Source organism: Mesorhizobium sp. 128a (genome assembly GCF_053848025.1).
Genome location: NZ_JBSPKY010000029.1, coordinates 1 through 48,582, shown reverse-complemented (window position 1 = coordinate 48,582; position 48,582 = coordinate 1). Strand labels below are relative to the sequence as shown.

The 48,582-nt window shown below is 60.8% G+C and carries 38 protein-coding genes, 6 pseudogenes and 1 riboswitch; of the genes and pseudogenes, 24 read left to right on the top strand and 20 right to left on the bottom strand.

From position 1 onward, the window contains the following. Nucleotides 1–131: 131 nt before the first annotated feature. From ACWTU9_RS30360 to glmS, 4 genes and pseudogenes are all read left to right on the top strand, one after another. Nucleotides 132–1,157 (top strand): annotated as a pseudogene (locus ACWTU9_RS30360) (IS110 family RNA-guided transposase). A gap of 319 nt (nt 1,158–1,476) precedes the next feature. Next, nucleotides 1,477–1,863 (top strand): annotated as a pseudogene (locus ACWTU9_RS30355) (IS110 family transposase); the annotation flags it as partial. A gap of 499 nt (nt 1,864–2,362) precedes the next feature. After that, complete coding sequence (locus ACWTU9_RS30350) at nt 2,363–2,977, top strand: hypothetical protein (RefSeq protein WP_455861532.1); 615 nt, start codon at nt 2,363–2,365, stop codon at nt 2,975–2,977. Between the two features lie 642 nt (nt 2,978–3,619). Beyond that, nucleotides 3,620–5,181 (top strand): annotated as a pseudogene (glmS, locus tag ACWTU9_RS30345) (glutamine--fructose-6-phosphate transaminase (isomerizing)); the annotation flags it as partial. Nucleotides 5,182–5,395: 214 nt separating this feature from the next. On the opposite strand, the gene virD4 reads toward glmS, so the two are convergent. Next, entirely contained in the window at nt 5,396–7,360 is a 1,965-nt protein-coding gene (gene virD4 / locus ACWTU9_RS30340; protein WP_455861531.1) for a type IV secretion system ATPase VirD4, read from the bottom strand. Nucleotides 7,361–7,752: 392 nt separating this feature from the next. Here virD4 and ACWTU9_RS30335 point away from each other — a divergent pair, with 392 nt between their 5' ends. Next, nucleotides 7,753–8,448 (top strand): conjugal transfer ATPase VirC1, encoded by a 696-nt coding sequence (locus ACWTU9_RS30335; RefSeq protein WP_455861530.1) that lies wholly within the window; start codon nt 7,753–7,755, stop codon nt 8,446–8,448. A 640-nt stretch (nt 8,449–9,088) separates the two neighbouring features. On the opposite strand, the gene ACWTU9_RS30330 is transcribed toward ACWTU9_RS30335, so the two are convergent. The 7 genes and pseudogenes from ACWTU9_RS30330 to ACWTU9_RS30300 form a co-directional block, all read right to left on the bottom strand. After that, the gene (locus ACWTU9_RS30330) at nt 9,089–9,442 is read right to left on the bottom strand and encodes a hypothetical protein (protein ID WP_455861529.1); all 354 of its coding nucleotides are present in this window, start codon (nt 9,440–9,442) and stop codon (nt 9,089–9,091) included. 74 nt (nt 9,443–9,516) lie between these two features. Further along, the gene (locus ACWTU9_RS30325) at nt 9,517–10,023 is read right to left on the bottom strand and encodes a hypothetical protein (protein WP_455861528.1); all 507 of its coding nucleotides are present in this window, start codon (nt 10,021–10,023) and stop codon (nt 9,517–9,519) included. Between the two features lie 497 nt (nt 10,024–10,520). Next, nucleotides 10,521–11,225 carry a Crp/Fnr family transcriptional regulator gene (locus ACWTU9_RS30320; RefSeq protein ID WP_455861527.1) on the bottom strand — a complete coding sequence of 235 codons (705 nt, stop codon included), beginning with the start codon at nt 11,223–11,225 and terminating at the stop codon, nt 10,521–10,523. Nucleotides 11,226–12,069: 844 nt separating this feature from the next. Further along, nucleotides 12,070–12,792 carry a winged helix-turn-helix domain-containing protein gene (locus ACWTU9_RS30315; RefSeq protein WP_455861526.1) on the bottom strand — a complete coding sequence of 241 codons (723 nt, stop codon included), beginning with the start codon at nt 12,790–12,792 and terminating at the stop codon, nt 12,070–12,072. A gap of 460 nt (nt 12,793–13,252) precedes the next feature. Then, nucleotides 13,253–13,419: pseudogene (locus ACWTU9_RS30310) on the bottom strand (ATP-binding cassette domain-containing protein); the annotation flags it as partial. 52 nt (nt 13,420–13,471) lie between these two features. Then, a complete protein-coding gene (locus ACWTU9_RS30305) occupies nt 13,472–14,500 on the bottom strand; it encodes an ABC transporter substrate-binding protein (protein ID WP_455861525.1) in 1,029 nt (342 codons plus the stop codon). 297 nt (nt 14,501–14,797) lie between these two features. Beyond that, nucleotides 14,798–15,172: a hypothetical protein gene (locus ACWTU9_RS30300; RefSeq protein ID WP_455861524.1), complete on the bottom strand. Its 375-nt coding sequence runs from the start codon at nt 15,170–15,172 to the stop codon at nt 14,798–14,800. A 274-nt stretch (nt 15,173–15,446) separates the two neighbouring features. Here ACWTU9_RS30300 and ACWTU9_RS30295 point away from each other — a divergent pair. After that, a pseudogene (locus tag ACWTU9_RS30295) lies at nt 15,447–17,556 on the top strand (ParB/RepB/Spo0J family partition protein). 819 nt (nt 17,557–18,375) lie between these two features. Beyond that, entirely contained in the window at nt 18,376–18,687 is a 312-nt protein-coding gene (locus ACWTU9_RS30290; protein WP_455861523.1) for a DUF736 domain-containing protein, read from the top strand. 97 nt (nt 18,688–18,784) lie between these two features. Here the strand turns inward: ACWTU9_RS30290 and ACWTU9_RS30285 are convergent, their stop codons facing one another. Beyond that, complete coding sequence (locus ACWTU9_RS30285; protein ID WP_455861522.1) at nt 18,785–19,318, bottom strand: MucR family transcriptional regulator; 534 nt, start codon at nt 19,316–19,318, stop codon at nt 18,785–18,787. Nucleotides 19,319–19,736: 418 nt separating this feature from the next. Between ACWTU9_RS30285 and ACWTU9_RS30280 the strand changes: the two genes are divergently transcribed. Further along, a complete protein-coding gene (locus tag ACWTU9_RS30280; RefSeq protein ID WP_455861536.1) occupies nt 19,737–20,945 on the top strand; it encodes a DUF932 domain-containing protein in 1,209 nt (402 codons plus the stop codon). Between the two features lie 191 nt (nt 20,946–21,136). On the opposite strand, the gene ACWTU9_RS30275 is transcribed toward ACWTU9_RS30280, so the two are convergent. Then, nucleotides 21,137–21,484 carry a helix-turn-helix domain-containing protein gene (locus tag ACWTU9_RS30275; RefSeq protein ID WP_455861521.1) on the bottom strand — a complete coding sequence of 116 codons (348 nt, stop codon included), beginning with the start codon at nt 21,482–21,484 and terminating at the stop codon, nt 21,137–21,139. Between the two features lie 90 nt (nt 21,485–21,574). Between ACWTU9_RS30275 and ACWTU9_RS30270 the strand changes: the two genes are divergently transcribed. From ACWTU9_RS30270 to ACWTU9_RS30260, 3 genes are all read left to right on the top strand, one after another. Further along, nucleotides 21,575–21,853, top strand: a complete 279-nt coding sequence (locus ACWTU9_RS30270) for a DNA -binding domain-containing protein (protein WP_455861520.1) — start codon at nt 21,575–21,577, stop codon at nt 21,851–21,853. Between the two features lie 130 nt (nt 21,854–21,983). Beyond that, a complete protein-coding gene (locus ACWTU9_RS30265; RefSeq protein WP_455861519.1) occupies nt 21,984–22,193 on the top strand; it encodes a transcriptional regulator domain-containing protein in 210 nt (69 codons plus the stop codon). A gap of 70 nt (nt 22,194–22,263) precedes the next feature. Next, on the top strand, nt 22,264–22,773 hold the full coding sequence (locus ACWTU9_RS30260; RefSeq protein WP_455861518.1) for a DUF2285 domain-containing protein: 510 nt from the start codon (nt 22,264–22,266) through the stop codon (nt 22,771–22,773). 2 nt (nt 22,774–22,775) lie between these two features. Here the strand turns inward: ACWTU9_RS30260 and ACWTU9_RS30255 are convergent, their stop codons facing one another. Continuing rightward, nucleotides 22,776–23,063 (bottom strand): hypothetical protein, encoded by a 288-nt coding sequence (locus ACWTU9_RS30255; RefSeq protein WP_455861517.1) that lies wholly within the window; start codon nt 23,061–23,063, stop codon nt 22,776–22,778. A 234-nt stretch (nt 23,064–23,297) separates the two neighbouring features. On the opposite strand from ACWTU9_RS30255, the gene ACWTU9_RS30250 reads away from it, so the two are divergent. The 10 genes and pseudogenes from ACWTU9_RS30250 to ACWTU9_RS30205 all read left to right on the top strand — a co-directional run bounded on the left by ACWTU9_RS30250 (nt 23,298) and on the right by ACWTU9_RS30205 (nt 33,988). Then, nucleotides 23,298–23,579, top strand: coding sequence for a helix-turn-helix transcriptional regulator (locus ACWTU9_RS30250; RefSeq protein ID WP_140717750.1), 282 nt, complete (start codon nt 23,298–23,300; stop codon nt 23,577–23,579). 26 nt (nt 23,580–23,605) lie between these two features. Beyond that, entirely contained in the window at nt 23,606–24,472 is an 867-nt protein-coding gene (locus ACWTU9_RS30245) for a replication initiator protein A (RefSeq protein ID WP_455861516.1), read from the top strand. 298 nt (nt 24,473–24,770) lie between these two features. Continuing rightward, nucleotides 24,771–25,235 (top strand): DUF2840 domain-containing protein, encoded by a 465-nt coding sequence (locus tag ACWTU9_RS30240; RefSeq protein WP_455861515.1) that lies wholly within the window; start codon nt 24,771–24,773, stop codon nt 25,233–25,235. Next, on the top strand, nt 25,232–25,792 hold the full coding sequence (locus ACWTU9_RS30235; protein ID WP_455861514.1) for a S26 family signal peptidase: 561 nt from the start codon (nt 25,232–25,234) through the stop codon (nt 25,790–25,792). The genes ACWTU9_RS30240 and ACWTU9_RS30235 overlap by 4 nt, the downstream gene beginning before the upstream one ends. Before the next feature lie 35 nt (nt 25,793–25,827). Further along, nucleotides 25,828–26,154 (top strand): DUF736 domain-containing protein, encoded by a 327-nt coding sequence (locus ACWTU9_RS30230; protein WP_455861513.1) that lies wholly within the window; start codon nt 25,828–25,830, stop codon nt 26,152–26,154. Nucleotides 26,155–26,159: 5 nt separating this feature from the next. Further along, entirely contained in the window at nt 26,160–27,248 is a 1,089-nt protein-coding gene (locus ACWTU9_RS30225) for a lytic transglycosylase domain-containing protein (protein ID WP_455861512.1), read from the top strand. Nucleotides 27,249–27,465: 217 nt separating this feature from the next. Then, nucleotides 27,466–28,522, top strand: a pseudogene (locus ACWTU9_RS30220) (IS110 family RNA-guided transposase). Nucleotides 28,523–29,077: 555 nt separating this feature from the next. After that, nucleotides 29,078–30,814, top strand: a complete 1,737-nt coding sequence (locus ACWTU9_RS30215) for a relaxase/mobilization nuclease domain-containing protein (protein ID WP_455861511.1) — start codon at nt 29,078–29,080, stop codon at nt 30,812–30,814. Between the two features lie 449 nt (nt 30,815–31,263). Further along, nucleotides 31,264–32,610, top strand: a complete 1,347-nt coding sequence (locus ACWTU9_RS30210; RefSeq protein ID WP_455861535.1) for a M16 family metallopeptidase — start codon at nt 31,264–31,266, stop codon at nt 32,608–32,610. Between the two features lies 1 nt (nt 32,611). After that, on the top strand, nt 32,612–33,988 hold the full coding sequence (locus ACWTU9_RS30205) for a M16 family metallopeptidase (RefSeq protein WP_455861510.1): 1,377 nt from the start codon (nt 32,612–32,614) through the stop codon (nt 33,986–33,988). A 610-nt stretch (nt 33,989–34,598) separates the two neighbouring features. On the opposite strand, the gene ACWTU9_RS30200 is transcribed toward ACWTU9_RS30205, so the two are convergent. Beyond that, on the bottom strand, nt 34,599–34,814 hold the full coding sequence (locus tag ACWTU9_RS30200) for a helix-turn-helix domain-containing protein (RefSeq protein WP_454582157.1): 216 nt from the start codon (nt 34,812–34,814) through the stop codon (nt 34,599–34,601). Nucleotides 34,815–34,923: 109 nt separating this feature from the next. Here ACWTU9_RS30200 and ACWTU9_RS30195 point away from each other — a divergent pair, with 109 nt between their 5' ends. After that, the gene (locus ACWTU9_RS30195; protein WP_455861509.1) at nt 34,924–35,202 is read left to right on the top strand and encodes a DNA -binding domain-containing protein; all 279 of its coding nucleotides are present in this window, start codon (nt 34,924–34,926) and stop codon (nt 35,200–35,202) included. 830 nt (nt 35,203–36,032) lie between these two features. Here ACWTU9_RS30195 and ACWTU9_RS30190 read toward each other — a convergent pair. Next, nucleotides 36,033–37,373 carry a sigma-54-dependent transcriptional regulator gene (locus ACWTU9_RS30190; RefSeq protein WP_455861508.1) on the bottom strand — a complete coding sequence of 447 codons (1,341 nt, stop codon included), beginning with the start codon at nt 37,371–37,373 and terminating at the stop codon, nt 36,033–36,035. A gap of 6 nt (nt 37,374–37,379) precedes the next feature. Further along, nucleotides 37,380–39,254: a sensor histidine kinase gene (locus ACWTU9_RS30185; RefSeq protein WP_455861534.1), complete on the bottom strand. Its 1,875-nt coding sequence runs from the start codon at nt 39,252–39,254 to the stop codon at nt 37,380–37,382. Between the two features lie 221 nt (nt 39,255–39,475). Here ACWTU9_RS30185 and ACWTU9_RS30180 point away from each other — a divergent pair, with 221 nt between their 5' ends. After that, entirely contained in the window at nt 39,476–40,870 is a 1,395-nt protein-coding gene (locus ACWTU9_RS30180) for a dicarboxylate/amino acid:cation symporter (protein WP_455861507.1), read from the top strand. 230 nt (nt 40,871–41,100) lie between these two features. On the opposite strand, the gene ACWTU9_RS30175 is transcribed toward ACWTU9_RS30180, so the two are convergent. The 6 genes from ACWTU9_RS30175 to thiC are packed head-to-tail and all read right to left on the bottom strand — an operon-like array spanning nt 41,101 to nt 46,220. Continuing rightward, nucleotides 41,101–41,862: a hydroxymethylpyrimidine/phosphomethylpyrimidine kinase gene (locus ACWTU9_RS30175; protein ID WP_455861533.1), complete on the bottom strand. Its 762-nt coding sequence runs from the start codon at nt 41,860–41,862 to the stop codon at nt 41,101–41,103. After that, nucleotides 41,853–42,458 carry a thiamine phosphate synthase gene (locus tag ACWTU9_RS30170; protein ID WP_455861506.1) on the bottom strand — a complete coding sequence of 202 codons (606 nt, stop codon included), beginning with the start codon at nt 42,456–42,458 and terminating at the stop codon, nt 41,853–41,855. Before ACWTU9_RS30170 ends, ACWTU9_RS30175 begins: the two co-directional genes overlap by 10 nt. Further along, complete coding sequence (locus tag ACWTU9_RS30165; RefSeq protein WP_455861505.1) at nt 42,455–43,228, bottom strand: thiazole synthase; 774 nt, start codon at nt 43,226–43,228, stop codon at nt 42,455–42,457. Before ACWTU9_RS30165 ends, ACWTU9_RS30170 begins: the two co-directional genes overlap by 4 nt. Before the next feature lie 4 nt (nt 43,229–43,232). Continuing rightward, on the bottom strand, nt 43,233–43,430 hold the full coding sequence (gene thiS, locus ACWTU9_RS30160) for a sulfur carrier protein ThiS (RefSeq protein WP_455861504.1): 198 nt from the start codon (nt 43,428–43,430) through the stop codon (nt 43,233–43,235). Further along, a complete protein-coding gene (gene thiO, locus ACWTU9_RS30155; RefSeq protein WP_455861503.1) occupies nt 43,399–44,400 on the bottom strand; it encodes a glycine oxidase ThiO in 1,002 nt (333 codons plus the stop codon). The genes thiS and thiO overlap by 32 nt, the downstream gene beginning before the upstream one ends. Then, nucleotides 44,397–46,220 (bottom strand): phosphomethylpyrimidine synthase ThiC, encoded by a 1,824-nt coding sequence (gene thiC / locus ACWTU9_RS30150; RefSeq protein WP_455861502.1) that lies wholly within the window; start codon nt 46,218–46,220, stop codon nt 44,397–44,399. Before thiC ends, thiO begins: the two co-directional genes overlap by 4 nt. A gap of 104 nt (nt 46,221–46,324) precedes the next feature. Continuing rightward, a riboswitch (TPP riboswitch) is annotated at nt 46,325–46,441 on the bottom strand. 667 nt (nt 46,442–47,108) lie between these two features. On the opposite strand from thiC, the gene ACWTU9_RS30145 reads away from it, so the two are divergent. Continuing rightward, nucleotides 47,109–48,582 (top strand): potassium transporter Kup (locus ACWTU9_RS30145; RefSeq protein WP_455861501.1); only part of this gene is annotated, 1,474 nt, incomplete at its 3' end.

Sequence of the window (48,582 nt, the reverse complement as noted above, 5' to 3'; positions counted from 1 at the left end):
GAACAGCCACCCTCCAAGGCTATGATCGGTTCCAGGGCGCGTCGCTCCCGCGATTACCCCATGTGGACGCCCCCTCACGGCATCGCTGTGCCAAAGTGGTGTCGTTGATCATCACTCGAACGGAGGCGTCCATGTTGGAAGTTAACACAATCGGATTGGATCTGGCGAAGAACGTGTTCCAAGCGCACGGTTCGGATGCGTCGGGAGCTGTGCTGTTCAGGAAGAAGCTTCGCCGCGATCACGTACTTCGGTTTCTTGCTGCTCAACCAGCCAGCACGGTTGCCATGGAAGCGTGCGCCGGCGGCCATTACTGGGCGCGGGGAGATTGCGAAGCTAGGGCACAATGTCCGGCTGATCGCTCCGGGATACGTGAAGCCTTTCGTGAAGCGGCAGAAGAACGATGCCGCCGACGCTGAAGCAATCTGCGAAGCTGCGCAACGGCCCACCATGCGGTTCGTGGCGGTGAAGAGCGAAGATCAACAGGCGGCGGCTATGGTGTTTCGCGTTCGCGATCTTGTGGTGCGGCAGAGGACGCAGACCATCAATGCGATACGGGGCCATCTTGCCGAATTTGGGTTAGTGGCTGCGCAGGGCCTTTTCCACGTAGCCAAGCTTGTCGCAGAGATAGAGGACAAGGATTCTACCATCCCCGAAGCCGCCCGCCCGATCCTGTCTCTGCTCGTCGAACAGCTCCGCTCCCTGGATGAGAGGGTGGCCGTGCTCGACCGCGAGATCGCCCGGCGTGCCAGGGAGGATGTGGAAGCCAGGCGATTGATGACCATTCCCGGCGTAGGACCGATCACTGCGACGGCGCTTGCTGCGCTGGCTCCATCGGCTACAACCTTCAAGAGAGGTCGCGACTTTGCAGCATGGCTCGGCCTCACGCCGCTGCAACGTTCCTCGGGAGGAAAGCAGAAGCTCGGCGAGACGTCCCGAATGGGTGAGCGAACCCTGCGACGGCTACTGATCATCGGGGCCAGCGCCACCGTGCGCTGGGCCATGCGCAAGGGAGAGGCGGCAGATCCCTGGCTCACCCGTATGCTGGCCGCAAGCCGCCCATGCTGGTGATCATTGCCCTAGCCAACAAGACGGCGCGCATCGTGTGGGCCTTGATGGCCAAGGGCGGAACCTACCGGGTACCGGCCTTGGCGGGATAGTCCGCTCCTCGAACGGGCTGCCAAAGTGTGAGAAGGTCGAACGGAGAGTATGGCGCCACGGTCAATGAGACGGGATCGGGAAAACCAGATCATGGATACGCGCCTTGAGCGCGCCAGATTGAATTGGACCCGCTCCGCGAACTCCCATACAGGCCCGCGGCATGTGACAGCCGCACCAGAGGCCGGACACATGTCAGCACCCGACCACGCTCCGTGCTCTTCGAAAAGATTCTTCTTGCACCAACGGGGGCAATGGTATGGACCCCGCCCTCTAGGCGCGGTGGAATCTCGAGCGTCAACTGCAACGAAGGAGGATGTCATGCAGGTCGTTCGAATAGGTCTGGATCTTGCGAAGTATGTCTTCGAGGTTCACGGCGTCGACAGCCACGGCAAAGTCGTTGTGCGAAAGACGCTGCGTCGCGATGCGGTAGCCCGCTTCTTCGCCAATCTGCCGCGATGTCTGGTCGGCATGGAAGCCTCGAACGGAGCGCATTATTGGGCAAGGGTGCTTTCCGATCTCGGCCATGAAGTTCGGCTGATCAGCCCTCAGTTCGTGACACCATACGCCAAGTCGAACAAGAACGACCGGAACGATGCGGAAGCCATCTGCGAGGCGGTCGGTCGGCCATCAATGCGCTTTGTGCCGCCGAAGTCGACTGATCAGCTGGCAATCCAGGCCGTTCATCGCATTCGTCGGCGTCTGGTCGGGCGGGGTCCATATACGTCCACACATGTCCAGCCGCATTAGGAAGCCGGATATACGTCAGCAGTTGTGACCAACGATCCTGATGTGGATCTTGAATCAGCACAAAACGCACCCGTCACATCACAATCGATTCATCCATCACAGGACGTGCTCTAGATTGCAAAAGTAACGCGAAATCAGTTCAGTAGGCCGCTCCCGGGTGGTAGCCTGAAGTAGTAGAGAAACGACGTAAGGACTCTGAGCAATGGAACGCCGTACCCGTAGAAGTAGACCTGAAAGTTCAACCCGCGGTGAGGGTGCAGACACACAATTCACTGATCTGTCGAATGGGGTACTGGGGGGCGTGGGGAGGGGTGCAGCCACCGACGACCCGGTTGAAACGTCGAACAACCTTTACGGTCTTAGGATGGTGAGCACGGCGGTCGGGAGCGAGTTTGAGAGAAGCGATGCGGGGCAATTTCACAGACGGCTCAACCGGCTAGGCGATTCAGCTGAGCGCATGTTTGCCGCAGCAATACCGCCTAACAATCATGCTCCGGTGTCGCAGCCCTTTCACGAACGCTATTGCCCTGTCGGCCCCATAACCAAGTTTCAAACTGCTACGAGAAAATCAGCCGCGGTCGACAAAGTTCTCGGCATGAATAGCCCATTGGGCCAGTCTCTGGCACTTTCAAACATAGCAGGCCATATAGGTGACTTTGGCCAGGCAGACAGGGAGCGTCTTCTTGATAGGTCGATAGAACTTGCTGAAACTTGGGGTGATGGACAAGCAGAAGCTCTTGTAAACTCATGCGCTGCCCTTAAAAAAGGACGGGATTATTTGAGCGAAGACCAATCAGCGCGAGTAGACGCGATGTTTGCACAGAATGAGCCCATTCGGATGATCTACGAATCTATTCCGGAGGCCTCCGGTCATGCCATGCAGCAGCCGCAAAACCCTGATTTGGACAGGAGCATCGAAGCAATTTACGCTCGATCCCGGCAGGTGCAACCAGAGTGGACGTATCAGCAAGCGGAGACGATTGGTGAGACCGGGCAACTTATCAACGAAGTCTACAATAGCGCGCGAGCGGAACTCATGGGTACCGACAGAACCAGAGACTTGACACGATGAGGTTCATGGACGTGACGTAACTCAACTGCGTAACTTATCGGGCCGAGGTCGTCTTCGCGGTCGACCTCGGTCGAGTCCACGATGGAACTCGCAGAGGAGCCTTTAACGTGGACCGCGCACTTTGCCGCGCCAGCGGTGCAACCCGTCAGCGCAACTGCTCAGCCGTTGTCCGGCAGGACCGCAGCGCTTGTGAGTTTGTGCGTATTGTGTAGGGACATGGAAAGGGGTCAGATCAAATTCTGGCCGGAAGTCAGGGGGACTGGCCATGACGTGTATTTCGGCGAAGCCGCGAACGTTCGAGCTGATTTGCGAATTGGCCGACCTCCGGGATCTGATGACCGGCCGGCAAGCCGTTACCTAGAGAGCCAGATCCGCCCACCGCGGTGTTGAGCCTGACAGGTTATGGTGGGGGCTGGTCTAAGGACATCCATTTCTGAAGATCGTCGCCGGAATTGCCGAACAGTCTAGCTTGCGTTCTTCACGGCCCCCGGTCCGATCTTTAAGTATAAACTGTATCGGTCTGTGACCGCGCATCCGCCCAGAAGCGTCCGTTACACCCGACGAAATGCAATGTGACTTTCGCGGCAGGCCGGCCACCCCTAAATAGCGCTGGTTTTCCATGGGCAATCGGGGACTGTCTGCATGTGCGGGATCGTCGGAATCGTCGGCTACTCGCAGGTTGCGCCGCTCATCGTCGACGCGCTGAAGCGGTTGGAATATCGCGGTTATGACTCGGCCGGTGTCGCCACCATCGAACATGGTGAGCTTGCCCGCCGCCGCGCCGAAGGCAAGCTAATCAACCTCGAGCGCAGGCTCAAGGACGATCCGCTCGATGGCACGATCGGCATCGGCCATACGCGCTGGGCGACGCATGGCGTGCCCAACGAGACCAATGCGCACCCGCATTTTTCCGACGGTGTCGCCATCGTCCACAACGGCATCATCGAGAATTTCGCCGAATTGCGCGACGAACTGAAGCGTGACGGCTACGAATTTTCTTCGCAGACCGACACCGAGGTGGTCGCCCATCTGGTGGCGCGCGAACTGGCCAGGGGGCTGAAGCCGGTCGAGGCCGCGCATCAGGCGCTGAAGCGGCTGGAAGGCGCTTTTGCGCTGGCCATCATGTTCAAGGGTGACGAGGACCTGATTGTCGGCGCGCGCAACGGTCCGCCACTGGCGGTTGGCCATGGCGATGGCGAGATGTTTTTGGGCTCGGACGCCATCGCGCTCGCCCCGTTCACCAATTCGATCACCTATCTCGAGGACGGCGACTGATGGCGGTCGTGCGCCGCGACGGCGTCGCCATCTTCGACATCGACGGCAAAAAAGTCGACCGCAAGCGCCAGCAGTCGCTGTCGACCAGCTTCATGGTCGACAAGGGCAACCGCCGCCATTTCATGGAAAAGGAAATCCATGAGCAGCCCGAGGTGATCTCGCACACGCTGGCGCACTACGTCGATTTCGTCTCCGGCATCTCCAAGCCGCTCGACCTGCCATTCGATTTCGCCAAGATCGGTTGCCTGGCTATCTCCGCCTACGGCGCTGCCTATCTCGCCGGCCTGGCCGGCAAATACAGGTTCGAGCGCTACGTTCGGCTGCCGGTCGATATCGATGTCGCGTCGCAGTTCCGTTACCGCGAGATGCCGCTGTCCAAGAATGACGCCGCCCTCTTCATCTCGCAATCGGGCGAGACCGCCGACACGCTGGCCTCGCTGCGCTATTGCCGCAAGGCGGGGATGAAGATCGGCGCGGTCATCAATGTGCGGGAATCGACCATGGCGGGCGAATCCGATGTGGTGCTGCCGACACTGGCAGGGCCTGAGATCGGCGTCGCTTCGACCAAGGCTTTCACCTGTCAGTTGTCTGTGCTCGCGTCGCTTGCCGTGCGCGCCGGCGTGGCGCGCGGGGCGATCTCGAAGGAGCAAGAGAAGACCCTGGTGCGAGCGCTTTCGGAAGCGCCGCGCTATGCCAACCAAGTGCTGAAGCTCGAAGAACAGATCGAACGAATCGCGCGGGAGTTGTCTCGTTACAAGGACGTGCTCTATCTCGGACGCGACACCAATTTCCCGCTGGCCATGGAAGGCGCCCTGAAGCTCAAGGAAATCTCCTACATCCATGCCGAAGGCTATGCCGCGGGCGAGCTGAAGCACGGGCCGATCGCGCTGATCGACGAGAACATGCCAGTGATCGTGATTGCGCCGCACGGTGGAATAGGCGTTTTTGGGCCATGCGCACTGGCTGCTCAGGACGCCCGGAAAGCTCCGCGTCCGCCTTTGCCGCTCCCTGCCAGCCTCGGAGCCCAGCATCGATCATCAAGCCCGTCGAGGCATACGATCCGGAACTCCGCCTGAGCCTCGGCTAAGCTGGTTTGCCGACCGAGTATCTGGGCGAGCCCGGTCGTATCAGAACCGGTTCGATTCACAATCGATCCGACCCATCAAATGTCTGGGCTGAACGCGCTGTGTCAGATTTCGCGCTGCTGCGGTCGGAAACGCCAAGTTCCTGAAGTGCAATGATCCGCGCCAGCAGCTCGCGTTGTGCGACGGTGCCCCGCGGCTCCTCGGAAGTTTCCTCCACCGCGGACGGACTGGCGTCGATAGGAGCCGCCGTCGGATTTGCAATGCCGGTGCTAGGTGTTAGCTGTGCGGCATCGCCAGGCGCAATCTCGACGACTGCATTTGGTAATTTCGCAACCACTGGGAAGGCCGTCGTCTCGGCGACGAGCGGGATCGGGGCTGGTTCGGGCAATGCACCCGCCTGGCTGTCGAATATGGGCTTGAGGTGACGGTCACGATAATACTTCACCTTATCCAGCTGGAGCGGAGGCTGCCCCTTGATCAGCACAATTTGCTTGTTGTCATCGATTAAACGCACCTGCTCGGGCCGCAACAGCGGTGCCCCCTGATCGGACATATGAATATTAGGATTTAACCATTCCCTCGGGTTAAAAGACTTCGACTTTTGGTGAAAAGTATAATCACCAATAGCTTTTGAGATGTATTGGGGCGTCTCGTCGTCGGCTGTCGCCATGAACACTTGCACACCGGTGTTGGAGAGGAAATTTTCCTTGCCTGGCTGCTCGTAGGCGCCCGTCAGAGCCGAGAGGCTTTGGATGATGAACATGAACCGGCCTTTATAACCTGCAATTGTGGTGACCGCGGTCTCAATCGCTTCGAGCCTGCCGAGATGCTTGAATTCATCGAGAAGGAACAGCACCTCGAAAATCTCGTCCTTTTTAGGCAGAGTGCGTTGCAAGATGGATACGGTTTGCTGGAAGAACAGCCGCACGAGAGGCGCGATTACCTCCAAATCATTGGGGCTGACGCACAGATAAATTGTCGTTGGGTCCCGGCGTAAGTTGTCAATGGAGAAATCCGATCTCGATGTGGCATTCTTGATCAGCGGGTCTGCCCAAAGGTTCAGCCCACCGTCGCCCAAGACGGATGTGTATGAGGTCAGAAGTTTGGTGTCGTTGCCGGCCATATTGTCGAATATGCGCGTCACCTCCGGGATTTTGCTCTCTCCCGCGAGTTGCGCGAATAACTTGTATTTCTCGCCTGGCTGCGAAAACAAATCATAGACAGCCCCAATGGTCGGTGTGCCACGCTCGATGCAGGCCAGAACACCGGCAACAAAAAGATCTCGTGCGCCCTCGATGAACCCTTCCGCGCCCTTACCCTTGGGCGCAATCAGATTAACCGCCAATCGCCGGGTCTCTGAGAAGCGGCGCTCCGGCGGCGTAGCAACAATGTCGAGCACTGGATTATAGCAATGGGTGCGTCCTTCCCTGTCGAGCGGCGAGAATTTGAAGATCCGGTCGCCGCGCTTCAACCTCGCCCTCGACGTCAGTTCGAAGAGTTCGCCCTTGACGTCGAGCGCAAGGACTGAGCCATCGAAGGTTAGAAGCGTTGGAATGACAACACCAACGCCCTTGCCCGCGCGGGTGGGCGCAACGACCAGGCTGTGTGGTTGCTCGCCATTGGTGAGATATTGTCCAAAACCGCGCGGGCCGGACGTTTTGCCGAATATCGGACCAGTGATGCGACGGTATGGCTTGATGAAGCTCTTTTGGCGCATTTCGCGAAACTGCGCCCAGCGTGCGGTTCCGAAGTGTTTGGGGCGAAGCATGAGTACAGTGAGGATGGCTGTGATGGTCACCGATGTCATGCCGACAATGATCAAGCTGGTGTAGAAGGTCGCACTGGCATAGCCGAGATAGAAGGGGGTTTCGTACCAGAACGCCAGCAGGTCAAACTCGCGGAGTCCCCGGACGCTGAGGCCGGCCCTTAGGCTAACATATACACTGGCGAAGATCACTCCGAGCGGCAATGACAGCCCAATGCCGAACGACAACGTGGTGAGCTTCAACTTCGTGCCTGCCATCGTCCTGCGCTCTCCGGCAATATTCAGCGTTCGTAGTCCCGGTCGCGGCGGCCCTTCGCAGCGGCTACGAAGGGCAGCGGTTGGTTCCACCTGCTTGATCCAACGACAGTCTCATCCTCAAAAGTGTATCGTCCACACTCGGGCAAGACTTCAGCCGAGCACAAGCGCAGCTGGTTGCTTTGAGCCTGATGTCGGCAGATGCCGCGTGTCGCCTTCAACTTCTGGCCTACAGGAAAGAATACATAACGGTACGGCCCCCAAAGTCGCACAAAATAACGGTTACAATGGTAACCCGAGTGACAAGACACATCGCTATGTCTCACCCCAAGTGCTGATATGCTTTGAAAAGGAAATATTTGCACGGAGCGCCTACAGCGCGGACGGATTGCGGCATGAAACTGATCACTTGCTATTCATTCAAAGGTGGCGCGGGTAAAACCACGGCTATAATGGGTCTGTGCTCCTCGCTTGCCTTAAAACAGAAGAAGGTTGCGTTGTTCGAATCTGACCCAAACCGCCCGCTCACTCGGTGGAAAGCAAATGCCATTCGCAACCAGGCTTGGGACCAGCGATGCGAGGTATTCGTGGCCGACGAGCTGCCCCTCATGGTAGATGCATATGGACAGGCGGATCTCGGCGGCTTCGACTATGGTTTGGCCGATGCCCATGGCGATCCCAGCGAGTTGAACAACTCCATAATCGGCAGTTCCGATTGCCTTCTGATACCCGCTATGCTGACACCTCTTGACATCGATGAAGCGCTTGCGACTTGCCGCTACATCATTGAGCTCTTGATGGGAGAGGGACTGCAAACACACACTGCCATTCTTCCCCAGCGAGTGCCCATCGGCAGACTGACAGTCTCCCAACGAGCCGCGTACGAGATGTTGCACGCCCTGCCCCTGTGCGACCCGCCTATGCGTGAGCGTGACGCCTTCGCGGCGATGAAAGAGCGAGGCATGTTGCACATGACGGTCGCTAACATGGCCAACGATCCGGCAACGCGACCGATGCTGCATAACAGCCGGAGAGCATTGGATGAGCTTGCTACGATCGGTACTTTCATCGAGAAGGCCTTGGAGGGCTGAGATCGAAATGCGCCAGCCGACAGGTTCGATGACGGACGCCTCACCAATTTGCGCTTCGATCTAACAGAGTCGCCCACAGCCCCAACGGGCCATCTCGAATTCGTTACCAGTGATGGCCAAGCAACCATGCCGGTTTGGCCGGCACGCAACAGAACCGCACCTGCCCAACGTTGCCGCAGAAACGTCTTGCGCCAGCGCACCAAAAGCGATCGGTCTGGATATCGAGCTATGCGGTTCCCGACGAAATAGAGCCACAGCCGACAAAACGTTTATGATGATGCCTGCCACGTCGGAACCGGACAGACTCGTGCCCAACCCCTAATCTACCCTCCCGCGGCTTGGCAGATTTCTTGGGGAGGGCTCTGCTGCGCTGGGGCACCGGATGTCGGCCGGCTGCGCGAGCGCAATGAGGATGGCTTGCCTGACGGCGGGTAGCTTCGGCGGCGCGAATGGAGGCGTCCAAACCATACTGACGCCAAAGCGCCACCGATGACAGTTTCACGCATGTTTGCTGAGGGCCCCCAACCTTCGGAATGGCGATACTTCAAAGTCTAGTCCTGGCAGCGAAGCGGGAGCTTGCACATAGACATATTCGTTTGGGATGCAGGGCGGGGCCATCGCCGAAATCATGCGTTGCAGATTATCGGCGCTGTTGCTGGCAGCAAGCGTGCAGAAAATTGCCGGAGTTCCATGTCAGGCATCCATATTTGAAATGCGCCGCTAATGCTTCTGAAATCTGAGCAAGTGTGTTCTCGTTTTTGCTCATAGTGCGTAGTAAAAGCTCATTCTTGCTTTTAATTTCATCTAGATCGAAGAAACGTGCTTTGTATCCACAGTCTTGCATCTCGCGGCGGAGATATTCGTCGACGTGGTCCCGCTTGAACTTTTCCAATAATATAAATACGCCGTCCTTTTTGAGGCCGCGTCGAACGAAGCCAATCTGTTCCCGTCGATTTGGGGAATACATCTGAAATGTGGTGTCTTCGAAGGTCACGTCGAAGCCATCCGAAAAATGGCCCAACTCAGGCGTCGACGCTATTCTGCTCTACGTGAGGTGATGAAACGGACCTAGGAAGAATGTTGCGTGCAAGGGCCGTCCGTGAAGAAAGAAACTCTCCTCATTTCCTTATTGGGACTGCACGAAGGCGTCTGAATCATGCCATTGCCCAGCTGGGCTAATGTCCGAGCTAGCGAGCCTTGGGCCGCCCCTAGCGTATAATATCGAGCCGGACGGGTGGAAGTTGCAATCGCGCCCCCGTATCTCAGGAGTGCGTCGCCCAGCCGAACCTCCTCCTCAAGAACGTAAGGGATGCTGCCAAAGAAATGGGGGTTGAAACGCCCCCATAGTTGGCGATGCATCGCCGCGAAGTTTTTCAATCCCGCGTCCCCCTGGAAAAGACGCCGATCAACGCTCGGCACTTTGATCGGAACTCCTGATTTTCCCGCAGCGGTCGCCGAGAAGAATTTGGCCATTTCGTTCAGTCGGGGTGCCTTATCGCACTCGGCGAAAAATTCTCGCATCTGCTGTTCCTCGCCCTCATCTTTGCTGCGATATGTGAAGACGGCCTTCACCAAGACGAGGCGATCTCGTGTGCCTGTGCCATCAGCGCAGGTCTGGATTCTACGCCTCTGCCATCATGAGAACGTCGGCTGCCGCCGGCCTGTCTCGCGCAACCAACGAGCCGATCGCCATCTATGCGCCGCGCAAGCAAGCGCAGTGCCGATCCGCGGCGGCTGTCCATCACCAGGCGTGGGTTCTTCGTGCGCGTGCGACCTATCTGATCAAGACCGACACGTGGTCTCCCTTTGTCCTTCACCCGTCGCGACGTCTTTCACACCATATGTCTGCTGCCCACCAGGAGGTCAAAAGCCATGCAGCCGTGCAAAGAGAGCGTTCTTCGGGAAGCCATGAAAGGTCACAAGTTCGGCGAGAAAATCAGCCCACACACCATCGTTGTTGCGAACTCGACAAACCGGACAGGCGCGGAATTCATGTGCCAATCAAGCGCTTTACGCCTGTCGCGTTTTCGACCCGGATCGAGCCGCCGATGTAGCGGCGATCACCGACGCTCCTAGTGCTCGCCTGGTTCAGCAATCCACTGCAAGCGCTCCGTGTTGCATTCAATGATTCCGTTGCTGCGTCTGATGGCGCCGGCTTCCTCCAAGGCTAATATAGCACGATTTACTTTCGGCCGGCTTGCGCCCAAAATCCCTGCTATATCCGACTGAGTGAGGGACAGTTTGAGATCCGCCCTTACCGGCAATTCGGTGCCGTGGATCTGCCTCAGGGTAACGAGAAGAAAACGGGCCGCCCGGGAATTCAGGTGATAGAGAGCGATGGTTTCCAACTGTTCGGTGATACCCCGCAGTCGCGAGCAGAGATAACGGATCGTGGCTCCGGCTGCCCCCGGCGAAAGTTTGATAAGGTCCATAAATGGCCTCTTAGCGATGACGAAACCTTCGGAGGCCACCTGCGCCGTGGCGTCGGCTGATCGAGGCTGATCGTCCAACATGGCCATCTCGCCGAACAGTTCCCCGGCTTCGAGTTGTCGCAGGACTAGCTCACGCCCTTGTGGGGTGATCAGGGATACTTTGATCCGCCCAGAGATCACCCCGACCATGTAATTGCCCTCATCGCCTCGCTGGAAAATCACCGTGTCTGGGAGCCATCTGCGAAAGCTTGAGATACCCCCTAGCGCTGCGATGGTCTTGTCATCAAAATCCTGAAAAATCGGAAAGGAACGCCAGAAGGCAGGGCTTCTATCGAACTCGGCCATATAGTTTCCTCTTGGAGATGATCAGTCCTTTTGATGGGGACGCGGTTTAGGTGATCACGTCGGTTAAGCGTCGCTGACGTTCGGCGCCCGTGGCAAAAGCGACTCTCGCGCCAGTGCGTTGTCCGGCATCAGCGATATTGCGAGGCATCGGGGCGAAAGCGGACGACGGTGAGTGCTCTTGGCGTGGTGGCTTGTGATCGGTGCGTGGCGCGCTCTTTGCGTGACATGGACAATGGTGCCTCCGGGCAGTTCTCATCCAACGCCGGAGCTTGGATCAACCGCAGACAGCTGTCGCAGCTGAGAAAGACCCGTACCGCTTCGAGGCGCCGCGTCCGGTTCAGCCGCTCTAAGGCCGATCCGAGCCATGGGCCGCGAGCTCGAGTAAGGATTTGGCCGGCTCTGCGAACCGGCCGTTTACGCTGAGAGCGCACATCCGCAGGTCTCGTGCGGCGTGCCGCTACCATCCCGTTTGGGGCAAGAGGCGCATGCGACGTGTCATTGGCATCCACCTTCAAAGTATTTGCGGGGAACTCGTCTCCAGGGAGGCTGGCCAAGTGCGTCGTGCCGGGCGCGTTGATTTGAGCCAAAAGAGCCTGGCAGGCTTCGGCATTGGCTTGGGGCAAATGGAAGTGGTGATCACGGCAACATGGAACTGCTGGCAGTCGCGGGTGCCCTTCCGTAGATTCGGTCGAATTCGCCAACCCGCGTGGGTCAAGGCGTGGCGCTGTTGGTATTCCCATTTCCAAACTTATGAAAAATCGATTGTTTCAATATATCCTATCCATGCGGTGGATAGGTGAACGATCCGCGCGGCCATGCTCCTCCTCACCTGCATCTGCTGTCGTCAGGTCTCCGACAGCTCCGCCGGGATGCTGAACACGTAACCGATCCCACGTTTGGTTTTAATCAACCGTGGAGCGCGCGCGTCTCTTTCGAGCTTCCGACGCAAGCGCAAGATCTGAACATCGATGCTGCGATCTGAAATCTCGCCGTGGATGCGAGTGGCCCGTTGCAGGTACTCTCGCGATAACGGTCGTTCTGCCGCCTCGAGGAAAGCAAACAGGAGTGCATATTCGCCCTGGGTTAGGGGTACCAGTGCGCCAGACGGATCACGCAACTGTCGCGTTTTCAAGCGTAGCTCCCATCCGCCGAAAAGCCATCTTCCTGATGGTGACCTTCTCTGAACCTCCACGGGGTCGGCAAAACGCGACCTGACCAGAGAGTCAAGGCGCACCAAGAGCTCACTTAATTTACTCAGACACTCGTCGGCGCCGGATTCAAGCCGGATGGCTTTGTCATTCTCACCCCGGCGGTTCTCAATGACGATAATGGAGACGTCCCCGAGGTTGCGGAGATCACGCAAGAGTCCAAGGTCATCGTGGCCAAGATCCAAACTGGCGATGACAACATCGGACTTCCGTCCTTGGGAGATCTTTAACGCTTTCGCCTGCGCGCCCGACGCTGTGGTCGGCAAATTGCTGCGCAGCACGTGTTCTTCCATGTTCAGAATAAGGGCGAGAACATTGTCGACTACAAGGACGCTCCCGAGTTTACGGGCCTCGCTCATATATCGCCTCCATCCGCAACCCACCTTGTCGATTTTTCAACAAAACTCCGCTGCTTAGCTGGGAACCTTTGCGTGCAGCAGCCTGGGATTGCACGGCCGGGGGATTGCTGCTGTATCCGATGGAACTTCCACTACCGCGCATCGGTCCGCGTGCGAAAAGGTGCGAGCGCCGACCGGCTTGGATCGAACGACACGGAGGGCGCCGACGTTGAAAACTTCGCCCAAATAGTTCCTTTCTCCCGTCCTTGACGAAAACGAAAACCGCCATCGCTTACGTACGATAGGCCCGTTACGTGCTGCTCAAGGCAGTCAATGACGGCGAGGCAATCAGGGGAAACATGGTCACCCCGGAGAACAGGCGCTCCAGGTTGTAGAGTGCCCCTGCCTTCCAGATGTCAGCCACTACGATGCTACCAGCCCACATTGCCTTCCACGATCCGCCACGCCAGCAGGATTGAGCGATTCGTAGCACTGGGCCCGACGCGCCTAGCAAGCGCAGCAGGGTGGATTTGCCGCATCCCGACGGGCCGATAACGCACACGATCTCGCCATGTGGGACCTTAATCGAGACGTCGCTCCGAACCTCCACGCCGTAGCGGGGTGAACATTCCTTAGCAGCAGTTCCATCTTCTCTCTCGCCCGTCCCGACGGTCAGTGTGCAATCGTGAACCTGCGCGGATTAGATCGTCTCGACGTAGGAAGTGTCGAAGAGCATCTCTGGCGTGATCGTCTTGCTCACCATCTTCTTCGCCTTGAGCCACTCAAGCTGATCCGTCGCCGAATCGAGTGCAAGCGCACAGCCCTTCTTGATTCGCATCGCGCTGCTGAGGAAGGTTTCCTTCGCCGCGGCCAACGGACGCTTGCTATCCACGTATTTGTGGATGATGTTGGCCACCTCATCCACTTCCTCCGGAGTAGCGGTCTTGTCGACGAGGGCGGCGTTGTAGTCGTCGACTGCCGTCGAATGGGCGCGGATAAACGCCGCGGTCTGCTCCCGCTCGTTGGCGGCATTCTTGGTTGAGGTGAACACCGTGGTCACCTGGTAATTGGGCGCATAGTCGGACACCAGACCAATCTGCATGGCATTGCCCCCGGCGAGCAACTTATCGGCGATGCTGCCCTGGATGGCCCCGGCGTCAATCTGGCCGGTCTCCAGCGCACTGATGATTGCGCCGACTTTCTGGAGCCGGCGCAGTGTGATTTCCGACATCGGAATGCCGTTCGCCTCTGCGATCGTGTGGCACATGTAGTGAAAGGAAGATCCGACTTTGGTGACGCCAAACGTGGTGCCGCTCAGTGCCCTCGGCGTGATAAGGCCGGCCCGGTAGGCTTTTTCTGATGCCACAATCACGGCGCCGACGAGACCTTTCTCCTCAGACAGTGCGCCGCCGATCACCTTGATTGCGTCCGTCTGGGCGAGGCTCACGAGTCCGACGCTCATGGCCGTGACGGCATAATCGACGTCGCCCGAGGCAATCGCCATGGCCATCGGCTTAGCGGCTTTGAAGAAATCGAGTTCGACGTCCAGCCCTTCGTCCTTGTAGTAGCCTCGCTCCCAGGCGATGTAACTGGGCGCTTGGCTGGCGAGACGCATTACGCCAAGCTTCACCTTCTTCGCAGCAAAGGCCGGCCGGCCAAGAAAGGTCAGGGCTCCCGCTGTGCCGAGACCGACAATCGCCTGGCGGCGGTTTATCGCAAGCTTTGTCATAGTCCACTTCCTTTCAAGGGCGCTCTTTTATGGCTGGCTGCTGCGCTGGCCTGTCGAGCCGCTGCTCATCCTCGGCACAGACGACACGACCGGAGGACATGCCACCGGCTTGTTACGCCCGCCGCTGTACTGCCTCGCTCAAACGGCCGCTTGGTTCATTTGGTGCTGTGCTGCGCGCGGTGTGATGTTCCGGCCGGACCATTGGTTGCAAACGTTCTACATCTCCGTTGGATGCAGGCTGGCAGATCGCAGCAGCTAGCGGCGAATTTCTCGATTACCCGCGTTACAAGGTCAACCTTACGAGCGGCTGACGAGACTTGAGCAGTGATGGTGATTGTCCATGGTCGCAGGCCGATAGGACTGTGCCCGTGACCGGGCCGAAGGCGGCTCTTCGCGCAGCTTTAATGCCCAGACGTGCAGCTCGCTTTCGGTATTGGCAGGCGTCAGAATCACGGTCGGCGCTTCGTAAAGCAGTCCCTCCGATGAAGTCACGTCGACCATGCAACTCACTAGCGACGTTGGCAGCTTCTCCATTCCGATGCTGTTGGCGGCGCCGCCTTCCGGTAGAATTGTTTGGACGTTAGCGAGCGCCTGGGAATCATCCGATTCATTCCGTTCGGCCAGGAAGGGACAACCGCGCGCCCCATCGAAACTCGATCGTCGGTCGGTCACCTATCTATCTCCCGATTCTACCTGTGAGCCCGATGCGCGGGGAGAGATGGTCTTGGCCATCTCTCCCCCGCGAATGCCGCCTGCGCAAAGCAGGGCCGCCCACTCGCAAGGCGGCGCTGCTTCTCATCGCTAGGCTGACACGATCCGCCCCGCTCGACGCGCAGCCCAGCTCCGCTCGCCGGCATTCGCCCCCCTCTCTGCCGCGCGCTCACGCGCCCCCGGAAGGCATGCCGAGGGGCATGCCTTCGGCATCCAACGCGAAAGGACCAGAACAATGACGACCAATGAAACGAACGCGAAGATCGTCAGCGCGAGCGGCACAGAAGTTTTCATTCCGCTGAACAAGCTGAAAAAGTCGCCTCGCAATGCGCGCAAGACCCCGCATAGCGAGGCGATCATCGAAGCTTATGCCGCCAGCATCGCCGCCAAGGGTATCCTGCAAAACCTCGTGGTAGAGCCGGAGCTTGACGCAGAGGGTTCAGAAACCGGCTTCTATCTCGTGACAATCGGCGAAGGGCGCAGGTTGGCGCAAATGCTTCGCGTCAAGCGCAAGCAGATCAAGAAGACCGAACCGATCCGCTGCATTGTCGATACCAAAAACGATCCGCACGAAATCAGCCTGGACGAAAACATTACGCGCGAAGGGATGCACCCCGCCGATCAGTTCGAAGCGTTCCGGCGCATGAGCGAGGAGCGCGGATGGGGCGCTGAGGAAATCGCCGCCCGCTTCGGCGTGACGCCTCAGCTGGTGCGGCAGCGCCTGCGGCTTGGTGCCGTCAGCCCCAGGCTGATGCAGGTCTACCGCGATGGTGATCTGACCCTCGAGCAGCTGATGGCCTTCGCCATCACCGAGGACCAGGCAGGAGCAGGTTTTTGACAACCTCACCTACAACCGCGACCCCTATATCATTCGACGTGAACTGACGCGGACCCACGTTGCGGCTGCCGACCGCCGCGCCATTTTCATCGGTTCGGACGCCTATATCCGGGCCGGCGGCATGATCGTCCGCGACCTGTTCACCGATGATCGCGGCGGCTTCTATGATGATGCGGCGCTGCTCGATCAATTGGTGGTCGCGAAGCTGCAGAGCGTCGCGGACACCATCAAGGAGGCCGAAGGCTGGAAATGGGCTGATGTCCATGTCGACTATCCGCATGCGCATGGCCTGCGCCGTCTCTATCCGGAGCCGGTGGCTTTGTCGGAGCAAGACGAAGTCGCCTATGCAGGAGCGTTGGACGCGTTCAACCGACTGACGGAAGAATGGGGCAGCGCCGAGGAATTGCCCGACGATGTCGATCAGCTATTTGGAGAGCTTGAAGCCGAGATCGAGCGCATCGATGCACTGCGTCATGCCTACGACCCGGATGTGATTGCGCGCAGCGGCGTGTTTGTCGTGCTTTCCCATGATGGGACGGCTCGTATCGAACGCGGCTTCGTCCGCGCCGAAGACGAGCAGCCCGAGACGGAAGGGACAGAAGCCGGCAATGGCTACACCGTCAATGGTGATGGCGAGATCATCGAGGACGGTATCAGTCCGGAGCTTGGTCACGATAGCGACGACGACGCGGAGGACGCCGGCAAGCCACTGTCCGATCTTCTCGTGCGCGACCTGACCGCCCACCGCACACTTGGCCTTCGCCTTGCGCTTGGCGAGCAATCGGACGTTGCATTGATCGCCGTCACGCATACGCTTGCCGCGCAGGTCTTCTATCAGGGAGCGGAAGCCCATTGCCTGGAAATCCGGCCAACCAGAACCTGCCTTGCCGGCCACGCCGATGGCATCGAGGACACGGCAGCGGGGAAGGCCCTGGCTGATCGCCACGCCGAATGGGCAGCGGACATGCCGCGTGACGTGTCTGACCTTTGGGCCTTCATCGCTTCGCTTGATCATGCCAGCGTCATGGCGCTGTTTGCGCATTGCGCCTCACTCTCCGTCAATGCGGTGAAGCAACCTTGGGAGCGCAGGCCGCGCGCCCACGAAACGGCGGACCAGCTGGCCACGGCGGTCTCGCTTGATATGACGGCTCACTGGACGCCGACCGTACGCACTTACCTTGGGCGCATCACCAAGGCGCACATCCTCGCGGCAGTGTGCGAGGCTGTCGGCGGTGAGGCGGCGGACAGGCTTGTCACTCTAAAGAAGCAGCCGATGGCGGAAGCGGCCGAGCAGTTGCTCGTCGGAACCGGATGGCTGCCGGCACTCTTGCGCACAAGGGGACCCGCTGCGCTTGGAGAGGCGGGGAGCGCCAGCAGCGAGGGAGTGATAGGGGCAAACGAGCAGCCGGCGACAGACCTTGCCCCTCCGGATGAGACAGACTTGACCGCAGCCGATGGCGACAGCGCGGCCGCAGAGGACGAACCCTTCCACGTCGCGGCCGAGTGAGATGGAGCGACCGGAGCCGCTTCGGCGGCTCCGGTCAGTTTCTTTGATAGGCACGCGAATTTTCCGGCCGCGCGGTTGCGCGGCCGGGGACCTCGACAGCACGACACCATCAGCCTTAGCAACGAAAAAACCACGCCGGACAACGGGTAATGAGCTGCAACCCGAGACGCGATGGACGGCGGCGGACGCTTCGCAAGAGCCTGCGAGGCACATAGGCTTCACGGCTCCGATCATTGGGCAAGCTGCGGAAGACCAGGTGTAATGGATCGTCCGCGCCTGTGGTCTCCGCCAGGCTGGCATAGATCGGAACGGAAAACTCGGGTCATCGGCTTAAGTCGGCGTTAGTCGCTGCCCTGGCGCGGGTATCAATTTCCGTCTCGCATCGAATACGACGGATTGACGGGAAGGGCGGCGAGAGCCGGGATCTTCCATTGTCGCCATTTCATAATGGGAAGTGATTCCTGCCTTGCCGTGAATATGCTTCCGCACTGATCCAAGAGCCATTTGCGATGTTAAATCCGACCAATTCGCCGTTGCGGCGGTTCCTCTTGGTCTGCTGGCAAGCCACGCCCACGGCGTCCTCGAATGGATTGGGTCTGACCGAAGACCGGCTTCGCCTCGATCGCTTCCCGCAACGGCGGCGCTGCGTTTTCTTCCCCTGTCCGCTGCGCGGCCATTCCTCGCGGTCCAAGAAAGCCTCGCCCCGCCGTCTTCCACTTCGTTTCAGCCCCTTTGGGATGCGAGCCGATCGTCCCCGGTCTCACGACCACCATCGAGGCCGCGATGGGCGCGGCCCGATCAACAGAAGGAACCACCGCAATGGCTACGATCGGCATCTTCACCGGCACCGGAAAGGGCTTCAAGGGCTCCGTCAAGACCCTCAACCTCAACGTCAAGACCGTAGATTTCGTCCCCGCCGAAGGTGACAACGAGAAGGGTCCGGACTTCCGCATCTTCGCCGGCGCCACCGAATTCGGGGCGGCATGGAAGAAGACATCCCGCGAGGGGCGTGATTATCACTCGGTCAAACTCGACGATCCGAGCTTCCCCGCTCCGATCTACGCCAGCCTGGTCGAGACCGAAACCCAGGGCGAGTACTCGCTCATCTGGTCCCGCCGCACCGCCGAGTGAAATCGGCTCAAACAAAAGAAGCCCCGGCGCGCCGCGCCGGGGCTTCACCATGCTCAGTCCGCCACCGCCCGGACAATAGGCAATTCGCTCCAGCAGGCTAGGCCTTGGCGGCAACTTTGCGCGTTTTCTTGATCGGCGGCTTTGCAGCCGGCGCGTTCATAGTCGCTGCGGCGGCGCGCGGCGTCCGTTTCGGTTTCTGCACCTCGGCTGCTTCTGCTGCCGCCGGCTTGCGGCCAAGCCCGGCTGCCTTCGCCAAGGCCGACCTGGCTGCGGCGTAGTTCGGTGCCACCATCGGATAGTCGGCGGGCAGGCTCCACTTCTGCCGGTATTCCTCGGGGCTCAGATTATAGTGCGTGCTGAGGTGTCGCTTCAGCGATTTGAACTTCTTCCCGTCTTCCAGACAGATGATGTAGTCCGGCGTGACCGACTTTCTGATCGAAACGGCGGGTTCCAGTTTCATCACAGGCTGAGCCGCAGGTGTGCCGACATTTTGCAAAGCAAAATGGATATCGCCGATCAGCTTCGGCAATTCCGGGACGGGCACTGGATTGTTAGAAACATAAGCGGAGACGATATCGGCAGCAATCGACACGAGATCGGTTTTGCCCTGCTGCTCATCGGATACGGTCATGGACTTTCCTTCTTTGTCTTCAGTTACGTCAGCATGCTATTTGTGCAGTTTGTACAATAGATCAAGCGAATAATGATCGTTCGCTCCATAATCCGCAAGCAAGCGAAAATCCAAGGCAGAACGCCGGTCCGATTTTATTTGATCGCAGCGGAACAATCTGCCAACTGCCCTTAGGGAAGCGAGGAGACTTTCCCCTCGCTTCCCCGCCATTGCCGGCTGTGCAGACCAGGGCCGCCGGCTCGCAAAGCGGCGAAGACCGGCAATCCTCAAGGTCAATTTCATCCGCTCCGCTCGACCGCGCAGCCCGGCTCCGCGCGCCGGCAATGGCCCCCATCACTCCCGCGCGCTCACGCGCCCCCGGAAGGCATGCCGCAGGACATGCCTTCGGCATCCAAAAAGAGGAGTGACCCCAATGAACATGACCACGACCATCGACAGCGCCGACAACAACCATCGGCGGCAACCTGTTTCCGGCAGCTTTCGAGTCGACATCTCACGCGGCGAGCGCATCGGGCGCGTTTCCTCGGAATGGTTCTCGCGTCCCGACGACGAACGCTATCTGTCGCTGACCGAACTTTATGATGCGGTGCGCACGCGTGCGGATCGTGCCACCGCCCGCACTGTCGAGAGCCGCGCGGTCCGCGTCGAGGCAAGCCGGGAGAGTGCGGAGCGGCTTTCGCTCATTCTTCCCGGACAAGAGGAGCCGATCGCGCCCACGCATTGGAGTTTTGGCCAGCTGTGCAGCCTTGTCGGTGCGCCGGCAACCTACATGCGCCAGCTTCCCGCACCGCTAGCAGGCATCAACCTGCAGCACGGCCTGCTCAGGCATCGCGCCGAGCTTGTGAAAACCTTGCAGGCGGAGGACGGACGCGTCGAGCTTCGCGCCGTCACCGGCCCGGACTATGGACGCATCTGGGATCACGAACTGGTCGCAGCCGTCATGAAGATCGCAGGCAACGGCATCGGCGACACCATGTGGAAAGTGCCGGGCATGCTCGATTGGGCAACCATGACGCACAATCCCTTGGTGGATATCACGAAGGACACCACCACGCTTTACGCCAGCGACCGTGACGTGTTCCTGTTTCTGGTCGACGACACCCACCCCATCGAAGCGGGACGCCTGCCGAACGGAGAGCCGGATTTGTATTTCCGGGGATTTTATTGCTGGAACAGCGAGGTCGGATCGAAGACCCTCGGCATCGCCTCGTTCTATCTCCGCGCAGTCTGCATGAACCGCAACCTTTGGGGCGTGGAAGGTTTCGAGGAAATCAGCATCCGGCATTCGAAATTTGCTGCCCAGCGCTTTGCCCATGAGGCCGCGCCTGCCTTGACCCGTTTTGCCAGCTCATCGCCGACACCGTTCATCGCCGGCATCAAGGCCGCTCGCGAGAAGATCGTCGCCCGCAGCGATGACGACCGCGAAACCTTCCTGCGCAAGCGCGGGTTCTCGAAGGTCGAAACCGGCAAGATCATCGAAACCGTCATGCAGGAGGAGGGCAGGCCACCCGAAAGCATCTTCGATTTCGTGCAGGGCATGACAGCGCATGCCCGCACAAAATCCCATCAGGACAACCGTCTTGAGCTTGAAGGGAAGGCCAAGGCATTGCTTGAAAAGGCAGCCTAGCCGTTCCGACAGTGCGCGGCCGGATATCCGGCCGCGCCGCCAATCACCAATTGCCGGGGATCAGGGAGGCAATCGACGGTCGCGGCCGCGTCCCGACAGGCGGCCGCCGCTCGCCGGGCTCTGCCCGGCTGCGATGCGACTGCAGTCAGATTGCGACACATGGCTGATCATCGAGCACGATAAACCGAGTTTTAGCGGTGCTTTGGCCGGGCGTTCATAACGGCTACGACCTCACGCAATACCTCATGCGGGTCGAAGCCTATCGTTTCAGCCAGATCGAGAAATTCGACAACGTCGATTCGCCGGCCACCGGACTCGATGGCCGCGACCACTGATTGATATCTATCCAGCGCTTTCGCCAAATCATGCTGGCTGAGCCCGGCTTTCCTACGCTTTTCAACGATCAGTTGCACCAGACGCACATGTCTTGGCGATCGAAGCGTCTTTTGCATTTTGCCGGTCCTTGACGAAGCCGGCAGATCAATTAAATGGAAAATCGGATAACCAGAAAATCTGATAATCCGGTCGCGTTCAGTCATAGCGCATCGAGGTGATGGCCGTGTCACATCCATGGGCCCAAATCAGGATTTGGCAGCACATCGAAGAGTGTGTCGGCGTACGGGATTGCCATGCTTAAACCTCTTCTCGATCCTGATGTCGCCGACGTCGCGCCAGACGCCTCAATCCTGACCGGCTACGACGAGGAGCGCCTCCTCACCTACATTCGCCTGCTGGATGCGGCAGCCGAAAACGCGGACTGGCGCGAAGTGGCCAGGATCGTTCTGCATATCGATCCCGCGAGGGAGCCGGAACGGGCATTTCGAGCTTGGGAAACTCATCTTGCTCGCGCCCGATGGATGACCACCAATGGCTATCGCTATCTCCTGGCCGGCGGTGCACCGCACTAGGGAATCGAACTGGCGCTGTGCTCATTCAGCAAGGCGGTTTGCCGACGCTCTGACTACCCAAACCAACCGTTGCCTCGGAAGCTGAAGGCGAAGCTCGCGGCAGACCGCGGGCCGCATGAGGACCGTTGCCATGTCGCGAAGCGATTGGACCGATCCGGCGGCATACGAGCGCATGCGCGGCTACGAAGCCGATCAGTTTGCCGCCGAGTATCTGATCCGGAACGCCGATTTTGCCGCCGAATGTCAGCGGCTGGCACCAAGTCCACTGACGATCGGAGAACTCGTCGGCTCGCCGGAATTCGCCGCAAGCTGGGGCGCGCGATTTCACAATCTCTGCTGACGAGCGTCTCTCACCCGAACACATCGTCTGGACGGAACAGGCGTCCCCTCGGGTTCTTCAAGCGACGAAGTTGGCAGCTTCCACGGATCCATCGCCTGTCCTTCGACAACGCAGCACAACTCAGAGCTGGACCGAAGCCGAGCGGGTTCATATTCTGTGGCCGTCGGCTCCGGAGACACATCACATCATCTCCAGTGAAGCAGGAGACCTGCTCGACATCAACGCTGTTGTCCTGCCGCTTGACGAGAATCTCGAAACCAGGCTGGACGCCGCGCGCCGGCTCTGGCGGTCGCTGAATGGCCGTCCGCTCGGCACCCGGTATGGCTCACTGCCTCAACAGACCAGGCTGAAGCACATTCTCAATCTCCGCGCCTTCGACGGAAGGCATCAGCGGGCTCCTTACCGCCGGCTCGCCGAGGAACTGCTGTCCCGCGAGCCCATCGCTGCGCGCGATTGGCGCGACCATCACCTGCGCCACAAGGTGCGGGCGATCCTGCGACGGGCCGACCGCCTGGTGGCCGGCGGCTATCGGGACCTTCTCCTCTATCCGCAAAGCCGCCACCGCAGCTCCGCGTCATGAGATCAGGCTCTGGTGAGCATAGCCTTCAGGAACGCGACGAAGCAATCGAGCGCTTTTCGATGAAGAGGATTGCGTGGTGCCCAAGCCAAAAAATCCTCAACCGACATCCATCCCCCGGGCTTTGTTGAAGAGTCACAATCGATGAACTCGATGCATAATTGTAGCTCTTCAGGATCAAAAGCCAATTGCCACCTTCCGGCATCATCTTCGGCGAGACGGTAGCTGGCACGCGGCATGGACGTTCCTCCTTGGCGGGCAACAATCCAAAGAACGGAGCTGAGGTCGATCATCAGATCTTGGTATTGACCACGGGGAACCCATAGCCCCCATTACATCGCCAGCTCGCTCTCCTAAGACGCCATGCCGCGCCGGTGGACCATTGTCGGCGCTGATCGGGGCGCCTGGGGTAGTAAAAACACGCCCGCCGATCTTTGCCCTCCCTCCCTTTTTCTCAATTCGGCCATCGTCCGTTTCGCGCGTCCCGGCAGGCCAGGGCGACAGCAGAACCGAATGGAGATCGAGCGATGTCGAAGGGTCCCGCGGACGCGCCCCAAAAATATCTTCGGACCAAGGAGGCCGCACCTATCGTTGGCCTCTGCGCCCGGACACTGGAAAAACACCGGACCTACGGGACCGGCCCCAAATATCGCAAGGTCGGCGGGCGCGTGCTCTACGACATCGATGACCTGCGTGCCTGGATCGAGCTCGGCGCGCGCACCTCCACCAGCGACACAAACGCCACCTACGTTCCGCCCGCCAAGCCGCATGCGGCGCGCGCGCCAGCCTATGCCGGCAAGTCGCGCTGAAACTTCCAGCTCTGCGGGATTTGGACATGCGACCACCACCGACAGACCTGGAGCCGATTGCGCTGTTTCATGCGCGTCCCGGCAAGATGGCGTTGCGCGATGCACAGGACCTGATGGCTTGGCCATTCTTCTCGCTGGCCAAATCGCGCCGCATCAGGCCGATCGATTTCCGGATGGGCGAAGTCGCCATCCGCGTCGAGGCGACCATCGAGCACGGCATGGCGACCATCTGGGATGCCGACATCCTGATCTGGGCCGCCTCGCAGATCGTCGATGCCCGCGACAAGGGACTGCGGACTTCGCGGATGATGGCGGCGACGCCGCATGAAATCCTGACGTTCATCGGGCGCGGCACGTCTGCCCGCGAATATTTGCTGCTCAAGGCGGCGCTCGACCGTCTCCAGTCGACCACCGTCGCCACCTCGATCCGCCAACCCACCGAGCGGCGCATGCACCGCTTCTCCTGGATCAACGAATGGAAGGAGCGGGCCGACCATTGCGCTAGACCGCTTGGCATCGAGCTTGTCCTGCCCGACTGGTTCTATGCCGGCATCATTGTCGACGCCTTCGTGCTCACCATCGATCGTGCCTATTTCGACCTGACTGGCGGCATTGAGCGTTGGCTCTATCGACTCGTGCGAAAACATGGCGGACGACAGGCGCATGGCTGGTCGTTCGACCTGCGCCATCTCCACGCAAAATCCGGCAGCCTATCCGCCTACAAGCGCTTCGCCTTCGAGGTTCGCGGCATCGTTCGCCGGCAATCTCTACCGGGCTATCGACTCACACTCGGTGTGACGCAGGCCGGCGAACCGCTGCTCACTTTCAAGGCTTGTCACCGGGATCCGTTCAACCGCTTCGGCAAGGCCAGGGCGGCGGAGGCCAAGCTGTGAATCACCTCGTCATTTCAGGAACCCGAAGGCACGGGATTTCAGGAACCCGTTCCTCGTCATTTCAGGAACCCGACCACTGCCTAAGCCATGGGAGCGAAAGCCGAATTCTCGCCTCTAACTTATCTAACCCGGAATCCTTCGGATTCTTTCTAACGGAAGGCCAGGTTCCGGAAGACTGTGGACGACGCTGGCGATGCGCTCTCCCGATCGCCTGCCGAGATATCAACCCCGAGCCAGCCGCTCCGTCAACGGGGTGGCAGGCCGTTGCTGCTGCCCACCTCCTGCCGGGGAGGACGGCATGAGCGAACTAACCTATGTCGAGCTGCTCTGGCTGAAGAAGCGGATCGAGAACTACATCCGCTTCGGCAAAGCCGTCGAGAACAGGATCGTCGACAGGAGCCGCCGCGTCGTCGCCTTCGCGCCAGGTAGCATCTTCGCCTTCGTCCGCTGGGCGGCGAATGACTTTGGCACCGTCGCCTCCCGCATCGACATTCTGCGCGCCGTCGGCTCAGGCACGCGCTGCTCGACCATCCCACATGTGCGGCCGGGCGCCGACATCCTGCTCACCGCCATTGGATGGCCGAAGGTTGAAAGGGTGCTGGAGATTATCGATGCCGTCGAGGCACTCGGCATCGACGCGATAGACGCCTCGCCGGAGTATTGGCGTCACGCCCACAGTCGCCTTGTCGCACGCGAAAGCCCCAGGCCCTACACACGGCAGCGGCACGAAGCTTGGCTGCTGCGCCGACGGATCGAGTCATGAGCGCACGCGGCAAAATCATCGGGGGAATGCTCGGCGGTGCTGGATTGACCGTCGCGCCGGCGTTAAGCGGACATACTCCGTGGCTGATCTGGAACGCGTCGGCGAGCGCTCCGATCGGGCTCTATCGCATCGAGCAAGGTGGCACGCCTAAGGTCGGCGACCTCGCCGTCGTCATGCCCTCCGAAGCGCTGGCCGGCTTCCTCGCAGAGCGCCTATATCTGCCCCGCGGCGTACCGCTCCTGAAGCACGTCCTGGCGCTTGGCGGTGAAACCGTTTGCCGCCGCGGGGCGACCATCATCGCGCACAGCAAGATCTACGGGGCCGCGCTCGAGCACGACAGCAAGGGTCGACCGCTGCCCGTCTGGCGGGGCTGCCGTGTGCTCAGCGACGGCGAAGTGTTCCTCATGAACTGGGGAGCGACCGACAGTTTTGACAGCCGGTATTTCGGCCCACTCCAAATCACCAACATCGTTGGCCGCGCGGTGCCCATCTGGACCCCCGACCGCATTTTTCCGGCACCGGATACTTCGGGCGAACCGGCTCCCGACGAGCCGTGACGGCTCGTTTCCCCTCACCATGAAAGGATAATCACATGAGTCAGATCGGCACCTTCATCCGCAACGACGACGGCTTCTTCGGCAACATTTGCACGCTGACGATTGATGCAAAGCTTGCCATCCTGCCTATCGAGAAATCGGACGCGGAAAATGCACCGGAACACCGCATTTACTGCGACGGCGTCGAGATCGGCGCGGCGTGGGATCGCACCGGTGAGAAGGCCGGCGCCTATCTCTCTGTACTCATCGACGATCCTTCGTTCACGCAGCCGATCCGCGCCAACCTCTTCCAGGTCGCCACTGAAAAGGACGTCTGGAATCTGCACTGGAGTCGGCCTTCGAAGCGCGAAGAGCGAGCCTGAGTTCAATGTTTCGATCGCGCGTCATCGATCTTACCCTGGCAAACCCTTTGATCGATCGGGCGCTGGTCAAACCCTTCGACCCGATCGCCTGTCAGGCGGCTGTCGCGCGCAGCGGAGGTCAAGGGCGACCGGACGCTTGTTCATCGATTGAGGCGTTGTTTGCGCTACGACGCATGGGAAGCAGGTCCGGTCGGCGAAGCCTTGCCCTTGACGGAAGCGAGCACGGCGGCAGGCTGTCGGCGTGTCGGGACGGTGGTGCGCGCATCACAGCTCACCGATGCGTTGCGATGCTCTCGGTATGCGCGTTGCTCACGCTTGGTTCTGCGGCCGGCGCAGCGGAAGCGCCGTCGCAACCGGTGCCAAAATCGTGCGCCGGGACAACAATCGCAAAGAATGAAAAGTGGTCGGCGTACGTCTGTGAGGCCGCCAAACGCTTTGAGCTTCCCGAGCACCTGATACGCGCGGTCATGCATGTCGAGAGCGGCGGCGATGTCCGCGCCATCTCACCCAAATCTGCCGTCGGCCTGATGCAGATCATGCCCGCCACGTGGGCTGAACTGCGCATCAAACATGGTCTCGGAACCGATCCGTTCAATCCGCGAGACAACATCCTAGCCGGCGCCGGGTATCTTCGCGAGATGCTCGATCGCTTCGGTCGGAAGGGATTTCTTGCGGCCTACAACGCCGGACCACAACGCTATCAGGAGCATCTTTCGAATGGTCGTCCGCTGCCTCGTGAGACGATCGACTACGTCGCGAAACTTAGGGCGCTGATCAAGGGAGCTGTTGAAATCCCGCCCCGCTCGGAACGATTGGGAAACCGGTCGAGCGCTGATGGTTCGCAGTTTCCTGGTCGCGACTTTGCTCGGATAAATGACGTCGGATGGCGCGGCAAAAGAGGTTTCGGTTCCGTCGACCAAACGGTGTTCACGCAGATCCGTTCCGCCAACATGCCGTCGTGGATCGACACAGCGGTAGACGATGTCACGGCGCTTGAGCCGAAGCCGGATGTCGGTTCTGAAGTTGCTCGTCCTGCACCGCACTTAGCCGGGAACAGCCTCTTCGTCCCACGATCGCGCAGTGCATCGCCATGAGCGCTGGACTTAGTGTAACTCGCACTCCGGCCTGCTTCTTCGCGGAATTGGCGGCGAAACTGCTGGCACTCAGGCAAGTCGGGGAGGGATTGCCGCCCGTAATCGGGGCGGGCGCCTGGCTGGACAGCAAACCTGTGCGTCGGCTGCGGCGCCGCTGGCGAGGGGTGGCGACTCGGCTGAACATTCTGCGCCTGTGAAACAGCGCAGGAGGCGCACCATGGAATTCTTTTGTGGGCTGGACGTGGCGATGGACGAGACGGCGGTGTGCGTCGTCGACGATCATGGCGTGGTGCATCTGGAGACAACAGTGGTGACGGATCCTGGTGCGCCTGCGCCGCGTCGGCCACGAAGCCGGCTCGCTGTCGCCCTGGCTGCACCCGGAGCTGTTGAAGCGCGGGCTGCCGGCTGTGTGTCTGGAGACCAAACATGTGCGCGCAGCGATGTCGGCGCAGCGCAACAAGACCGACGAGGCCGATACGCTCGGCATCGCCCATCTCATGCGCACCGGCTGGTTCCGCCAGGCCCACATCAAGTCGGAAAGCTGCTACCGCATGCGGCTTTTGTTGACGCAGCGGCGTGTCCTGAAGGGCAAGGTGCTCGACCTCGAGAACACGATTCGCCACTCGCTGAAGGCCTTCGGCGTGCGCATCAAAGGGACCGGCCGGACCGGTTTCGACCAGGCCGTGCGTGAGGCGGCGGCGGACGACGCGCTGACCACGGAACTGATGGACGCCATGCTCAACGCCCGGGCGGCGCTGTGGAAGCAGTATTGCCGGTTGCACAAACTGGTCGTCCAGTTCGTCGGCCGCAACGAACTGTGCCGACGCTTCATGGCGATTCCGGGCGTTGGTCCGGTGACGGCGCTTTCGTGCATGACGGCGATCGACGACCCGTCACGCTTCCGCCGATCGCGTGACGTGGCGGCCTACTTCGGGCTGACCTCGCGGCGCTGGCAGTCGGGCTCTTCGATCGACATCCAGGGCCGTATCTCGAAGGCGGGCGACGCGGATGTCCGGCGTGCCCTCTACGAGGCGGCGTCGGCGCTGATGACGCGCTTCAAGGGCAAGGACAAGGTGCGAAGCTGGGGCACGGCGCTGGCCAAGCGCTCCTGCCAGCGCAAGGCGACGGTCGCCGTGGCGCGCAAGCTGGCGGTGATCATGCACGCGATGTGGGTCGACGGCACGTTCTATGTCGGCGACGCCAGCGCCAGCGCGACCGACGTTGCGGCGCGCGCCCACGTGAAAGATCGCAAGCTGCTAGGCGCGCACGCATGACCGCAAAGAACAGCAACCCCGGACAGCCGGCAGCGATGCTGGCGGCCACATTCTGAACGATGGAGCTCCGCTGCGGCGGATGAGGACTGGTGCAGACCAGAAACGACGGGAAGCACGTTATCTTGCCTGCGGCCGGCCACGAAAGTGGCGCGACGGACCGCCCCGGATTGCCTGTGACGATGCCCCGTGGGTTCGATGGAAATGTGCGCCGCGACGGTTCGAGCGCTGCTTTGTTGCAGCCCAGACACCCCGTCGACGAGCGCGGAGGATTGCACGGCGCACCGGAACTCTCACCCTTCGCACAAAAGCCTGTTGCGGAAAGCTCAGAAGTGTTCTGGAGTACAAAAAAGGAGAAACGACGATGCACGAAAGATCGTCCCAAGAACTGCCGATTAGGATGGCAAGATAAAAGGCCGCGATGTGCGGCTCGGTCGGTCGGTTGTTTTGGCTGGCTTTTCTCGAGCTTTCTGCACATCGCCACAAGTTTCCGCACATCGCCCGACTTGATTTTCTACAACGGTTTCAACGTGATTCGCACATCGCGAGTGAAACCGCGTGAGAGGTGATGACGATTTTCGCGTCCGGCCCGGCCGTATCCGCTCACGCCAGAGCCAACGGGCACGGCCGTTTATTGCCCAGGCGCTCGCCGCCGCGCAAAAAGCTGGCGGGAGGATCTCTCGCGACGGCACAATCACTGCCGGGCGCGGCTCGCATTTCGGACGAGGCAGGGTGGCGAGCCTTCGCGCCAATCGCTTCATCACCAGCCGCTCTCGATCTTGCACAGTCAAGGCGCTCGTGGTCCGTCACAAGAAACAGAATGGCCCCCTGGCGCGTCACCTGAATTACCTGCGTCGCGAAGGCGTCACCCGCGACGGCGAGAAGGCGCGCATGTTTGGTCTGGAAACCGACGATGCCGACGTCAAGGATTTCGCCGAGCGATGCGCGAATGACCGACACCATTTTCGCTTCATCGTCTCGCCCCAAGACGCGGTCGACATCGCCGACCTCAAGGCCTTCGCTCGCGACCTGATGGCGCAGGCTGAAAAGGACCTTGGCACCAAGCTGGATTGGCTTGCCGTCGATCATTGGAATACCGACAATCCCCACATTCACATCATTCTGCGCGGCAGGGCTGAGGACGGTCAGGATCTTGTCATCTCCCGTGACTACATCAAAAATGGGATGCGTAATCGTGCACAGGACCTGATCACTCAGGAGCTTGGCCTAAGGACCGATCGTGAAATTCGTCATGCTTTCCATCAACAAATTGAGGCTGAACGCTGGACGGTACTCGATCGCCAGCTTGTTCGTGAAATGGCAAGTCATGGCGTTGTCCACGTCGCGCCCATCGCGGACCGAAAGCCTGATGAGTATCTCGCGGTGAAGGTCGGCCGCTTGCGGAAATTGGAAAGCCTCGGCCTCGCCGCCCCGATCGGCGCGGGCCAGTGGACAATGGTCGCCGAGGCCGAAGCCACCCTGCGAGCGCTTGGCGAGCGAGGCGACATCATCAAGCGTATGCATCGCAGCTTGGCCGAACATGGGCTCGATAGATGTGCTGCCGACCAAGTCTTCGGGGGCGAGGCGGGCGAGGTGCCGATCATCGGCAGGCTCATCGAACGAGGCCTCCATGACGAGTTGCGCGCATCTGCTTACGCAATCGTCGACGGGACCGATGGCCGCACTCATTACATCCGCTTTCAAAATATCGATGCCACCGGAGACTCCGCACCAGGTTCCATCGTCGAGCTTCGGCGCTACGAAGATCGAAGAGGCAGCAGCCGCGTCGCGCTTGCTGTCCGTTCTGATCTTGCGATCGAAGAGCAGGTCCATGCTGACGGCGCGACTTGGCTCGACCGACAACTCGCGCATGGGCCAACCAATTTAGGCGAGGGCGGATTTGCACAGCAGGTTAAACAGGCGCTGGAGAACCGCACCCAGCACCTTGTCGAGCAAGGCTTCGCGCGGCGTGAGGCTGACCGTGTCATACTTGCGCGCAACCTGATTGCAGCGCTTCGCGCTCGCGAGGTTGATGCACTCGGTGAGCAATTGGCCGCCGGGACAGGTCTGCCCTTCACGAAGGCTACTGAGGGCGACCAAATTGCTGGTACCTACCGGCGGCGCTTCTCTCTTGCCTCAGGCCGCTTCGCGATGATCGATGACGGGCTCGGCTTCAAGCTCGTGCCCTGGTCACCTGCACTCGACAAACACCTCGGCAGTCACCTCGCTGGCGTCATGCGGGCCGGGGGTGGTGTGGATTGGGCTTTCGGCAGAAAACGAGGGCTAGGGCTGTGAGGGGGGCAACTAAGCCGCTCGCGAACGCGCCCTGCTGCACGAGCGGTATAGCGGCAGCCATCGACGCATTCTCCGAAGAGGCGGGTCATCGCTCTGACGCGAGGACACCGAACAATACTCACTGTCGGGTTGGTCGCGTCCGCGACACTGTGGTGTTCGGTCGATCCCCTTTTACATCAGAAAAACCCCGGTCTTGCGCTGTTGGCACGACGATTGAGTCTAACGCCTCGACCCGCGCGCGGCCGTATCAGTTTTGTTTGTTTTTTCCATCGCGATTAATGTCAGGAAGCAAGGAGACCAACATGTCGAAATCCGCATCAGAGAGATCATGCGCGCGCGAAGCCAGCGGTGGCTTTGGCGTCAACCGCCCGCGATCTCGATATTGCCCAGAGACGCCGATCTGGTTCAAACAGCTCACGAAGCCAGCTTCGACATCCGCGCTTGACACTCTGCGCGCCTTGCTCTTCACAGCCGCCCTGACGCTGGTCGGCCCCGCGCTCGCCGCCGACAAGCGGCCGGCCGAGTTCAAGGAAACGGCTTTTCTGCTCGACAATGGTATGGAAGTGGTCGTCATCCCAGACCATCGTGCGCCCGTCGTCACCCAGATGGTGTGGTACGAGATCGGCAGCGCCGACGAGCAGCCGGGCAAATCCGGCATCGCCCATTTCTTGGAGCATCTGATGTTCAAGGCGACGACCCATCACGCGGCCGGCGAGTTCATTGGCGCCGTCTCCGACATAGGCGGCTCCAACAACGCCTTCACCTCCTATGACTACACCGCCTTCTACGAGACCGTGGCGCCGTCGGCGCTCGAGCTGATGATGAGCTTCGAGGCCGATCGCATGCGCAACCTCATCCTCACCGATGACGTCATCAAGACCGAGCGCGGTGTGATCCTGGAGGAGCGCCGCGCGCGCATCGACAACAACCCGCAGGCCGTGCTCAACGAGGAGGTCGACGCCACGCTGCGGCAGAACCAGCCCTATCGCATTCCGGTCATCGGCTGGATGCAGGAGATGAAGCAGCTGAACCGCACCGACGCCGTCGCCTTCTACAACAAATACTACCAGCCCAATAACGCGGTGCTGATCGTGGCCGGCGATGTCGAGCCGGATACAGTCAAGGCGCTGGCCGAGAAGACCTACGGCAAGATCGCGCGCGGGCCGGATCTGCCGCCACGCGTCCGCCCGGTCGAGCCGGAGCAGAACACCAAACGCAACGTGACGCTCTCCGACGCCCGCGTCAGCGTGCCCAATTTCTCCACCCAATGGGTGGTGCCGTCCTACCGCACCGCCAAGCCGGGCGAGGCCGAAGCCCTCGACCTGCTGGCCGAGATCCTCGGCGGCGGCAACCGCAGCCGGCTCTATCAGGAGCTGGTGGTCAGGCAAGGCATCGCTTCCAACGCCGGCGCGAATTTCGAGGGCACCATGCTCGACGACACCAATTTCACCGTCTACGGCACGCCGCGCGGCGACGCCAAGCTCGCTGACGTCGAAGCTGCGGTCAATGCCGAGGTGTTGCGCATCGCCAGCGACGGCGTGACCCCGGATGAGCTCGAAAAAGCCAAGGACCGCTATGTCAGGTCGAGGATTCTTGGCCGCGACAACCAGATTTCGATGGCCTACATCTATGGTTCGACCTTATCCACCGGCGGCAATGTACAGGAAGTACAGCAATGGCCGGACCGCATCCGCAAGGTCACCGCCGACGAGATCAAGGCCGCTGCCGCGCGCTATCTGGTGCTGGATCGCTCGACCACCGGCTATCTGCTGCCGCAAGTCAAGGCGGAGAATTGATATGATGACCAGTGAATATCTCCGCAGTTTCTCGTCTCCCGCAAAAGCAGAGGGGAAGGGGTTGCGCGCGCTCGCCACACTCTTCCTCTCGATCGTCTTCCTGGTCCTGCCGGCGCTTGCCGCCCGCGCCACGGAAATCCAGTCCGTCACCTCGTCGAAGGGCGTCACGGCCTGGCTGGTCGAGGACTATTCCGTGCCGGTCGTCGCCATCCGTTTCGCTTTCGGCGGCGGTTCGACGCAGGACCCGGTGGGGAAGGAAGGCCTGGCCAATCTGATGACCGGCCTATTGGCTGAGGGCGCTGGCCCGCTCGATTCGGAAGCCTTCCAGATCAAGCTGGACGATGCCGGCATCGAGATGAGCTTCGGGCAGACCCGCGACAGCATCCACGGCTCCATGCGCATGCTGGCCGAACAGCGCGACGAAGCCTTCGACCTGTTGCGGCTGGCGGTCAATGAGCCGCGCTTCGACCAGGCGCCGATCGACCGCCTCCGCGCCCAGGTCCTGTCCGGCATCATCGCCAACGAGAACGACCCGGACACGGTGGCGCAGAACCGATGGGCGCGCGCCGTGTATGGCGACCACCCTTATTCGCGCTCCGATCAGGGCACCAGGCAGAGCATCGCCGCCATCACCCAGTCCGACCTCGAGGCCCTGCACAAGGCGGTGTTCGGGCGCGGCGGCCTGCATGTCGCCGTGGTCGGCGCCATCGACGCCGAGACGCTGAAGAAGAAGCTCGATATGGTGTTCGGCGATCTGCCGCCAAACCAGGCGCTTGCCCCTGTCGCCGATATCGAGCCCAGACTGGCGCAGCATATCGAGGTCAATTACGACCTGCCGCAGACGTCGCTGCAGCTCGCCTGGCCAGGCGTAAAGCGCAAGGCCGCCGATTTCTTCCCAGCGGTGCTGCTGAACGAGATTCTCGGCGGCCCCTTCACCTCGCGCCTGTGGCAGGAAGTGCGCGAAAAGCGCGGGCTGGCCTACAGCGTCAATTCCTCGCTGATCAACGAGGACCATGCCGACGCTCTGATCGTAACCACCGCCACACGCTCGGACCGCACCACAGAGACGCTTGGTATCGTGCGGGACGTGGTCAAGCGGCTGGCCGAGGATGGTCCAACCGAGGCCGAACTGGTGGCGACCAAGAAACATCTGGTCGGCGCCTATGCCATCAACAATCTGGGTTCATCGAGTTCCATCGCTGGGACCTTGGTCCAGCTGCAGCTTGATGATCTCGGCATCGACCACATGCAGCGCCGCACCGGCCTCATCAACGCGGTGACGCTCGATCAGGTCAAGGCGGCGGCAAAGAAGCTGTTGTCGACCGAGCCGACCGTGATTGTGGTCGGCCCTCCGCTGGCCGCGGCCGGAAAGGGATGAGCCCGACTTTTGGCATTGCCTTCCAGGGTGGCGGGGGCGGCTCACATCCATGTCATCGAGGTCTAGACGTGGACCGGCAAGGCTGGGCGCGCAGACGCCCAGCCTTGCCGTCCTTGACAAACTGCTCCTGCGGATCGCGCCCGCAAGCAACCGTGCAGTCGTTTCTTCTCGATAGCCATGCGATGATTCTCCTTTCCACCCTCATGGCCTCACGAACACAAGCCCGGTACCCAGCGCAGGTTTGGGGCATTTTACGCCGAAGCAGCCGAGTACCGCGGCGTAGCCCAATCGGTCGTGGACACCCGGGCCGGGCCAAAAGCACGCATGTTTCTTGACCAACGGCAGGTCTTTGCGAGGTCGGCTTGCGCTCCTGCAGCCGGGTGGCAGGCGCTCTTTAAAGCGAAAGTCGATGCGGAACGCAAGCTGACCCAGCCTGTTGATGACCCACGTAGCGCTGAGGCTGCCGGCATGTGCCGTTCCGGTCCTCAGGAACATCCCCTCGCTTCCCCGCCGCCCAAGCCAGCTAAGGTACAACAAAGCGCCGCAATGATACTGGGCCTCTTGCCTTGTTAGGCTGCAGAGCCGGTCGGATCCGCAGACACTCCCGGACTTACCGTTTTGCGATTCTGATGAGTTCGCACGGGTCCACCTCAAACGCATCTGCAATTCTACCAAGAACGCTGACGCTGGCCGAAACCCGAGCACGCTCGATCGAGCCGACATAACGCATGCTCAGCCCAGAACGGGCTGCCAGCTCTTCCTGCGTCAGATCCTGATCATGGCGCAAACGACGCAAATTGATGGCCAAGATCTCCTTGAGATCCATGACCGACTAGGAATCAGAAGAGGAACTGTCGTTCTAGGAATGATCGTTCCTATTCGCTATAATAGGGACCCGATCTGAAGGGTGCTTGTTGAAGGGGGACAGTTCTCCTGTGCTCAAACCGCTGCTCGATCCCGATGTTGCCGACGTCGCTCCAGATGCCCCCATCCTGACCGGCTACGATGAGGAACGACTGCTCACCTATATCCGCCTTCTCGATGCGGCGGCGGAGCACGCCGACTGGCGCGACGTGGCAAGGATCGTTCTGCATATCGATCCCACGAAGGAGCCGGAACGGGCATTCCGAGCATGGGAAACACATCTCGCGCGAGCCCGATGGATGACCACGAACGGCTATCGATATCTGCTGGCTGGCGGAGCACCGCACTGAAACCGACCGGACCGATTACTGGTTAGCGATTTGCTGACGTTCTGACTGCAGAAAAGCAGGCTCTCTCGCCATCGCTACGAGAAACATCGCACTTCGTCTGGTGAACCTCACAGCCTGCTCGACATCAACGCCATTGTTTTGCCGCTGAAGGAGAATTGGAACCCAGCCTCCCGATTTGGCGGGTCCCGGAATGACGCGCGGGCTGCTTACCGCCCGCACAATGCACTTCCTCCGCAATCGGAGGCGCTTCGATGATGGAGAGCGAACCCCGGATGCGAAGCAGCTTCGTCGCGCCGCTCAAAAGGCGCGTAGCGCCCCTGCCGAGGTCTACATCACGTCCCGTCGACTCTCATGATTTGGGAAATCTACTTTTTCCAGTGGGGATACCAAAAACCCGCGCCTACGAGGAGGCGCGGGCATGTTGCCTGGGAGCTTGTAGGGCTGCGGTACTCGAAATATCACCGCAGGATTGAACCATGCCGAACTACGGTAAATATACGCTTAACGCGCCGGCGGCCGCGGAAGGCCATTCGTGTCGCAGAAGGGGCATAGGACGGCCGCGCCTATCCAGCGCACCCAAAGGCCGATGTGGTCCCACAAGAGAATCCACAACTTGGTCATGAAGATATGATCGGGCCGCCCCCAGGCGCAGCAGAGAACAGGTCGCGCTTCGTCCTCTGCGGACGTTTCTTTAGGAGGACCGAAAACCCGAATCGTTCGAGTTCGATTCGACGACAGAAGAAGGAAAACTTTTTAGGCCTGTCTCTAGCACCTACGGCCTGCCGTTGGCGTGAGTCGAGCGCTCTCGCACCGATTTTGAAGATTGCCAACTACTTGGAAAAATCGCCCCGTACGATGCCGTGGCGCTGCAACTTGTCGTAAAAGGTCTTCCGCGGAATGCCCAACGCCTCGACCGTTCGCCTGACATCTCCGCCGTTGCGGCCGAGCGTCTCTCGGATGATGTCGGCCTCGTAGCGCTCCAGGCGCTCGGGCAGCGGGCGAGCCGCATCAGAGGGCAGCGCCTGCATTTCTTGTTCCAGCCCGAGCACGAAACGTTCGGCAAAATGCGCCAATTCGCGCACATTGCCCGGCCAGTCGTGCTCGTGCAGATAACGGTGCACTGACGCCGGTCCGGCAGGCACCGGGCGGCCGAAGCGGGCTGCGGCACGCTCTGCGAAGTAGCCGAACAGAAGAGCAATATCGTCGCGGCGCTCGCGTAGCGGTGGAATGGAGACGGTCACCACGTTGAGCCGGTAATAGAGATCCTCCCGGAAATTACCGCGCTGGCGCGGGTCGCCGAGATCGACCTTGGCAGCGGCGACCACGCGCAGATCCACCGGCCTTACGTCATTGGTACCGAGCGGCATGACCTCGCGCATTTCCAGCACACGCAACATCCGCACCTGTGTCGACGCCGGCATGCTTTCGATTTCGTCGAGGAACAGCGTGCCGCCGCTTGAATGCTCGACGCGACCGATCCGCTTCTTCTGTGCGCCGGTGAAAGCGCCTGCCTCATGGCCGAACAACTCGCTTTCGATCACCGTCTCCGGCAAGGTCCCGCAATTCAGCGCGACGAAATTGCCCTTGGCGCGGCGGCTCCAGCGATGCAGCAATCCGGCCACCACCTCCTTGCCGGAGCCGGTCTCCCCGGTCACCAGCACGTCGACGTCGGTGTCCGCGATTTGCCTTAGGGTGCGACGCAGTCTTTCCATCGCCGGGGTCTCGCCGATCAGCGGCAAGCTGTCCTGTGCCAACTCGCCCGCCTCGCGCAGGGCCCGGTTCTCCATGGTCAGGCGGCGTTTTTCAGCTGCCCGCCACACACTCTGTGTCAGTCCGTCAGCGGCGAACGGCTTGGTGATGAAGTCGTAGGCGCCGTCCTTGATCGCCTTGACTGCCATTGGGACGTCTCCGTGACCGGTGATGAGGATGACGGGGATGTCGGGATCGAGCCGCAGGATGCGGTCGAAAAGCTGCAATCCATCGATCTCGGGCATGCGGATGTCGGACACAACCACACCGGCAAAATCGGAATCGATGCCGGCCAGGGCCTTCGATGCCATCGAAAACGCCGACACCGCGAATCCGGCAAGCTCGAGCGTCTGGGCGGTGGCTTTCAGGAGGTCACGATCGTCATCGATCAGGATGACCGGTGCTGCGCTCTGGTGCGTCATGCTCGATTACGCTGCCTTCAAAAGATGAACGGTGAAGCATGTACCGCCGTCGCCACTCGCGACCTCGATGCGCCCGCCATAGTCGGCGACGATGTCTTTCGAGATCACCAAGCCGAGACCCAGGCCGGTTTCCTTCGACGTGTTGAAGGGCGTGAACAGCGAGTTCAGGATCGCCGGCGGGATGCCGGGCCCGTTGTCCAATACGCTGAGCGCCACGCCATCAGCCGTTTCCTCCACCGAAACCTCCACCCTAGCGTGGTCGCGGCCGTCAAGCGCTTCCAGCGCGTTCTGAAAGAGATTGATTAGCACCTGTTCGAGCCGGACCCGGCTTCCCATGACCTTGAACGGCGTGGGCGCGGGCTCGACGACAAGCGCGTCGAGCCGGCCGCCAAAACGGCTTCGCAGCAGCACTACTGCACTCTCAATGACGCCGCGCAATTCTACCGGGCCAGCGGCGGTGCGACCCTTGCGGGCGAAGGCCTTCAAGTTCTCGGTGATCGAGCCGATGCGTTCCGTCAGCGCGGCTATGGCGCCGAGGTTCTCCTCGGCCGGAGCGGTCTGCTTGCGCTCCAGGAAGGTGCGGGCATTGTCGGCATAGGCCCGGATGGTGGCAACCGGTTGGTTGATCTCATGCGCTACGCCGGCCGCGACCTGGCCAAGGATGGCCAGTCGATTTGCCTGGACCAGTTCCTGCTGCACCACCTGGAGTTTCGCTTCCGTACCGCGGTGACCGACGATCTCTGACTGTAGCCGATCGCGGGCGCGGCTTAGATCCCGGGTCCGTTCGGCGACACGGCGTTCCAGCTCGGAGCGCGCCGCCTGTTCGGTCGCGATCCGCATTTGCGCTGATTGCCGGCGCCAGAGCAGATATGCTGCCAGGCCGAGGAGCGGAAGCACGATCCCAAGCGCCAGGAGCTGCATGCCGCGGACAGCGGCAGCGAGCGGCACTTCCGCAGGGACGAGATAGTCGAGCCGCCAGGGCGTGGTGGGGACCGGCCTTGAGAGGCGCAGATATTCCGCGTCGTTGCTGCCTGGCGTGACGACATGGACAATCGATACGTCCTGGCTCAATGCCTGGGGGCGCGTGATCGGCAAGGGCATAAGCGGCGCATCTCCGACCTGCTCGCTGTCGCGGATCGCGGCAAGGTTGGGCCCGGCAAGGGCTGTTGTCGTCATGAAGCGCCAGGATGGAATGCTGGTGACCAGCACGACACCATGTTCGTCGCTGACATAGGTCGGCCGATTCGCCTCGCGCCAGTTCTGCTCGAGCTGGTCGAATTCCATCTTGACGACGACGACGCCGAGAGGTGCCGTGGCGCTGCCGACACGCCGCGAAATGTAAAGACCGGGATGCTTGCTCACATTGCCGAGCGCGAAATATTCGGCTGTTCCGGTTTGCATCGCCCTGGAGAAGTAGGTGCGAAAGCCGTAGTCGCCGCCCACAAAGCTGTTCGGCTCGCGCCAGTTGCTAGACGCGGCCGCTATGCCATCGGTGCCAGCAACGTAGAGCACCGATGCCTTGGTGCCGGAGACAAGGTTTTCAAGCTTGCGGTTCAGTACATCGATCGCGACGGCATCGCGCCGCGCCAGAGCATCGTGCACTTGCTGGTCCTCCGACAGCAGCAGCGGCAGTGCGCGTGGATTTTCCAAAACAGCGCTAAGCAGCGCCACTTTCAGGTTGGCATCTGTGCGCGCCTGTGCCGCCAGCGCCTTGAGCTCGATGTCACGAGCGTAGAGGCCGGAGCCATGGAGCGCCGCGGCAATGATCGCGAGCCCTATCGCAGCGAACCCAACCCAGGCTCGGACCGCACGCCTGCCGAGTTGCTCGGGCGTCGAAGACAGGTCGGAGGTGCGGCGCTGCGGCATCACCCATTTGTGCATATTTTCGCACAACGGACAATCGAATTTGTGCGGGAAGCCGCGCTTTTTGCCCAGAGGCAAGCGGCGTGAATTGATGATTAGGCGTGAGAGATCAAGGATTTACCGACGCCAGGCTTCATCTGGCACACCAGTTGCGAACTCAGATTCAGCAGCCGCGAGGCTGTTGAAGCTCAACGTGCCGGGAGGTCGGGTCTCCCGATCGGCGCGCAACGGAGGATATCATGCAGACAAAGATCGCTGCCGCCGAGCCGCGCGGCAAGGTTCCCTTCTATAGGCATCTCTACGTGCAGGTCCTGGTGGCAATCGCCGCCGGCGTGCTGCTTGGACATCTCTATCCGGAGACAGGTGCCGCGATGAAGCCGTTCGGCGACGCCTTCATCAAACTGGTGAAGATGATCATTGCGCCGGTGATCTTCCTGACGGTCGCGACCGGCATTGCCGGCGTATCCGACCTGCAGAAAGTCGGCCGTGTCGCCGGTAAAGCGATGATCTATTTCCTGGTGTTCTCGACGCTGGCGCTGGTTATCGGCCTCATCGTCTCGAATGTTGTCCAGCCCGGCGCCGGCATGCACATCAATCCGGCCACGCTCGACGCATCGAAGGTAATGACCTTTACCGAAAAGGCGCATGACACCACCATCGTCGGCTTCCTGATGAACATCATCCCCGATACGATCACCGGCGCCTTCGTGCAGGGCGATGTATTGCAGGTACTGTTCTTTTCTGTGCTGTTCGGCATTGCGATGGGACTGGTCGGCGACCGCGGCCGTGCCGTCGTCGATTTTCTGCAGGCGCTGACCGCACCGATTTTCCGCCTTGTCGCCATATTGATGAAGGCAGCCCCCATCGGCGCCTTCGGCGCCATGGCCTTCACCATTGGCAAATACGGTATAGGCTCGATGGCCAATCTCGCCATGCTGATCGGCACGTTCTACGCGACCTCGCTGCTGTTCGTGCTGATGGTGCTCGGCGCGGTCGCCCGCTACAACGGCTTCTCGATCGTGGCGCTGATCCGCTACATCAAGGAAGAGTTGCTGCTGGTTCTCGGCACCTCCTCGTCAGAGGCGGCGCTCCCCGGCCTGATGGTCAAGATGGAACGCGCCGGCTGCAAGCGCTCGGTCGTCGGCCTGGTCATCCCGACCGGCTATTCCTTCAACCTCGACGGCACCAACATCTACATGACGCTGGCGGCATTGTTCATCGCACAGGCGACCGACACGCCCCTCACTCTCGGCGACCAGGTCCTTTTGCTTCTCGTCGCCATGCTCAGCTCCAAGGGTGCCGCCGGCATCACCGGCGCTGGCTTCATCACGCTGGCTGCGACGCTGTCGGTCGTGCCCGCCGTGCCGGTTGCCGGCATGGCGCTGATTCTCGGCGTCGACCGCTTCATGTCGGAGTGCCGGGCGCTGACCAACCTCGTCGGCAATGCGGTCGCGACCATTGTCGTGGCGCGCTGGGAAAAGGAGCTCGATCAGGCGAAGCTCGCCGCCGCTATGGCCGGTGAATTGCCAGACGAGACAGACCTGTCACTGCCGCAAGTCGAGGATGTCTCCACCTCACCCAACAATCGACCACGGTTCTGGGGCAACGAGATGTATGAAAGCAAACCTCATTGAGACGATTTCCGCCCGGGCCGGCTTTGCTGCCGGGCGGCCTTGTCGGCCACTCGCACCATCGAAAACCGGGCGGAACCAACTGCTGGTCGTCATCCCTGGCAATCTTTGCGCCTTGTCACCCGAGGAGGGCACCTGTGGCGTCGAATGACGCTAAGTTTACCAATCCGGCTCGGCCGGCGCTGAGAGCCAAGCGACAATCTCTTCGATGGGAGCACGGATGGCTAGGCCGATCATCCGGCAGAATTCTCTTTAAGCCTCTTGAGCACAAATCGCTTGCTTTCAAGCACGCTCTCTTCAAGCGAGCTCGCATTCGCCAGATGCGCGGCGACCGCGCTGGCCAGCATGCAGCCCGTTCCGCGCATCGATCCAGCAAGACGGGGCGTGTCGAAGCGAATGGGTTCCTGATTGGAACTCAACAGAATGTCTGTTGATCGCGGTCCCGTCGCGTGGCCACCCTTGAGCAAGAGAGCCTGCGGCCCGGCCGTAAGCAGTCTTTTTCCCTGCCGCAGCGCCTCATCATCGTCCGCTGCCGTTTCCGAACCGACAAGGACCGCCAGCTCGATGAGATTTGGCGTGACGAGCCGGCAGAGCGGCATGAGATCACGTTTCATGGCGCCGATCGCGCCTACCTCCAAAAGCGGCCTGCCTGACGAGGAGGCCAGCACCGGGTCAAGTACTGCCGGTATCCCCGGATTTTCGCGCAGCACTCCGGCAACAGCGACAATGATCTCAGCCGTTGAGAGCATCCCGATCTTGATGGCCGACACCTTGTTGGCCCGCAGTGCGGCGCGCATCTGATCGGCGACTAGGCCGGGTTGCAGATGATGGATTGTAATCACGGCATCATGTGTCTGCACCGTCACCGCGGTAACGGCAAGGCAGGTGCGCACGTCGACGGCAGAGATCGTCTCGATATCGCGTGCAACGCCGGCACCCCCGCTGGAGTCGGATCCCCCGACGACAAGCACGTGCGGCTCTTGCCTTAGCGCCACCGGTTTGTCTTCTCGATCCATTGTTGCGTGCGCGCTTCGGGATCGGCATTCAGCGTAATGTCGGTGACCACTGCCGCGCAGTCTGCGCCAGCCTCGAAGACACCGTCGAGCCGGTCAGGGTTGAGGCCGCCGATGGCAACCAACGGAACCGGTGCAACTTGTTGCTTCCACGCGCTGATCCGTTCGAGCCCTTGCGGCGCCCATCTCATCTTCTTGAGGCTAGTCGGATAAATGGGTCCCAGCGCCACATAATCCGGCTCGGCCGCCAGCGCCGTTTCCAGTTCGGTGTGATCGTGGGTCGAAAGCCCGAGCTTCAATCCGGCGTATTTAATCGCCAGCAGATCGGCCGCAGCCAAATCCTCTTGACCGAGATGGACGAAGCCGCAGCCTTCCTTGATGGCCAGCCGCCAATAGTCGTTGATGATCAGTTGGCAACCATGGACCGTGCAGACGTCGTTAGCGCGGCGGATTTCCGTCCGCAGCGTGGCCTCATCCCTGTCCTTGATGCGCAACTGCACCAGCTTCACGCCAAGCGGGACTAGCCGTTCAATCCAGGCAGCGCTGTCGACGATCAGGTAGAAGGGGTCGCGCTTCATGAAAAAACCGCCCTGCCAAATGTCGGTGTCGACGGCATGGCGACATCGCGCGGTTCGAGCATTCCCGAGCAGAAAGCCTCACGGCCGGCATCGACCGCTTTGCCGAACGCACCCGCCATACCGACCGGATCGGCTGCCTTGGCAACCGCGGTGTTCAAGAGCACGGCGTCAAAGCCAAGTTCCATGACGGTTGCCGCGTGCGACGGCCGTCCGAGCCCCGCATCGACGATCAGCGGAATGCCGGGGAAATGTCCGCGCATCGAGCGCAGCGCCAGGGTGTTGACCGGGCCGAGCGCGGAACCGATCGGCGCGCACCATGGCATCAGGACCTTGCAGCCCGCGTCCAGCAGCCGTTCGGCAACGACGAGGTCGTCGGTGGTGTAAGGGAAGACCGCAAAACCGTCTTCGCACAGGATGCGGGCCGCTTCGACCAGGCCGAACACGTCGGGCTGCAGCGTATCGTGGTTGCCGATCACTTCGAGCTTGATCCAGGACGTGCCGAAGACTTCGCGCGCCATTTTCGCGGTCGTGACGGCTTCCTTGGCGGAATGGCAGCCGGCGGTGTTGGGCAGGACCTGGACGCCGAGCGACCGGATCAACGACCAGAACTTCTCGCCAGCCTTGCCGCCTGCCATTTCACGGCGGAGCGAGACGGTCACCACTGACGTGCCCGATGCCCTGACAGCATCGGCGAGGATGGCCGGTGAAGGATATTGGGCGGTGCCGAGAAGCAGGCGTGAGCCAAGCGCCGTTCCAAAGAGATCGAACATGGCGCTAGCCTCCCTGCATGGGCGACAGGATATCGATCCGATCGCCGTCGCTCAACAGGAATTCTACCCGGTCGGCTTTGTGCACGAGGTCGCTGTTGACGGCCGTTGCCAGCCAGTCGCCCTCATAGCCGAGCGCGGCAAGCAGCGCCGCCAGTGTCGCGGCATCACTCTCAAGCGCTTCGCCGTTTACGATAAGTTGCATGAGCAAGTTCCTCGGATTGGGCATGATCGAAGACTAATCCGGTCGCCAGCCGCGCCATGGCGGGCGCAAGAAGGAAACCATGGCGGTAGAGCCCGTTGATCGCGACGCCATTTCCACATGCTTCGACACGCGGCAGATTGTCGAAAAAGGCTGGACGAACTCCGACGCCGGTCTCGACGATACCGGCCTCGCCGAAGGCCGGGTGGAGCGCGCAGACCGCGCTCAGAAGTTCCATCATCGAACGGACCGTGATCGGACCGCTGTCATCGCTCTCGATCATCGTCGCGCCGACCATGAAACGGTGATCGGGGCGCGGCACCACATAGAGCGGAAAGCGCGGATGCAGCAGCCGGACTGGGCGCGACAGCGAGACATCGGGTGTGCGCAGGATCAGCATTTCACCGCGAACGCCGCGCAGCCTCTCATCGCCCGCCGCCATTCCCATGCAGTCGATCTCGCGGTCGAATCCGGAAAGCTGCCGAGCGTCCGTGGCAAAGCGGAACTCGACGCCCATCGCGACGAGCTTTTCGTGAAGCGCTGCCATCGCAGTGCGCGGCTCGAGATGCGCCTCGCCGGCGAAGAACAGGGCGCGGCGAAAACGGCCGGCGAGGTCGGGCTCCAGCCGCGCGATTTCCTCCTCATCGATCCAGCGATGGCTCGAGGTGCGGCTTGCGAAGCGGTCAAGCTCGCCCGCATCCCGCGACGTTGCAACAACCAGCGTTCCGGCCCGCGTCACCTGACCTGGCAGCACGGCATCCCACCATTCGGCGGCGCCGCGTCCGAGGTCCAGCACGGGCTGCTCCGCGCTTTCGCGCTCGCACCAGGGCGCCAGCATGCCGCCGGCAAACCACGATGCGCTGCCGCCGAGACCACACCCGATTTCAGCGACGGTGACCGCCGCGCCGCGAGTGGTGAGCTCGAATGCCGCGGTGAGGCCGGCGACGCCGGCCCCCTTGACCAACACCCTCATAACGGCTCCGGCACCTTGGGCGTGGTGTCACTCACCGGCATATAGAGATCGCCGCCCGCGCGGTATTTTTCCGCCATCGCCGCCATTCCCTCCTTCTGCGCTTCGGCGCGGATGTCATGGGAGATGCGCATCGAGCAGAATTTCGGCCCGCACATGGAGCAGAAATGCGCTAGCTTGTGCGCCTCCTTCGGCAAGGTCTCGTCGTGGAACGAGCGCGCCGTTTCCGGGTCGAGCGAGAGGTTGAACTGGTCTTCCCAGCGGAACTCGAAGCGCGCGCGGGAAAGGGCGTCATCCCTGATTTTCGCCGCTGGATGGCCTTTCGCCAGGTCGGCCGCGTGCGCCGCTATTTTGTAGGTGATGACGCCGGTCTTGACGTCGTTGCGGTCAGGCAGACCGAGATGTTCCTTCGGCGTGACGTAGCAGAGCATGGCGGTGCCGAACCAACCGATCATCGCGGCGCCGATGCCTGAGGTGATGTGGTCGTAGCCCGGCGCGATGTCGGTCGTCAGCGGTCCAAGCGTATAGAATGGCGCCTCGCCGCAGATGGCGAGCTGCTTGTCCATGTTCTGCTTGATCTTGTGCATCGGAACATGTCCGGGTCCCTCGATCATCACTTGGCAGTCCTTGGCCCAGGCGATCTTCGTCAGTTCGCCGAGCGTTTCCAGCTCTGCGAATTGCGCCGCGTCATTGGCGTCGGCGATCGAGCCCGGACGAAGGCCATCGCCGAGCGAGAAGGACACGTCGTAGGCTCTGGCGATGTCGCAGATTTCTTCGAAATGCTCGTAGAGGAAGCTTTCGCGGTGATGGTGCAGGCACCATTTCGCCATGATCGAGCCGCCTCTGCTGACAATGCCGGTAACCCGCTCGACGGTCAGCGGGATGTAATGCAGACGGACGCCGGCATGGATGGTGAAATAGTCGACGCCCTGCTCGGCCTGTTCGATCAGCGTATCGCGATACACCTCCCAGCTCAGATCCTCGGCGATGCCGCCGACCTTCTCCAGGGCCTGATAGAGCGGCACCGTGCCGATCGGGACTGGTGAATTGCGCACGATCCAGTCGCGGATGTTGTGGATGTTGCGGCCGGTCGACAGATCCATCACCGTGTCGGCGCCCCAGCGGATCGCCCAGACCATCTTTTCCACTTCCTCCGCCATCGACGAGGTGACCGCCGAATTGCCGATATTGGCGTTGATCTTCACCAGGAAATTGCGGCCGATGATCATCGGCTCGCTCTCGGGATGATTGATATTGGCAGGAATGATTGCGCGCCCGCGCGCTACTTCGTCGCGCACGAATTCCGGCGTGACGAAGTCTGGGATCGCGGCGCCGAAGGCCTCTCCGTCGCGTTGCAGCTTGCCATGCAGGATCTCGCGACCAAGATTCTCGCGAATGGCAACGAATTCCATTTCGGGTGTGATGATGCCGGCGCGGGCATAGGCGAGCTGGGTCACAGCCTTGCCCTGCTTGGCCTTTAGTGCCCGATTGCGGATGGGAAATTCCGGCGTCAGGCGCTCGCCTGTCGCAAACCCGTTGTCTTCCGGTTGCACATGACGGCCGTCATAGGTCTCGAGATCGCCGCGCGCCATAATCCATCCGTGGCGAAGCCGGGCAAGTCCTTTTTCTATGTTCGTTTCAATCGCCGGGTCGGTGTACGGACCTGACGGATCGTAGACCGTCACCGGGGGCTCCCCGGCAGTCGGGTGCACGCTTATCTCGCGCATCGGCACCCGGATTTGCGGATGGATAATGCCGGTCTTGTGGATTTTCCGTGAGGCGGGCAACGGCCCCGTCGACACGGTGGGGGTCAAGGCATTCATTTGAGGCTCCTTTGCTCATCTGCATTGGAGACCCAGTTCTGTGCCGGAAGGATGAAAAGTCGCCTTGGTCTACCTGTGCGAACAGGTCTTCGGGCATGGATTCCCGCAAAGCGCTTGCACCGTCCCTACGCCAGTATGAACTGGATCAGGTTCAACGGGTCACTGCGCCGCGAAAGCTAGCAGTATCTCAGCCCCTTGCCGGGACTCCCCTGGTGAATGCCTTGATTGGACCGGCCCGGCGCCCTTTTGTCAAGCGCATTGGCCCCGCGCCGGAAGGTCAAATTCGGACGGAAGGCCACTGAATGCAGGAAGGGAACGGTTCGTCCGCGCTCGATTTTGTCGCCGCGAGGCGATGAAGATCTGGACGCCCAATTCTATCACAAGCCTTCCGAAATGCTACATCTGAAACCATCAAAATATTGACTTTCAAAGTTCCCCAGTCGATTTAATGGACCAAGATCACGTGGGAAGTGCGTCGTTTATGCAGGTCAGAATATTGTACAATAGTCCAAATATGTCCAGCTTTTCAGATGAAATATTGTCTTCCAGGTCCATTGGATAAACAATAGAACTTGCCAATATTGCTCGGCGATGCGACGAGCGACCGGACGGCGCGCCAATCAAGTTCAACTGGCAGCCCTTATGGCAAGTACCAGACGCCTCGGCCGATAGCGGCAGCGCGGCGGGCCCTCTCCTCCCCTCGTCGCGCCGCCCTGTCGGCCGAGGCACCCATCGCAAGGCGGCGCGCGTCTGAAATCCAGGATTGCCTTTGCTGCAGAATAGAGCACCTGTGGGAGCATACGAATGGTCGTCTTGGATTCTGCCAACAATTGTGACGGTGAGGAACTAGCGGAACATCCCGGCTCGGCTCAAAGTACTGAGTTGTTGATGCTGAGTGCGCTCGGTGTGGTCTACGGCGATATCGGCACCAGCCCGATCTATGCGCTCCGCGAAGCGCTGCATGCCTCGTCTGGCGGCAACGTCGCTGACCGCACGGATATTCTTGGCGTGCTGTCGCTTATCATCTGGTCGCTGACGATTACGGTCACGATCAAATACATCATGTTCGTGCTGCGCGCCGACAACCGCGGCGAGGGCGGGGTGCTATCGCTGATGGCGCTGGCGCGCGGCAGTTTTCCGAAGCGGTCGGCGGTGATTCTCGGTATCGGCATCGTCGGAGCGTCGCTGTTCTTTGGCGACGCCGTTATCACACCGGCGATTTCGGTGCTGTCGGCGGTCGAAGGCATGAATGTCGTCACGCCCGCCTTCCAGCCTTATGTCGTGCCGTTGACGCTGGTCATCCTCGCCGCGGTGTTCGCGGTGCAGCGCTTTGGCACCGGCGGAGTCGGACTGGTCTTCGGCCCGATCACCGCGGTATGGTTCCTGGCCATCGGCCTTTCCGGCCTCAATCATATTGCCACCGATCCGGAAATCCTGTGGGCAATCAGTCCACACTATATCGTCGCTTTCCTGATCAATTCGCCGGACGTTGCCTTCGTGACGGTCGGCGCCGTCTTCCTCGCCGTCACCGGCGCCGAGGCGCTTTATGCCGATCTCGGCCATTTCGGCCGTAAACCGATCGTGCTTGCCTGGCTGGCAATCGTGTTTCCCTGCCTGTTGCTCAACTACGCCGGACAGGGTGCCTTCATCCTGGCGAATGGCGGCGTCGTCGGCCATCCGTTCTTCGAGATGAACGGGGGCTGGACGCTGATCCCGATGGTCGTGCTGGCGACCGCGGCGACGGTGATCGCCAGCCAGGCGGTGATTTCCGGCGCCTTCTCGCTGACTAGGCAAGCGGTGCAGCTCAACATGCTGCCGAGGCTCGAAATCCTGCATACGTCGGAAAAACAGTCCGGCCAGATCTACATGCCGCGCGTCAACCTTCTGCTGGCGCTGGTGGTGATGCTGCTGGTGGTTGGCTTCGGCGAGTCCAGCAAGCTAGCCTCGGCCTATGGCATCTCGGTGACCGGCAACATGCTGGTGACCACGGTGCTGCTGTTCGTCATCATGACGCGCATCTGGAAATGGCGGCTGTGGGTGGCTGTCGCGATGACGGCGCTTTTCGCCTTCATCGACATCGGTTTCTTCGCCTCCAACATCGTCAAGGTGTTCGAAGGCGGTTGGGCCTCACTGGCGGTGGCCTTCACCATCGTGCTCGGCATGTGGACCTGGGTGCGCGGCAGCCGCTACCTTTTCGACAAGACCCGCCGCAACGAGATCCCGCTCGATTTCCTCGCCGGCAATCTCTTGAAGAAGAAGCCGCAACTGGTCGCCGGCACCGCTGTGTTCCTGACCAGCGATCCGCAAAGCGCGCCGACGGCGCTGATGCACAGCCTGAAGCATTACAAGGTGCTGCACGAGC

What these genes read in the sequence shown, in the direction of transcription:
- ACWTU9_RS30350 (WP_455861532.1), top strand. Translation starts at nt 2,363, where the DNA reads ATGTTTGCCGCAGCAATACCGCCTAACAATCATGCTCCGGTGTCGCAG.
- virD4 (WP_455861531.1), bottom strand. Translation starts at nt 7,360, where the DNA reads ATGGCAGGCACGAAGTTGAAGCTCACCACGTTGTCGTTCGGCATTGGG.
- ACWTU9_RS30335 (WP_455861530.1), top strand. Translation starts at nt 7,753, where the DNA reads ATGAAACTGATCACTTGCTATTCATTCAAAGGTGGCGCGGGTAAAACC.
- ACWTU9_RS30320 (WP_455861527.1), bottom strand. Translation starts at nt 11,225, where the DNA reads ATGGCCGAGTTCGATAGAAGCCCTGCCTTCTGGCGTTCCTTTCCGATT.
- ACWTU9_RS30315 (WP_455861526.1), bottom strand. Translation starts at nt 12,792, where the DNA reads ATGAGCGAGGCCCGTAAACTCGGGAGCGTCCTTGTAGTCGACAATGTT.
- ACWTU9_RS30305 (WP_455861525.1), bottom strand. Translation starts at nt 14,500, where the DNA reads ATGACAAAGCTTGCGATAAACCGCCGCCAGGCGATTGTCGGTCTCGGC.
- ACWTU9_RS30290 (WP_455861523.1), top strand. Translation starts at nt 18,376, where the DNA reads ATGGCTACGATCGGCATCTTCACCGGCACCGGAAAGGGCTTCAAGGGC.
- ACWTU9_RS30285 (WP_455861522.1), bottom strand. Translation starts at nt 19,318, where the DNA reads ATGACCGTATCCGATGAGCAGCAGGGCAAAACCGATCTCGTGTCGATT.
- ACWTU9_RS30280 (WP_455861536.1), top strand. Translation starts at nt 19,737, where the DNA reads ATGACCACGACCATCGACAGCGCCGACAACAACCATCGGCGGCAACCT.
- ACWTU9_RS30275 (WP_455861521.1), bottom strand. Translation starts at nt 21,484, where the DNA reads ATGACTGAACGCGACCGGATTATCAGATTTTCTGGTTATCCGATTTTC.
- ACWTU9_RS30270 (WP_455861520.1), top strand. Translation starts at nt 21,575, where the DNA reads ATGCTTAAACCTCTTCTCGATCCTGATGTCGCCGACGTCGCGCCAGAC.
- ACWTU9_RS30265 (WP_455861519.1), top strand. Translation starts at nt 21,984, where the DNA reads ATGTCGCGAAGCGATTGGACCGATCCGGCGGCATACGAGCGCATGCGC.
- ACWTU9_RS30255 (WP_455861517.1), bottom strand. Translation starts at nt 23,063, where the DNA reads ATGATCGACCTCAGCTCCGTTCTTTGGATTGTTGCCCGCCAAGGAGGA.
- ACWTU9_RS30250 (WP_140717750.1), top strand. Translation starts at nt 23,298, where the DNA reads ATGTCGAAGGGTCCCGCGGACGCGCCCCAAAAATATCTTCGGACCAAG.
- ACWTU9_RS30245 (WP_455861516.1), top strand. Translation starts at nt 23,606, where the DNA reads ATGCGACCACCACCGACAGACCTGGAGCCGATTGCGCTGTTTCATGCG.
- ACWTU9_RS30240 (WP_455861515.1), top strand. Translation starts at nt 24,771, where the DNA reads ATGAGCGAACTAACCTATGTCGAGCTGCTCTGGCTGAAGAAGCGGATC.
- ACWTU9_RS30235 (WP_455861514.1), top strand. Translation starts at nt 25,232, where the DNA reads ATGAGCGCACGCGGCAAAATCATCGGGGGAATGCTCGGCGGTGCTGGA.
- ACWTU9_RS30230 (WP_455861513.1), top strand. Translation starts at nt 25,828, where the DNA reads ATGAGTCAGATCGGCACCTTCATCCGCAACGACGACGGCTTCTTCGGC.
- ACWTU9_RS30225 (WP_455861512.1), top strand. Translation starts at nt 26,160, where the DNA reads ATGTTTCGATCGCGCGTCATCGATCTTACCCTGGCAAACCCTTTGATC.
- ACWTU9_RS30205 (WP_455861510.1), top strand. Translation starts at nt 32,612, where the DNA reads ATGATGACCAGTGAATATCTCCGCAGTTTCTCGTCTCCCGCAAAAGCA.
- ACWTU9_RS30200 (WP_454582157.1), bottom strand. Translation starts at nt 34,814, where the DNA reads ATGGATCTCAAGGAGATCTTGGCCATCAATTTGCGTCGTTTGCGCCAT.
- ACWTU9_RS30190 (WP_455861508.1), bottom strand. Translation starts at nt 37,373, where the DNA reads ATGACGCACCAGAGCGCAGCACCGGTCATCCTGATCGATGACGATCGT.
- ACWTU9_RS30185 (WP_455861534.1), bottom strand. Translation starts at nt 39,254, where the DNA reads ATGCACAAATGGGTGATGCCGCAGCGCCGCACCTCCGACCTGTCTTCG.
- ACWTU9_RS30180 (WP_455861507.1), top strand. Translation starts at nt 39,476, where the DNA reads ATGCAGACAAAGATCGCTGCCGCCGAGCCGCGCGGCAAGGTTCCCTTC.
- ACWTU9_RS30170 (WP_455861506.1), bottom strand. Translation starts at nt 42,458, where the DNA reads ATGAAGCGCGACCCCTTCTACCTGATCGTCGACAGCGCTGCCTGGATT.
- ACWTU9_RS30165 (WP_455861505.1), bottom strand. Translation starts at nt 43,228, where the DNA reads ATGTTCGATCTCTTTGGAACGGCGCTTGGCTCACGCCTGCTTCTCGGC.
- thiS (WP_455861504.1), bottom strand. Translation starts at nt 43,430, where the DNA reads ATGCAACTTATCGTAAACGGCGAAGCGCTTGAGAGTGATGCCGCGACA.
- thiO (WP_455861503.1), bottom strand. Translation starts at nt 44,400, where the DNA reads ATGAGGGTGTTGGTCAAGGGGGCCGGCGTCGCCGGCCTCACCGCGGCA.
- thiC (WP_455861502.1), bottom strand. Translation starts at nt 46,220, where the DNA reads ATGAATGCCTTGACCCCCACCGTGTCGACGGGGCCGTTGCCCGCCTCA.